This window comes from Acinetobacter sp. 102 (assembly GCF_037028485.1).
Classification (GTDB): domain Bacteria; phylum Pseudomonadota; class Gammaproteobacteria; order Pseudomonadales; family Moraxellaceae; genus Acinetobacter; species Acinetobacter higginsii.
Genome location: NZ_JAZEZK010000027.1, coordinates 1 through 55,429 on the forward strand (window position 1 = coordinate 1; position 55,429 = coordinate 55,429).

The 55,429-nt window shown below is 41.0% G+C and carries 51 protein-coding genes and 2 pseudogenes; 29 read left to right on the forward strand and 24 right to left on the reverse strand.

All coding sequences use genetic code 11. The features are described from left to right. The first annotated feature begins 240 nt into the window (after positions 1–240). The 4 genes from tauA to tauD are packed head-to-tail and all read left to right on the forward strand — an operon-like array spanning position 241 to position 3,822. Entirely contained in the window at positions 241–1,281 is a 1,041-nt protein-coding gene (gene tauA, locus WA352_RS19590; RefSeq protein WP_171248646.1) for a taurine ABC transporter substrate-binding protein, read from the forward strand. 9 nt (positions 1,282–1,290) lie between these two features. After that, entirely contained in the window at positions 1,291–2,082 is a 792-nt protein-coding gene (locus tag WA352_RS19595; RefSeq protein WP_033133124.1) for a taurine ABC transporter ATP-binding protein, read from the forward strand. After that, positions 2,079–2,960, forward strand: a complete 882-nt coding sequence (gene tauC, locus WA352_RS19600; RefSeq protein ID WP_033133123.1) for a taurine ABC transporter permease TauC — start codon at positions 2,079–2,081, stop codon at positions 2,958–2,960. The genes WA352_RS19595 and tauC overlap by 4 nt, the downstream gene beginning before the upstream one ends. Positions 2,961–2,976: 16 nt before the next feature. Next, positions 2,977–3,822, forward strand: a complete 846-nt coding sequence (gene tauD / locus WA352_RS19605) for a taurine dioxygenase (RefSeq protein ID WP_033133122.1) — start codon at positions 2,977–2,979, stop codon at positions 3,820–3,822. Between the two features lie 266 nt (positions 3,823–4,088). On the opposite strand, the gene WA352_RS19610 is transcribed toward tauD, so the two are convergent. Continuing rightward, the gene (locus WA352_RS19610) at positions 4,089–5,183 is read right to left on the reverse strand and encodes an AraC family transcriptional regulator (protein ID WP_033133121.1); all 1,095 of its coding nucleotides are present in this window, start codon (positions 5,181–5,183) and stop codon (positions 4,089–4,091) included. A gap of 62 nt (positions 5,184–5,245) precedes the next feature. Between WA352_RS19610 and WA352_RS19615 the strand changes: the two genes are divergently transcribed. Continuing rightward, the gene (locus WA352_RS19615) at positions 5,246–6,994 is read left to right on the forward strand and encodes a neutral/alkaline non-lysosomal ceramidase N-terminal domain-containing protein (protein ID WP_005321902.1); all 1,749 of its coding nucleotides are present in this window, start codon (positions 5,246–5,248) and stop codon (positions 6,992–6,994) included. Continuing rightward, positions 6,991–8,277: a D-arabinono-1,4-lactone oxidase gene (locus WA352_RS19620; RefSeq protein WP_033133120.1), complete on the forward strand. Its 1,287-nt coding sequence runs from the start codon at positions 6,991–6,993 to the stop codon at positions 8,275–8,277. Before WA352_RS19615 ends, WA352_RS19620 begins: the two co-directional genes overlap by 4 nt. Positions 8,278–8,283: 6 nt before the next feature. Here the strand turns inward: WA352_RS19620 and WA352_RS19625 are convergent, their stop codons facing one another. Next, the gene (locus tag WA352_RS19625) at positions 8,284–8,523 is read right to left on the reverse strand and encodes a hypothetical protein (RefSeq protein ID WP_032859721.1); all 240 of its coding nucleotides are present in this window, start codon (positions 8,521–8,523) and stop codon (positions 8,284–8,286) included. On the opposite strand from WA352_RS19625, the gene WA352_RS19630 reads away from it, so the two are divergent. Next, entirely contained in the window at positions 8,522–9,685 is a 1,164-nt protein-coding gene (locus WA352_RS19630) for an alanine racemase (RefSeq protein WP_033133119.1), read from the forward strand. The genes WA352_RS19625 and WA352_RS19630 overlap by 2 nt on opposite strands. Positions 9,686–9,748: 63 nt before the next feature. On the opposite strand, the gene WA352_RS19635 is transcribed toward WA352_RS19630, so the two are convergent. The 3 genes from WA352_RS19635 to WA352_RS19645 all read right to left on the reverse strand — a co-directional run bounded on the left by WA352_RS19635 (position 9,749) and on the right by WA352_RS19645 (position 12,207). Then, entirely contained in the window at positions 9,749–10,117 is a 369-nt protein-coding gene (locus WA352_RS19635) for a hypothetical protein (RefSeq protein WP_033133118.1), read from the reverse strand. A gap of 145 nt (positions 10,118–10,262) precedes the next feature. After that, positions 10,263–11,504, reverse strand: coding sequence for an OmpP1/FadL family transporter (locus WA352_RS19640; protein ID WP_033133117.1), 1,242 nt, complete (start codon positions 11,502–11,504; stop codon positions 10,263–10,265). A 262-nt stretch (positions 11,505–11,766) separates the two neighbouring features. Beyond that, positions 11,767–12,207 (reverse strand): universal stress protein, encoded by a 441-nt coding sequence (locus WA352_RS19645; protein WP_033133116.1) that lies wholly within the window; start codon positions 12,205–12,207, stop codon positions 11,767–11,769. Positions 12,208–12,455: 248 nt separating this feature from the next. Here WA352_RS19645 and WA352_RS19650 point away from each other — a divergent pair, with 248 nt between their 5' ends. Both WA352_RS19650 and WA352_RS19655 read left to right on the forward strand, forming a co-directional pair. After that, the gene (locus WA352_RS19650; protein ID WP_005321921.1) at positions 12,456–12,746 is read left to right on the forward strand and encodes a hypothetical protein; all 291 of its coding nucleotides are present in this window, start codon (positions 12,456–12,458) and stop codon (positions 12,744–12,746) included. Positions 12,747–12,853: 107 nt separating this feature from the next. Beyond that, positions 12,854–13,345, forward strand: coding sequence for a DUF2505 family protein (locus WA352_RS19655; protein ID WP_004654699.1), 492 nt, complete (start codon positions 12,854–12,856; stop codon positions 13,343–13,345). A gap of 43 nt (positions 13,346–13,388) precedes the next feature. On the opposite strand, the gene WA352_RS19660 is transcribed toward WA352_RS19655, so the two are convergent. Continuing rightward, positions 13,389–13,592, reverse strand: coding sequence for a hypothetical protein (locus WA352_RS19660; RefSeq protein WP_033133115.1), 204 nt, complete (start codon positions 13,590–13,592; stop codon positions 13,389–13,391). Positions 13,593–13,724: 132 nt separating this feature from the next. Here WA352_RS19660 and def point away from each other — a divergent pair, with 132 nt between their 5' ends. The 3 genes from def to WA352_RS19675 all read left to right on the forward strand — a co-directional run bounded on the left by def (position 13,725) and on the right by WA352_RS19675 (position 16,091). Continuing rightward, entirely contained in the window at positions 13,725–14,207 is a 483-nt protein-coding gene (gene def / locus WA352_RS19665) for a peptide deformylase (protein ID WP_004805557.1), read from the forward strand. Positions 14,208–14,323: 116 nt separating this feature from the next. Beyond that, positions 14,324–15,601, forward strand: coding sequence for a glutaminase (locus WA352_RS19670; RefSeq protein ID WP_005190294.1), 1,278 nt, complete (start codon positions 14,324–14,326; stop codon positions 15,599–15,601). A gap of 109 nt (positions 15,602–15,710) precedes the next feature. After that, positions 15,711–16,091: an endonuclease domain-containing protein gene (locus WA352_RS19675; RefSeq protein WP_033133114.1), complete on the forward strand. Its 381-nt coding sequence runs from the start codon at positions 15,711–15,713 to the stop codon at positions 16,089–16,091. A 370-nt stretch (positions 16,092–16,461) separates the two neighbouring features. Here WA352_RS19675 and metH read toward each other — a convergent pair whose 3' ends face one another. Beyond that, complete coding sequence (gene metH, locus WA352_RS19680) at positions 16,462–20,148, reverse strand: methionine synthase (RefSeq protein WP_033133113.1); 3,687 nt, start codon at positions 20,146–20,148, stop codon at positions 16,462–16,464. A 438-nt stretch (positions 20,149–20,586) separates the two neighbouring features. Here metH and WA352_RS19685 point away from each other — a divergent pair, with 438 nt between their 5' ends. Further along, positions 20,587–22,218 (forward strand): inorganic phosphate transporter, encoded by a 1,632-nt coding sequence (locus WA352_RS19685; RefSeq protein ID WP_005190284.1) that lies wholly within the window; start codon positions 20,587–20,589, stop codon positions 22,216–22,218. A gap of 142 nt (positions 22,219–22,360) precedes the next feature. Here WA352_RS19685 and WA352_RS19690 read toward each other — a convergent pair whose 3' ends face one another. The 3 genes from WA352_RS19690 to radA form a co-directional block, all read right to left on the reverse strand. After that, positions 22,361–22,537: a hypothetical protein gene (locus WA352_RS19690; RefSeq protein ID WP_336143699.1), complete on the reverse strand. Its 177-nt coding sequence runs from the start codon at positions 22,535–22,537 to the stop codon at positions 22,361–22,363. A 219-nt stretch (positions 22,538–22,756) separates the two neighbouring features. Then, positions 22,757–23,743: a Tim44 domain-containing protein gene (locus tag WA352_RS19695; protein WP_033134666.1), complete on the reverse strand. Its 987-nt coding sequence runs from the start codon at positions 23,741–23,743 to the stop codon at positions 22,757–22,759. 95 nt (positions 23,744–23,838) lie between these two features. After that, the gene (radA, locus tag WA352_RS19700) at positions 23,839–25,227 is read right to left on the reverse strand and encodes a DNA repair protein RadA (protein ID WP_004805571.1); all 1,389 of its coding nucleotides are present in this window, start codon (positions 25,225–25,227) and stop codon (positions 23,839–23,841) included. A 349-nt stretch (positions 25,228–25,576) separates the two neighbouring features. On the opposite strand from radA, the gene WA352_RS19705 reads away from it, so the two are divergent. From WA352_RS19705 to WA352_RS19730, 6 genes are all read left to right on the forward strand, one after another. Next, positions 25,577–27,085 carry an alanine/glycine:cation symporter family protein gene (locus WA352_RS19705; protein WP_005205053.1) on the forward strand — a complete coding sequence of 503 codons (1,509 nt, stop codon included), beginning with the start codon at positions 25,577–25,579 and terminating at the stop codon, positions 27,083–27,085. A 293-nt stretch (positions 27,086–27,378) separates the two neighbouring features. Next, positions 27,379–28,791 (forward strand): amino acid permease, encoded by a 1,413-nt coding sequence (locus WA352_RS19710; protein WP_005205050.1) that lies wholly within the window; start codon positions 27,379–27,381, stop codon positions 28,789–28,791. Positions 28,792–28,932: 141 nt separating this feature from the next. After that, the gene (gene lptM / locus WA352_RS19715) at positions 28,933–29,172 is read left to right on the forward strand and encodes an LPS translocon maturation chaperone LptM (RefSeq protein ID WP_005321941.1); all 240 of its coding nucleotides are present in this window, start codon (positions 28,933–28,935) and stop codon (positions 29,170–29,172) included. A 22-nt stretch (positions 29,173–29,194) separates the two neighbouring features. Next, positions 29,195–30,445: a diaminopimelate decarboxylase gene (lysA, locus tag WA352_RS19720; RefSeq protein WP_005205045.1), complete on the forward strand. Its 1,251-nt coding sequence runs from the start codon at positions 29,195–29,197 to the stop codon at positions 30,443–30,445. 6 nt (positions 30,446–30,451) lie between these two features. Continuing rightward, positions 30,452–31,306, forward strand: coding sequence for a diaminopimelate epimerase (gene dapF, locus WA352_RS19725; RefSeq protein WP_005205043.1), 855 nt, complete (start codon positions 30,452–30,454; stop codon positions 31,304–31,306). Between the two features lie 74 nt (positions 31,307–31,380). Then, on the forward strand, positions 31,381–31,992 hold the full coding sequence (locus WA352_RS19730) for an alpha/beta fold hydrolase (protein WP_033134665.1): 612 nt from the start codon (positions 31,381–31,383) through the stop codon (positions 31,990–31,992). A 43-nt stretch (positions 31,993–32,035) separates the two neighbouring features. Here the strand turns inward: WA352_RS19730 and WA352_RS19735 are convergent, their stop codons facing one another. Beyond that, complete coding sequence (locus WA352_RS19735) at positions 32,036–32,647, reverse strand: LysE family translocator (RefSeq protein WP_033134668.1); 612 nt, start codon at positions 32,645–32,647, stop codon at positions 32,036–32,038. Positions 32,648–32,809: 162 nt separating this feature from the next. Between WA352_RS19735 and xerA the strand changes: the two genes are divergently transcribed. The 8 genes and pseudogenes from xerA to WA352_RS19775 all read left to right on the forward strand — a co-directional run bounded on the left by xerA (position 32,810) and on the right by WA352_RS19775 (position 42,006). Continuing rightward, complete coding sequence (xerA, locus tag WA352_RS19740; RefSeq protein WP_162180603.1) at positions 32,810–33,697, forward strand: site-specific tyrosine recombinase/integron integrase; 888 nt, start codon at positions 32,810–32,812, stop codon at positions 33,695–33,697. Positions 33,698–34,135: 438 nt separating this feature from the next. Beyond that, on the forward strand, positions 34,136–34,885 hold the full coding sequence (locus WA352_RS19745; protein WP_033134663.1) for an electron transfer flavoprotein subunit beta/FixA family protein: 750 nt from the start codon (positions 34,136–34,138) through the stop codon (positions 34,883–34,885). Positions 34,886–34,902: 17 nt separating this feature from the next. Further along, positions 34,903–35,838 carry an FAD-binding protein gene (locus tag WA352_RS19750; protein WP_004771288.1) on the forward strand — a complete coding sequence of 312 codons (936 nt, stop codon included), beginning with the start codon at positions 34,903–34,905 and terminating at the stop codon, positions 35,836–35,838. Positions 35,839–35,915: 77 nt separating this feature from the next. Beyond that, positions 35,916–36,751 (forward strand): annotated as a pseudogene (locus WA352_RS19755) (helix-turn-helix domain-containing protein). Positions 36,752–36,838: 87 nt separating this feature from the next. Continuing rightward, positions 36,839–37,801: an MBL fold metallo-hydrolase gene (locus WA352_RS19760; RefSeq protein ID WP_081406976.1), complete on the forward strand. Its 963-nt coding sequence runs from the start codon at positions 36,839–36,841 to the stop codon at positions 37,799–37,801. Between the two features lie 36 nt (positions 37,802–37,837). Then, positions 37,838–38,059 (forward strand): annotated as a pseudogene (locus WA352_RS19765) (hypothetical protein); the annotation flags it as partial. Between the two features lie 348 nt (positions 38,060–38,407). Next, complete coding sequence (gene gyrA, locus WA352_RS19770; protein ID WP_033134661.1) at positions 38,408–41,140, forward strand: DNA gyrase subunit A; 2,733 nt, start codon at positions 38,408–38,410, stop codon at positions 41,138–41,140. Between the two features lie 314 nt (positions 41,141–41,454). Next, complete coding sequence (locus WA352_RS19775; RefSeq protein ID WP_241345284.1) at positions 41,455–42,006, forward strand: hypothetical protein; 552 nt, start codon at positions 41,455–41,457, stop codon at positions 42,004–42,006. Positions 42,007–42,037: 31 nt separating this feature from the next. Here the strand turns inward: WA352_RS19775 and WA352_RS19780 are convergent, their stop codons facing one another. The 8 genes from WA352_RS19780 to WA352_RS19815 form a co-directional block, all read right to left on the reverse strand. Next, entirely contained in the window at positions 42,038–43,681 is a 1,644-nt protein-coding gene (locus WA352_RS19780) for a glycosyltransferase family 39 protein (RefSeq protein WP_033134660.1), read from the reverse strand. Between the two features lie 14 nt (positions 43,682–43,695). Next, positions 43,696–44,079 carry a GtrA family protein gene (locus WA352_RS19785; protein ID WP_005205032.1) on the reverse strand — a complete coding sequence of 128 codons (384 nt, stop codon included), beginning with the start codon at positions 44,077–44,079 and terminating at the stop codon, positions 43,696–43,698. Next, the gene (locus WA352_RS19790) at positions 44,079–45,059 is read right to left on the reverse strand and encodes a glycosyltransferase family 2 protein (RefSeq protein WP_033134659.1); all 981 of its coding nucleotides are present in this window, start codon (positions 45,057–45,059) and stop codon (positions 44,079–44,081) included. Before WA352_RS19790 ends, WA352_RS19785 begins: the two co-directional genes overlap by 1 nt. Continuing rightward, positions 45,056–45,850 carry a ChbG/HpnK family deacetylase gene (locus WA352_RS19795; protein WP_033134658.1) on the reverse strand — a complete coding sequence of 265 codons (795 nt, stop codon included), beginning with the start codon at positions 45,848–45,850 and terminating at the stop codon, positions 45,056–45,058. The genes WA352_RS19790 and WA352_RS19795 overlap by 4 nt, the downstream gene beginning before the upstream one ends. A 117-nt stretch (positions 45,851–45,967) precedes the next feature. Beyond that, positions 45,968–47,056 (reverse strand): ABC transporter permease, encoded by a 1,089-nt coding sequence (locus WA352_RS19800; protein WP_033134657.1) that lies wholly within the window; start codon positions 47,054–47,056, stop codon positions 45,968–45,970. Continuing rightward, positions 47,053–48,183, reverse strand: a complete 1,131-nt coding sequence (locus WA352_RS19805) for an ABC transporter permease (protein ID WP_033134656.1) — start codon at positions 48,181–48,183, stop codon at positions 47,053–47,055. Before WA352_RS19805 ends, WA352_RS19800 begins: the two co-directional genes overlap by 4 nt. Positions 48,184–48,186: 3 nt before the next feature. Continuing rightward, positions 48,187–49,350 carry an HlyD family secretion protein gene (locus WA352_RS19810; protein WP_033134655.1) on the reverse strand — a complete coding sequence of 388 codons (1,164 nt, stop codon included), beginning with the start codon at positions 49,348–49,350 and terminating at the stop codon, positions 48,187–48,189. A gap of 12 nt (positions 49,351–49,362) precedes the next feature. Then, positions 49,363–50,859: a TolC family protein gene (locus tag WA352_RS19815; protein ID WP_033134654.1), complete on the reverse strand. Its 1,497-nt coding sequence runs from the start codon at positions 50,857–50,859 to the stop codon at positions 49,363–49,365. Between the two features lie 349 nt (positions 50,860–51,208). Between WA352_RS19815 and serC the strand changes: the two genes are divergently transcribed. Beyond that, positions 51,209–52,288 carry a 3-phosphoserine/phosphohydroxythreonine transaminase gene (serC, locus tag WA352_RS19820; protein WP_033134653.1) on the forward strand — a complete coding sequence of 360 codons (1,080 nt, stop codon included), beginning with the start codon at positions 51,209–51,211 and terminating at the stop codon, positions 52,286–52,288. Between the two features lie 76 nt (positions 52,289–52,364). Here serC and WA352_RS19825 read toward each other — a convergent pair whose 3' ends face one another. Next, positions 52,365–52,508, reverse strand: a complete 144-nt coding sequence (locus tag WA352_RS19825; RefSeq protein ID WP_004654651.1) for a hypothetical protein — start codon at positions 52,506–52,508, stop codon at positions 52,365–52,367. Between the two features lie 269 nt (positions 52,509–52,777). On the opposite strand from WA352_RS19825, the gene WA352_RS19830 reads away from it, so the two are divergent. Then, a complete protein-coding gene (locus tag WA352_RS19830) occupies positions 52,778–53,986 on the forward strand; it encodes a tyrosine-type recombinase/integrase (protein WP_336143713.1) in 1,209 nt (402 codons plus the stop codon). A gap of 5 nt (positions 53,987–53,991) precedes the next feature. Here the strand turns inward: WA352_RS19830 and WA352_RS19835 are convergent, their stop codons facing one another. From WA352_RS19835 to WA352_RS19850, 4 genes are read right to left on the reverse strand one after another with little or no spacing between them, the layout of a single operon-like run. Beyond that, positions 53,992–54,198: a helix-turn-helix transcriptional regulator gene (locus tag WA352_RS19835; RefSeq protein ID WP_151707667.1), complete on the reverse strand. Its 207-nt coding sequence runs from the start codon at positions 54,196–54,198 to the stop codon at positions 53,992–53,994. Continuing rightward, on the reverse strand, positions 54,199–54,603 hold the full coding sequence (locus WA352_RS19840) for a hypothetical protein (RefSeq protein WP_336143715.1): 405 nt from the start codon (positions 54,601–54,603) through the stop codon (positions 54,199–54,201). Continuing rightward, entirely contained in the window at positions 54,600–55,064 is a 465-nt protein-coding gene (locus WA352_RS19845) for a hypothetical protein (RefSeq protein ID WP_336143717.1), read from the reverse strand. The genes WA352_RS19840 and WA352_RS19845 overlap by 4 nt, the downstream gene beginning before the upstream one ends. Beyond that, the gene (locus WA352_RS19850) at positions 55,065–55,301 is read right to left on the reverse strand and encodes a DUF551 domain-containing protein (protein WP_336143719.1); all 237 of its coding nucleotides are present in this window, start codon (positions 55,299–55,301) and stop codon (positions 55,065–55,067) included. Between the last annotated feature and the right edge of the window lie 128 nt (positions 55,302–55,429).

Sequence of the window (55,429 nt, forward strand, 5' to 3'; positions counted from 1 at the left end):
CATATTTAATTTAAAGATGAAATTATCAGGATTAAATATTTTACTTTTCAATTAAACAGCGGGATAAATATTTAAAAGGCTTAGTTGGGAAATTAAATGAAACAACACTAAAAATAAACCAATTGAATATAAAAACAGCAAAAATTGCCTAAGTCTTATTCTTATCTCATAAAGGAATAAGCAACTCACTTTTTCTTATTTTTAATCATAAAGCATGCCGCATACCATAAGCCTATATTGTTGAAAGATCATCTAATTATGGGCATCAAAAACTCTAAGCCGCTAATTGTTACAGCGATCGTCCTTGTGGCGATTGTTGCTTTTATTGTCTATCAAAATCAAAAAGATGCTGCACCTGTTCAGTCTAAAAATAACAAGGCAGTGGTGATTGCCTATCAAACTGGTGTGGATCCAACCAAGGTTGCACAAGCCAATGGTGATTATGAACGTGATAGTAATCAAGCAATTCAATGGCGCAAATTTGATGCAGGTTCAGATGTGGTTAATGCATTGGCTTCGGGTGATGTGGTGATCGGCAATATTGGTTCTAGTCCTCTGGCTGCTGCTGCAAGTCGTGATTTACCGATTGAAGTCTTTCTTGTGACGGCTAAATTAGGCGGTTCAGAGGCATTGGTGGTGAGTAACAAATCAGGCATTCAAAAACCTCAAGATTTGATTGGCAAAACCATTGCCGTACCATTCGTCTCAACCACGCATTACAGTTTATTGTCAGCACTCAAGCATTGGAATATTGCGGATAATCAAGTCAAGATTATTAACTTACGTCCACCAGAAATCACAGCAGCTTGGGAGCGTGGTGATATCGATGCAACTTATGTTTGGGAACCTGCATTAAGTAAAGTCAAAGCCAGTGGTCATGTATTAACAGATTCGAAACAAGTCGGCGAGTGGGGCGCACCAACCTATGATTTATGGGTGGTTCGTAAAGATTTCGCTGAAAAAAATCCAGAGTTCTTAAAAGCATTCGTAAAAACCAGCTTGAAACAAGTTGAAGCGTATCAGCAAGATCCAAAAGCATTTGAACAAAATGCGGACAATATCCAGAAAATTGCTCAGCTGACAGGCTCTGATGTGAAAGATATTCCTTTACTGTTATCAGGCAATATTTATCTGAATGGTCAGCAACAACACGCAACATTAGCGGGTGAGTTCGCCAAAAATATTTTCGACACAGCAACATTCCTCAAAAGCCAAGGCAAGGTGGATCAAGTAAAACCTGATTATCAAGCGAATGTCACCACCCAATTCTTACAGCCCTAGGAGATCTAAATGAGCGTATTAGCTGCCGAGCATCTTCATTTAACCTTTCCAAAACAGACCGTGCCTGTATTGCAAGATATCAATCTGAAGATTGAAGAAGGCACTTTGACTGTGATTTTGGGTGAGTCTGGTTGTGGTAAAACAACATTACTGAATATTCTGGCGGGTTTTCAAAAGCCAAGTTCGGGGCAGATTACACTGGATCATGAAGTGGTGACTGCGCCAGATGCACGCCGTGCGGTGGTATTTCAGGATCATGCGCTATTACCTTGGTTAAATGTCTCTGAAAATATCGGTTTTGCTTTGCAGCTCAAAGGTTTAAAAGAGCAAGACATTCAACAGCAAGTCGATGCAATTCTTAAAATTGTCGGCTTGAGTCATGTGGCTAAAGCCAATATTTGGGAATTGTCAGGTGGCATGAAACAGCGCGTCGGTATTGCGCGTGCTTTGATTAGCCACGCAGCCTTTATTTTATTGGATGAGCCTTTTGCTGCGCTTGATGCTTTTACTCGTGAAACCATGCAGCAGTTGGTCCTGGACTTATGGATTGAACAAAATAAATCCTTCTTCCTGATCACCCATGACATTGAAGAAGCACTATTGCTGAGTAATCAATTGGTGTTGATGACCGCTCGCCCAGGTAAGATTGTCGAAACTTTAAAACTGGATTTTGCAGAGCGTTATAAGCAAGGTGAATCCATTCGTGCGATCAAATCGGATCCTAAATTTATTCAATTACGCGAGCAATTGTTTGAACGCCTACGTGTGCAGAAACAAGCAGGGCATGAGGTGGCTGTATGACGGGGCAAGCAAAAAATACAGCCTATGAGGTGAGCAAGGCCGAGGAACTGCAATCGACGAATCAAACACAGTCAGGTTCGGTTTTTAGTCCAATTGGGTCCTTTTTTACTCGCCATCGTAGTTTAGCGCTCAGTTTTTCCAGTGTCTTGAGCGTACTGGTGATTTGGTATTTGATCACGGCATTAAAAATTGTCCCAAGTCTATTTTTGCCGAGCCCACAAGCGGTATGGCAAAAATTTCTAGAAGTCAGTCAACAAGGTTTTATGAAAGCCACCTTATGGCAGCATTTGGCAGCAAGTATTTCTCGTGTCTTATTGGCTTTAGTTGCTGCGATTGCGATTGGTGTACCTTTAGGTTTATGGATGGGGCTGAATAAGTGGGTTCGTGCCGTGCTTGATCCATTGGTTGAGTTATTGCGTCCGATTCCACCTTTGGCTTATTTGCCACTATTGGTGATCTGGTTCGGGATCGGTGAAACCACCAAAGTCCTTTTGATTTTCTTTTCGATCCTTGCACCTGTGATTATCAGTAGTACCCATGGTGTGCTGAGCCATCAGCTCAATCGTGAACGTGCTGCCTTATCTTTAGGGGCAAGCCAATCACAAGTGTTTTGGCATGTGATTCTGCCGACAGCCTTACCGCATATTTTAACGGGTATTCGTATTGGTTTAGGTGTGGGCTGGTCGACTCTAGTGGCTTCGGAATTAGTTGCAGCAGATCGCGGTATTGGTTTTATGGTGCAGTCTGCAGCGCAGTTCCTGATCACCGATACCGTAGTTCTGGGCATTATTGTGATTGCGATTGTCGCCGTTAGTTTTGAATTGTTTTTGCGTTGGTTACAGAAGCAATTATCTCCTTGGTATGGCCAACAGTTATAAGTGTGAGTAGTAGAAGATGACCTTAAATATTGAAGTTATTAAACCAACGATTGGTGCCATTATTCACGATGTTGATTTAAACACGGCTGATGAAAATACGACGCAACAAATTCAACAGGCTTTGCTGGATCATCATGTAATTTTCTTCCGTAATCAGCAGCTTGCACCTCAGGCACAAGCGGAGTTGGCACGTAGTTTTGGTTCTTTGCATATTCATCCGATTTACCCATCTATCGATAATGTGCCTGAAATCATTGTATTGGACAGCTGGAAACAAGACTTACGTGATAATGAGCTTTGGCATACTGATGTGACTTTCAGTCAGAAACCGCCATTGGGTTGTGTATTGCAAGCGATTAAGATTCCACCTGTCGGTGGTGATACCCTTTGGTCAAGCGGGGCAGCTGCATTTGCTGCCTTGGATCAAGGTTTGCAGCAAAAGTTAAAAGGCTTAACCGCAACGCATGACATTCGTCAGTCTTTCCCGATTGAACGTTTTGCGCATAACGATGTTGAGCGTAAAAAACTGGAAGAAACCTTTAAGCGTAATCCACCCGTTGTTCATCCGGTGGTGAGAACGCATCCGGTAACGGGTCAGCCGATTTTGTTCGTGAGTGAAGGGTTTACCACACGTATTAATGAACTGGATGAGACGGAAAGTGCTGAATTGCTAAAGTATTTATTTGCGCATGCCACCAATGAGCAGTTCCATTTGCGTTGGCAGTGGCAGGCAGGTGATGTAGCGATTTGGGATAATCGTTGCACACAGCATAAGGCGTTATTTGATTATGGTGATGCGCATCGGATTATGCATCGTGCCACGATTAATGGTGATGTACCGTTTTATCAAGCAGCGAGTTAAAATTTAGTTTTAATTTTTTTGCTTCGGTGGAATCTTATAGAGATCTCATCTTATTTTTAGATAAGCCTTCAGCTGGAGTTACTTTTGTTTCAGCAAAAGTAACCAAAACCATTGTCATCCACAAAACCTGTCTTCTTCCGGTATCTCTTTAAATTAATCGCAGAAATAGCATCTGATTAATCTCACGCAGGTTGTGGATGACCTGTAGCACCAGTAATTCCTGAGATATGTTCATTTTATATGAGTAGGTATTACGAACTAATCATTTAAGTAAGGTGAGTCTCTTGTTTATAAATAGAAGGCGCTTGCCCTGTCCAGCGTTTAAAGGCACGTCGGAATTCACGTAATTCGCTAAAACCCAATTGCAGGCTAATCTCACTCAGGGATAGGTTCTGTTCAATAAGTTGCTTGGCTTTACGCTCCAACACATTTTGCCGAATTTGTTGAAAGCTCAGACCTTCTGATAACAATTGTCGTCTTAAATGGCGTTCGCTGATCCGTAATTGTTCAGCAGCTTGTTGCATCTCAAAGCGTTCAGGTAAATGCTGTTCAATCAAATGATCGAGTAGATGCACATAACCCACTTGGTTGAGCTGGTCTATTTCTTTTAGGGCTTGTTCACAGATGTGTAGTGCAGTTGCATAGTTGGCTGGACTATAATTTTTTAAGCTGCGCTGCAATAGGCTAGTGCTAAAACGCATGATATTCCTGTCACGATTAAACTGGATCGGGCAGCCAAAGAGTTCGTTATATTGTTGTTGATATTCGCGTGGTAAATAGCTGAGCTCAAGACTGATCACATCATCATGATCGCCCAACATCGCATTTAAACAGGTGATGATGCTGCTAAATAATTCATCATAGAAAAAGGCTTTGAGTTCATTGCAGGGATAAGGTTCGGTGACTTCCAATTCACAAAGATCAGCGTGGATAGAAAAGTCGATATTCAAGACACTGCCAGAAATCCTATGGTAGCGCAGCGCAATGTCTAAAGCATCTGCAACCGTTTTACAGGATTGCATGGCAAAGCCCAAAATCCCCATCGAAATCAGACCTTCGCTACTGCCAAGCTTTAAGCCTAGGTTCGGTTGTTGATAGGTGGTCATGGCTTGACCAACCACATCACAGAGTTGGCTAAAACGAACCACAGCTTGGGTTTGCTGTATTTGTGCAATGTCTAAACCTGAATTCTGAAACCATACAGCATAATCCCACTGTTGCTGCTCTGCATAATGGATTAGGCTCGCCAGAATGGTGGGTGGAATAAATTGCTGTTGTTCATTTTTACAGTTGCTGCGTATAGGCATAAGTCCGTTTTGCCCCCCAAAGAAAAGTGTCTTTAACCCTGTTGGGTATCGCATAATTTTGATTAACTTTCAACATGCTTTAATACAGTTAGAAAAAGAATTGAAAGGAAGTCGTGATGTATCAGGTGGGTTGGGACAAGCAGCAAATCAAAATTACACCGAAAGGCTATGCCATGTTTGGTTATGGGCAATGGTCACATCGAGCCTATGAACAGCGCACAGCTTTATTTGCACGTTGCGTGAGTATTGTCGATCAGCAACATAACCGACTCCTGATCTGTTGTCTGGACGTAGGTTGTATTACCCATGCCATACGCAGCCAAACAATAGCGCGACTCACACAAATTCTAGATTCACCATTTGATGAAAATCAATTGGTCCTCATGGCAACCCATACCCATTCTGGCCCTGGTGGTTGTGGCTATGAAGCTTTATACAATATGCCAACCCCTGGTTTTGTGCCTGAACATTTAACTGCCATTGTTGAGGCGATTGTACTGAGTATTCAAAATGCGATTGCATCTGAACAAGACACCGAGATTTTCTTGGAGACTCAACATTTTCCAGAGCGTACCGCTGTCGCATGGAATCGTTCAATTAAAGCCTATAATCGTAATCCAGAAGTTCAGCCACGTACCGAAGCGGAAACGCATTTAGCCTTGAACCGAGAAATGCAGTTGATTGGTTTCTATCGTGAGCAAAAACTGCAGTCCTTTATTTCCTTATTTGGGGTACATGCAACCTGTTTAGGAAATTCCTTAAACGCCTATGATGGCGATAATAAAGGCTATGCAGCCGCATTCTCTGAGCAGGCTTTAATTGAGCAAGGGATTCAAAATCCAGTCACGATTTTTGCACAAGCAACTGCGGGAGATGTATCACCGCATTTTCATGGCAAAGATCAGCTCAAGATTCGCAATAAGATTAAAGGCGAGCAGGAATATCAATACGCGCAACAAAACGGGCGATATCAAAGTGAACTGGCTTTGACGGCTTTACAGTCAAATATTCCTAAAAATTTACATAAAGTCGAAGGCAAGATCGATGCGGTTTTGTCCTATGTAGACCTGAGTAATATTGAAATTCCAGATGAGTTCGCAGCGGGGCAAAAGCATGCCAAGACCAGTCAGCCTTGTCACGGTACCGCATTTTTTGCAGGTACGCCTGTCGATGGCTTAGGGGCGCCCAAACCCTTAATTATGGGGATGCAATTTTTAGCGGATCAATTTCGCAAACAAAAAACCAAGCACCCAAAAGCTGCTGATTTTGCAGACTATCAGCAGTTGTATGCCTCTCAAGGGCCGAAACAGATTTTACTGGAAGCAGGTGCCAAAAAGATTTTAGGGCAGCCGATTGGTTTTCCACCGAGTATGCTTGATCCGTTGATTGCAGAAATGAACCGACAAGTGAAAGCGGGAGCGATTCAGCACAGTCCTTTAGTTCCAAGCGTGGTTCCCTTACAGATTCTGCGATTAGGTCGATTGGCTTTGATTTGCTGTCCAGGAGAATTTACCACTATTGCAGGGCAGCGTGTCATTGATACGGTTAAACAGACGCTTGCCGCACAGGCTTCGGTTGAAAGGGTTTGGTTAGCATCCTACTGCAATGATTATATGGGTTATGTCACCACCTATGAAGAATATCAAGCGCAAGCCTATGAAGGTGGACATACCTTATTTGGTCAATGGACGCTAGCTGCCTGTCAGAGCAAATTCAAAGGTTTAGCTGAACAATTGTTATTAGAGAAAAATAAACGTCATTACGATGAAATGACACGACCACAACCGATTCCAGCACAGGAACTCGCAAAACGCAGCAATCATGGCAATTTAAAAACTGCCGTTAGCCAAGGAGAGGCAGTATGAGTGATTTAACACAAGGCATCTGGACGAACTGGTCAGGCTTCCAAAAATCTATGCCGCAACAGGTTTTACAACCAGCCAATGTGCAAGAACTACAGTCCATTGTTAAAGCGCAACAAAAAATACGGGTAGTCGGTGCAGGACATTCATTTACGCCCTTAGTCTGTACTGATGCCACCTTATTGTCTTTGGATCATATTGCAGGCATTGCATCGACAGATCTTGAACGATGTCAGAGCAGCATTTATGCGGGTACACGTTTATATGACCTAGATCAACATCTGCAACAGCAATCGATCAATCAGGCTTTGATGAATCAGGGCGATATTGATCAGCAAAGTCTAGCGGGGGCTGTCTCCACAGGCACACATGGGACAGGAGCAGATTTACATTGTATTTCGGCCTATGTTGAAGCTTTTGAGTTATTGACGGCTTCTGGTGAAATCCTGAAATGTAGCCGCACAGAATATCCTGAAATCTTTGCCGCAGGACGGGTGTCTTTGGGAAGCTTGGGTATCCTGACTCAGATCACCATGCAGAATCGCCCTCGCTATAAGCTGAAAGAGCATATTCAACTGTGTCCGGTAGAAGACATGATGCAGCATATTCAGCAATGGAAGCAGCAGCATCGACATATTGAGTGCTTTGTGTTTTCCCATGAAAAGCAGTTGATGCTAAAAACTTTGGATGAGACTGATGAAGCGGTTTTGCCGCGGAAGGAAAATTTTCCATCGGATGATACCTTGCTGACTTTGTGTTCAGAACTGACCAAAAACTTTCCTTCGCTGAATCCTTATTTACAGAAGCTATTAGGCATCTTTGTCAAACCGACAACCTATGTTGATTGGTCGAGCAAGATATTTCCAACGCCGCGTAATACCAAATTCAATGAAATGGAGTATCAGATTCCTGTTGATCGTGGAATTGAGTGTTTGGATGAAATATTGCATGCCTTAAGAAAGTATAAAGTGGCCACCTTTTTTCCGCTCGAATTTCGCTTTGTGAAGGGTGATGATATTTGGCTTAGTCCGTTTTATCAGCAGGACTCCATTTCGATTTCAGTGCATCAATATCATAAGCAAGACCCGAAGTTGATTTTTGATGTGGTTGAGCCGATTTTGCAGAAATATCGAGGGCGTCCGCATTGGGGTAAAATGCATCATATGACCAGCACACAGCTTCGGGCTTTATATCCAAAGTGGGATGATTTTATGGCTTTGCGCCAGCAGTTGGACCCAGAAGCCAAGTTTTTAAATCCCTATCTGGAAAAGCTGTTTTTAGGTTAAATAGAGTTATTTTATAAGCTGAAAGTGCTTAACGGAGTCATGTCGAGTTCTCATCCAATTAAGGGTTAAGCTTTCAGCTGGAATTACTTTGGTTTCACCCTGAGAAGCATTTGAAGCTTGGTAAGATGTATTTAAACTTCTTGCACTCAAAGCTTTAGTCGCTTTGGCTTGCTCAGGTTGTAGATGACATTCCCTCGTATAAGATGGTTTTTTAGAATCACAATTAAATAAAAAAGGTATAGCCATGTTGGATCATTATTTTAAACAACTCAATCTCGACCTAAAAAAGCAGGGGATTGCGATTCCGCAACTGATCATCGATGAAGCAGCGTTAAAACAAAATATCCAACATGTTCAGATTCGTCTTGCTCATGCCAAACATTTAAAAGCACGCTTGGTGGTCAAGTCATTAGCAAGCCTAGACCTACTCAAGTTGCTATCCGAACAGATGAATACGCAACGCTTTATGGTATTTCATCAACCGCATATTGTTTCGATCCTAGAAAATTTTGCCGAAGCCGATATTCTGTTGGGTAAGCCTATGCCTGCCCAAGCTGTACGTCATTTTTTTGATCAGCATGCGGAGTGGTCGAATGCCAAAATTCAGTGGCTGATTGATACCAAGCAACGCTTACAGCAATATCTCGAGATTGCCCAGCTCTATTCTCTGTGTTTGGATGTGAATATTGAAATTGATGTCGGCTTACATCGTGGTGGGGTACAGTCGACACAGCAACTGACCGAAATTTTAAAGCTGATTCAGCAGTATCCGCAGTATTTAAAGCTTTCTGGTTTGATGGGCTATGATGCGCATGTCACTAAAATTCCAGCCATCATTAAAAAACCTGAATTGGCTTATCACAGTTCACAGCAGACCTATGCCCATTATCAACAATTGATTCAAAAGCAGTTTCCATCGCTGTGGCATGATGCGCTGTGTTTTAATGGCGGTGGTAGCCCAACCTTTAGCTTTCATACCACTGAAAGTGTCTGCAATGATTTGTCTTTTGGTTCAATGCTCTTAAAACCAAGTGATTTTGACAGTGATTTTTTAAGGGCATTACAACCTGCGTTATGGATTGCTGCGCCTGTATTAAAAATACTGCCATTTACTCAGCTTCCTTCTATGTCTTTATTAGATAAATTGCCACATAAATGTAAGGCGCTGTTTATTTATGGTGGCTATTGGCTGGCTGATTATGTCTATCCTGATCAAGCGCATACCCATGCATTGTACGGGCGTAGCAGTAATCAGGAATTGATCAATGTACCGAAGGATTGTGATATTCAAGTCGATGATTTTGTATTTTTAAGACCAACCCAGAGTGAAGCAATTATTCCTCAGTTTTCTAAGTTAAAGCTGTATCGCAGACATGCTTTTGAGACATGGCAAACTTTTAGTGAGTGACGATGAGTCACTAAGCTTTGCTCATCAAGATTCGAGCTAAAAGTCTGCCATGTATTTTGAGCCTTAAAATAAATCGCTTAAATGGCAGCTTTTCGCTTCAGTCAGATTTTCAATGGAATCAACCAAGAGAATATTAATATCTTTTTCGCTTTTATACGCTGCAATCACTTCTACATAGATCGGCTGTTTTAGTTTTGTGGCTTTGGAGAGAAAACCTGATACCGCCTTTTGCTTAGACCAGTCCGCATCTTTCAACACATATTCATTCTGAGCAATATCGCATCGCGTTAAAATGGCTTTGTTATCCTGAATGGTTAGGGTGCCAATAAAAATATCCATGCTTTCTTTGGGATCAGGTGAATTGGCAAAAGTAGTAAAAGGAAAAACGAAGCTAGATATAAATATTGAAAAGACAAGAGGGATTTTTTTCATTGGATTTTTCCTAGAGATGACATTCATTATTAAAATAATGCTTTGAGATTCTAAGCTAATCCGCTGATTGAATGCCAGAAAAGAGCCAAGTAGGAGCAAGACTAGAGGTAGATCTGTTCCTACTTAGCATGATGAGTTTTTGTGACTAAAAACGATAGCCCATTTTCAAACCATAAGCGATTGCACTGTTATCTTTAAAATCGGCCTGTTCAGCAATGGGTTTAATTCCTGCTACAGGAATGTAATAGGTGCCGTCTTCGGCAATCACATCACCTAACCAGAAGTATTTAACGCCAGCCGCAATAAAGTAGTTCGGGGCAGGATTAAACTGAGCACCTAGACCAATCCCCCAAGACCCTTTGGTCGGATTCAATGTGGATGCAGGGTCGCCTGTACCAGAGTCCCAACTGACTTCAGTGGATGCACTCCATTTCTCAGTAAACTGATGTCCAAGTCCGACATTGACCGTCCATTGATCTTTTTGATAGCTGTCTAAATCAAAACCACCTGTATAGGTTCCTTCGCTGATTACGCCAGTGAGATACTCCGTCACTGCGCCAAATTGCGTCGGTCGAATATGAAAATCTTTCCAGTTGACCCAACGTAGATTGGTATAGAGCAGTGTGTCTTTATACACACCTGTTTGAAAATCAACATTCACCGATTGTGGCGTGGAAATTTTGGTTTTACTTGGGGTAGTCACTTCTAAAGGCTGACCGAACATGGTCTCAGTCACTTGCATATCGTGGTCGATCTTGGAGCGATAGGTCAGCGCAGCTTTTAAGGCAATCTCTGGGATTTGATAACTCAGGCCTGCCAGCCAACCGACTGCATGATCCTGTTTAAATTTGGCATCATAGCCATTAAAGGCTTCACTGTATGAATTACCACGCAGCGCGACATCACCTTTGACCGATTGATAGACAGCGCCGCCATAGAGTTGAACATTGCTAAAAGGACTGACACCCAAAATCATGCTAATGCTTTCAGTATCAACATTGACCGATGTGCCTTGCTGGGTAAATTCATTGTCCGAGAAGGTGTTATTCGATTGCATCGGATAGCGAATATCAGCACCAAAAGGCTGGTCATAGAGTAGACCAAAGCTGATTCGATCAGTCAGTTGAAGTTTGAGCGCGGCACTATAATATTGAAAGCTATTGCCCATATTGCCTGAGTTCAGGTTCTGTGGATCATTGACCAGTTCAGGACGATTACGGATTTTCCCCGAAATGTCAGCATCAACGGCTGTTGCACTGACTTCAACATAGTTACCATTTTCCAGAAAAGGGAGAATGGATTGTCCTGATTGGTCCAGTGCTGCCGCGTGATTCAATGTACTGATACATATCCCACACAGGCCAATCACCATTGGATTGAGTTTCATATTGATCATCCTTGTAAAACCGTGTCTTATTCTTAAACATGCTGTTTTTATTGACGGTCATTTTTTCTGGCGATAGTAAGCTGATTCGACTCACTATTTTGACTTGAAAATAAATGTCCAATTGCTAGTGAAGCATCTTTTTAAATCATGGAACAGGGTTATAAATGATCAATATGGGGGGCGAATCGGTCATCTATGCAACTTTGAGACAATAAAAAAACCTTGTATCGAGACACAAGGTTTTTTCAATTAAAGCAAATCGTTATTGCTTCACAATCAGCACTGGAATATGTGATTCTGTTAAAACGGCACGTGCCACACTACCCAGCAATAAACGTTTTACCCCTGTGCGGCCATGTGAGCCCATCACAATCAGATCTGCACCAACTTCATCAGCAACAAAGATAATGCCTTCACTGGCTGAACCATGATGAATTTTGGTATTCACCTGAATACCATCACGGACAAAGGATTGAGAAATGTCTTGTAGTTGTGTTTTGGCTTGTGCTTCGGCTTGCATAAAGTAATCGGTCACCGCAGGGGCAACTTGATAAAAATCCACACCGACAAATGGGTCAACCGCAACCACACTCAGAATGGTGACTTTTGCCCCAGATAGTTTTGCTAAAGAAAGCGCATGTTCGACTGCGGCATAGGAAATTGGAGAGTCATCAACAGGAACTAAAATATTTTGATAAGACATATTTACTCCTTATAGTTTATCGTTGTAAAAAATAGAAAACATAACAAGGTGATAACATATTGAGCCTGTGCTAGCAAATCAGCACAGCTTAAAAATATATGATAAAACTGAAAATAATGTAGAAAAACAGCGTATTCCGCAGCAAAATAGAGATATAAGAAAATCACTGTATTTTTGTAAGTCAGTTAAAGATTAGGCGGAAAGTTAACCATGCAATTCAAGCACAATTTAAATCAGAAGGACGCTTTGTGTTACTCAGTTTAGAGGCATTTAAACAACAAAAATTCGATCAGATGGCAGCTAAAATTATGGCCGATCCTGAGCACTACCTGACTTTTGATTCGGTTTCAGACTTTTACAAAGCGGCATGGTTAGATGAGTTTCCGCAAGGCACAAGATGGTCAGCTACAGGTTTGGATGATGGTGCGGAGCAGTTTTATGCGGTGATTGAATATGGGGATCATTATCTGTATATCAGTCGTATGGAGCGTGTCACGGTCAAATTAGGCATACGGCATCATTACAATAGAAATAACTAATCCGAGCAGTCATCCATTTTTGTCTGATCAGATTTAGAGATGCAAATGAGAATGCTATACTTTTGCGCAATGATGAAATCCTAATAAAACGAAATGGACATTTAAAAATGGCACATCAATTTACGGTTAATGAAACAATTCATGGTGTTTCAATTGAGGACTTTTCAAGACTGGTCGCGGATACTTCATTGCATGAAGCAGTGTGTAAGCGTATTCCAGGTGAAAATTTGGAAATTATCGAATCGAATATTCAGGGTGATATTTATACACTACGCCGTGAATATAATCTGGATGTTAATATTCCAGAGGTGGCGAAAAAATTATTAAAAAATGCGTTCCGTTTAAAACGTGCTGATATTACCCATTTGAAAAACTTAACCTCGACGGTTGAATTGGGTGCAAACTTACCTTTGGAAGCGAAGGGTGAGCGCAGTGTCACGGGTGACAGCGAAAAAGTGAATATCTCTTTAACATGGACTGTCAAAGTAAAAGTGCCGTTGATTGGTGGTATGTTAGAAAAGCATGCAGAAGGCGAAATCCGTAAATTCAGCACGCTTGAAATCGAGATCGTTGCAGATGAATTAAAGAAACACCTTTAATTTCTCAATGAAAGAAAGCTCTCCATTTGGGGAGTTTTTTTATTTAGAAGCGCAGAAAATAGGGAACAATTGAAAGCGCCACGCCAATGATACTGATCATGGCTGTGCTATCAATAAAATAGGTAAAGAGCATCAAGATAAGACCACATACCAAAGGCACGGTCATTTTCTGCTTTTTGCCATACATAAAATAGCCTAAGCCAATCGAGCTAAAGATGACACCTAGAAATAGTTGGGTTGCATTCATGTGCTTTGCCATTCATTATTTTTTTCGCGAATATATTATGACAAGATTCTTAAATGAAAATTATGGTAACGCGATAAAATATCCAATACGATAATATTCACTATTCGGTCAAAACAACGATAAGGGCGTGGGATGAGTGTAATTCTACCTGTAGCACAACGTGGTGAAGAAGTTTTAAAAATTAAAGCGGCAGCTGTCGCAAACGGGGAATTTAATAGTGAGTGGTTATTACAATTGGCATCTGCCATGCATGCGACCATGTTGGAGCGTAATGGTGTTGGGATTGCCGCACCACAAGTCTATATTTCTAAACGCTTAATTATTGTGGCATCTCGTCCGAATCCACGTTATCCCGATGCACCCGAAATGGATGCGGTAGTGATGGTCAATCCTGAGATTTTGGCATTTTCTCAAGAGTCTTGTTTAGGTGAGGAAGGCTGTTTAAGTGTGCCAGATGAGCGTGGGCAGGTTGAACGGGCGCAAGCGATAAAAGTGCGTTATTACACCTTACAAGGTGAAGTGATTGAAACCGCTTTTGAAGGTTTCCCTGCACGGATTGTTCAGCATGAAGTGGATCATTTAGATGGCATTTTATTTGTAGAACGTTTGAGTTAATTATGTATGTAAGCTCATAAAATCATTACAAAAGCTATAATTTTAATATGATCCGTACTCTGTACTATAAGCACTTATTTAAATTAAAACTTGAAACATTTAAAGGCTAGATGACCATGAAAACTCCACTTCCTGATTATTTGGCACATGTGATTGATGCCTGTGATATCGATAACAGTGGGCATCTCGCCGATTATATCCCTGAGTTAGCCAATGCCAATCCCGATCGTTTGGCGCTGGCCTTGTCTACCGTCGATGGTGAAATCTATTCCGTTGGGGATGATGAGATTGAATTTACGATTCAATCGATGTCTAAACCGTTTACTTATGCCTATGTGCTGCAACAGCTTGGCATTGATGCGGTATTAGAGAAAGTTGGGGTTGAACCTTCGGGCGAAGCCTTTAATGAAATTTCATTGGGTAAAGATCGCCGTCCTAAAAATCCGATGATTAATTCAGGTGCAATCACCACGCATTCATTGATTCCAAGTAAAGAGGATCTATCAGGCGCAGAAATTTTACGTCGATTTATGAGCGAGCTGGCAGGGCGTGAACTGCAATTTGATGATGCAGTATATGAGTCTGAGGTAAAAACAGCCTATCGAAATCTCTCGATTGGTTATATGTTGCGTACCGTCGGGATTTTGGAGTCCGATCCTGTCGATATTGTGAATGGTTATATCCGGCAATGCGCGATCTTGGTGACGGTCAAAGATCTAGTGAGGATGGGCAGTGTTTTTGCCAATGGTGGGGTTGATCCTAAAACTGGAAAACGCTTATTGAATCGTGCTGTGGTACGTCAAGTTCTGAGCGTGATGATGAGCTGCGGTATGTACGATGCCGCGGGGGATTGGCTCACAACGGTTGGTATTCCTGCCAAAAGTGGTGTCGCTGGCGGAATCTTGGGCGTGTTACCTGGTCAGGTCAGCATAGCGGCTTTTTCTCCTCGACTCGATGAACATGGCAATAGTGTACGCGGCATAGATATCTTGGAGCGACTCTCTCGTGATATGGGCTTGCATTTGATGGAAGGCACACCTTCCGCACAAACCATTGTGCAGAGTCATTATCGCACTGGAAAAGATGCTTCTTTGAGTGTCTATGTACTTCGCGGTGTATTGAAATTTACTGAAGCGGAAATGTTGTTACGGACGTTGCAATGTGAGCCTGTCAATAAAAGTTCTATTGTGATTGATTTAACTCAGATTTCCTTGATTCATGATGTCGGGAAACGGATGTTTCTGGAAGGCATTGATCGTTTGATCGATGATGGGCACACTTTGCTTTTAGTTGACCCTGAGCAGCGTTTGGATCATGCGCGAACGCATAAAGATCGAGTCTTGCATGTTTATCAGAATCTTGAAGATTTGATTGAGAAACATAAAGAGCTGTAAAGGCAAAGAACCTATATTTAAATGGTATAGGTTCTAAAGAGAGTTTATATATTGTGCTAGAGATGCTCGGATTTGGTTAAGCATGCGTCTGTTTTAAACGTAGGTATTGATGAAGCCTTATAATAAAAATCTAAAGCAAGCATCTCGAAATTTAAGAAGTAATATGACAGATGCTGAGCAACTGCTATGGCAAAGAATCAGACGTAAACAGATTTTAGGATTACAGTTTTATCGACAGAAGCCGATTCTAAATTTTATTGTGGATTTCTATTGTCCAGCAGTGAATTTGGTCATTGAATGTGATGGTGGGCAACATTATACCGAAACAGGGTTGGAAGCTGATCAAAATCGTGATCATGCTTTAAGTGAATTAGGGTTGATCACTTTAAGATTTAGTAATCATCAGATTTTGACTGAGATTGATGCTGTTGTAGAGCGGATTTATTATGTGGTTCGGCAAAGGTTAGAATCCCCCTCTTGCGAAACGTAGTTTCCCACCTTTTCAAAGAGGGACTTTACCGCGAATTGAATGTAGATATTGGATTCATGATACTCCCTCCTTTTTAAAGGAGGGTTGGGGAGGATTACAAGTTTCTGAATCCATTTTAGGTACAATAGCTGTATGTAGTTTTCTATGTATTTCCTTATATGTTATATAAAATTAATAATATTAAGCTAAGAGTCATGAGTATCACACTCAGAAAATATTTATTTTATAAATTATATATTTTTTATTTAAATATCAATTTAATCCCTCCCAACCTCCCTTTTCAAAGGGAGGAGCTGTCACGTAATTCATTTGATACGCAAAAGTTCCCCCTCTTTTTTAAAGAGGGGTTAGGGGAGATTAGAAGTCTAACTTAAGCAATCGAATCATCTAAATTTGGTGCTAACCAACGCTTCGCTTCATCCAATGTCCAACCTTTACGCTTTGCATAATCCTCAAGCTGATCTTGAGAAATCTTGCCTACGTTGAAGTATTCACTTTCAGGATGAGAATAATAGAAACCACTGACAGAAGAAGGCGGCATCATCGCAAAGTGTTCAGTCAACTTGGTACCGATCTTCGCTTCTGAACCTAACCAATCAAATAACACTGCTTTTTCAGAATGCTCTGGGCAAGCAGGGTAACCTGGCGCAGGACGAATACCGATATACTTCTCTTTGATTAATTCTTCATTGCCCAAAGTCTCATCAGCTTTATAGCCCCAGAATTCTTTACGGATACGCTCATGCAAGTGCTCAGCAAATGCTTCTGCAAAACGATCGGCCAAAGACTGAACCAAGATTGCTGAATAATCATCACCTTTGGCTTTATATTCATTTGCCAATTCTTCAGCACCGAAAATCGATACCGTGAAACCACCGAGATAATCGGTATTGTCTTTAGAAGTGCTAATAAAGTCCGCTAAAGATAAATTCGGTTTGCCTGTCACTTTGTCAGATTGCTGACGAATATGCTCAAAGGTATGCGTAACATTCTGACCTGCTTCATCAAACACGCTGACGGTATCCGCAGCTGTACGCTGTGCAGGATATAGACCAAAGACCGCACGCGCATCAAAACGATTATTCTCGATAATGTCTTTCAGCATCGCTTGAGCTTGGTTATACAAATCAGTTGCCGCTTCACCGACAACTTCATCTGTCAGGATTTTCGGGAATTTACCTGCCAAGCTCCAAGAAATAAAGAAGGGTGTCCAGTCAAAGTATTCAACCAAGGTCGCTAATGGATAGTTAGTAATAACTTGCGTACCTAAACGATTTGGAATCGGTGGCACATAGTTGTCATCCACCTTGAAACCATTTTCAATCGATTCAGCATAGCTGAGCTTGGCTGCTTTCGGTTGCTTGTTGGCTAGGCGTTCACGAATCTTGGCATATTCAGCACGGTGTTCTGCAATAAAATTGCCACGCATTTCTTTCGAGAGTAGGGTGGTTGCTACACCAACTGCACGCGAGGCATCGGCAACATAAATCACTGCATCGTTTTGATACTGCGGATCAATCTTCACTGCGGTATGGGCTTTTGAAGTGGTTGCGCCGCCAATTAACAGTGGAATGTTAAAGCCTTTACGCTGCATTTCTTTGGCAACAAACACCATTTCATCCAAAGACGGGGTGATCAAACCCGACAAACCGATGATGTCACATTTCTCATCAATCGCAGTTTGCAGGATTTTTTCTGCTGGTACCATCACGCCAAGATCAACGATGTCATAACCATTACAACCCAAAACCACACCCACGATATTTTTACCAATATCGTGTACGTCACCCTTAACAGTTGCCATCAACACTTTACCTTTGGATTGGCTACCTGTTTTTTCAGCTTCGATGTACGGATTCAGCCATGCAACGGCTTGCTTCATCACACGTGCAGATTTCACGACTTGTGGCAGGAACATTTTACCTGAACCAAACAGGTCACCAACTACGTTCATGCCATCCATCAATGCACCTTCAATCACATCAAGAGGGCGTTTGGCTTTTAAACGGGCTTCTTCGGTATCTTCATCAATATAGGTAGTGATACCTTTTACCAATGCATATTCAAGACGTTTTTCAACCGATTCATTGCGCCATTCAAGGTTTTCGGCTTCGCGTTGCGCGCCACTATGACCACGGAACTTCTCTGCCACTTCAAGCAGTTTTTCTGTGGCGTTTTGACCTGATTCACCTTGGTTTTGATTCAGAACAACATCTTCAACCGCATCTTTTAGTTCTTTTGGAATATCGTCATAAATCGCCATTTGACCAGCGTTAACGATCCCCATGGTCATGCCTTGTTTAATGGCATGGTAAAGGAATACTGAGTGAATCGCTTCACGCACAGGCTCATTACCACGGAAGGAGAAGGAGACGTTAGAGACACCGCCTGAAATCATGGCATGCGGCAAGTTCTGTTTGATCCAACCTGTCGCTTCAATAAAATCGACGCCATAGTTGTTGTGTTCTTCAATCCCTGTTGCCACGGCAAACACGTTCGGGTCAAAAATAATATCTTCAGCAGGGAAGCCCACTTCATTAACCAACACATCATAAGAACGTTTACAGATTTCACGCTTACGTGCAGCAGTATCGGCCTGACCTGTTTCATCAAAGGCCATTACAATAATCGCAGCACCGTACTGACGGCATAGGCGAGCTTTTTCGACAAACTCGTCATAACCTTCTTTTAAGGAAATCGAGTTAACAACAGGTTTACCTTGCACACATTTTAAGCCTGCTTCAATGATTTCCCATTTCGATGAGTCAATCATGATCGGCACACGAGAGATATCTGGCTCAGATGCAACGAGATTGAGGAAATGTACCATCGCATTTTGCGAATCCAACATGCCTTCATCCATGTTAATGTCGATGATCTGTGCACCAGCTTCAACTTGTTGCTGAGCTACTTCCAAAGCTTCGGCAAACTTTTCTTCACGAATAAGACGCAGGAATTTTTTTGAACCCGTGACGTTGGTACGTTCACCCACATTGACGAACAATGAATCATCAGAAATGTTAAATGGTTCTAAACCACTTAAACGGCAGGCTGGTTTGGTTTCAGGAATTTGACGTGGCTGAATGTCTTTGACTGCATTATAGATGGCACGAATATGATCTGGTGTGGTACCACAGCAACCACCTGTAATATTGATCAAACCGCTTTCAGCAAATTCTTTAATGAATGCTGCCGTTTGTTCAGGTGTTTCATCATATTCACCGAAGGCATTCGGTAAACCTGCGTTTGGATGCGCGGAGACAAAAGTATCAGCAACATCAGCAATGGTTTTTACGTGTGGACGCATCGCGTCTGCACCCAAGGCACAGTTAAAACCGATTGAGAGTAAATCACCATGACGTACTGAGTTCCAGAACGCTTCAGCAGTTTGGCCTGTTAAGGTACGACCTGATGCATCGGTAATGGTGCCTGAAATCATCAACGGCAGTTCATGACCGATTTGTTTGAATACTTCTTTGACTGCAAAGATCGCGGCTTTACAGTTCAAGGTATCAAACACAGTTTCGATCAAAAGAATGTCTGCACCACCTTCAATCAAGGCGTGGGCAGCTTCAATATAATTTTCTTTTAATTCATCAAATGTAATATTACGGAATGCAGGGTCGTTAACATTCGGTGAAATCGAACAGGTACGTGAGGTAGGGCCAAGTACGCCTGCAACAAAACGCGGTTTCTCTGGGGTTGAATATTTTTCACATGCTGCTTTGGCTAAGCGCGCCGCTTCACGGTTGATCTCTGGAACAAGGTCTTCCATGTGGTAGTCAGACATTGAAACACGGGTGCCGTTAAAGCTGTTGGTTTCGATAATATCTGCGCCTGCATCCAAATAAGCTTCATGGATGCCCTGAATAATCTGTGGTTGGGTTAAAACCAATAAGTCATTATTGCCTTTAAGGTCTGATGCCCAATCTGCAAAACGTTCACCACGATAATCTTCTTCTTCTAGTTTATGGCGTTGAATCATGGTTCCCATTGCACCATCAATAATCAGGATGCGTTGGGTAAGAAGTGATTGTAGGGTGGTAAGCGTGGACATTCAGAAACCCCAGTTGATGATCAAGATAAAAAGCAGGGGCATTGTAACAGAAGCTAGGTCAAAGCGCGTATTTTCAGCAAGCTTGAACAGTGATTCATCGGGTCACTTAGAAAATGTCATAAAATGTTCATGAAGTTGTCACAATTGAATTGAATAATGCTTAAAAAGAAAACATCCAGTTCGAAATGTGACAGTCTAATGTCATATTTCGTAGCGTTTGTTGCAAAATCAGACAAACAGTTCTATCGCTGTTTTTAGTTTTATAATGCATTGTTTTTTATTGATTAAAGTAAATGTCGGAGCGGGTTTATCGCAAGAAAATACAAAAAAATGTGATGAAAACATGAAATTTTGGCTTTATGTGACAGCCCTTTGTCATATAATTGTCATAATTTAATTAAACAATACAGGGGATTTTATTATCCTCTAACCGTCTACATGAATTCTAATCTTCCTCCTGTTTCGGATTCACCGCTTGCCAGCTCTCAGGCAAAATCGACGAATGTACATGTACCAACACCGAAATTCTTTATGCCGGTGTTTTTGACAATTATTGTTGCAACACTGATTTATATCGGTTTTCAGCTCAGTGCTGATTTGGCACATGTACCGCCTTTAAGTTTATATTCAGTTATTCTTTTATCGACGGCACTTTTCATTGCTTTAGGCTTTGAATTTGTAAATGGTTTTCACGATACGGCGAATGCTGTAGCGACGGTTATTTATACCAATGCATTACCTGCTCCAGCAGCAGTGATGTGGGCTGGTTTCTGTAACTTCCTTGGGGTTATGGTAGCGAGTGGTGCGGTTGCATACGGTATTATTGCATTACTCCCTGTAGAAATGATCATGAATGTCGGCAGCGGCGCTGGCTTTGCGATGGTTTTTGCATTATTAATCGCGGCGATCCTATGGAATTTAGGAACGTGGTTTTTGGGGATTCCTGCATCAAGTTCACATACCTTAATCGGATCGATTTTGGGTGTGGGCATCATGAACCATATTTTAAATGCTTCAGCTGGCGCGACCAGTAGTGGTATTGATATGGATCAGGTGATTAAAGTTGGTAAGGCATTATTATTCTCTCCATTGATTGGTTTTGCATTTGCAGCAATTCTATTCTTGTTGGTGAAGAAAGTATTTAAACGCCAAATGGAGCTGTTTCAGCCACCAGAAGGTAACAAGCCGCCACCACCAGTGATTCGTGCAATTCTAATTTTTACTTGTACAGGTGTGAGCTTTGCACACGGTTCAAACGATGGTCAAAAAGGCATGGGTTTAATCATGTTGATCTTGATCGGGTTAGTTCCATTGGCTTATTCATTGAACAAAAATTTAGACGCGCAGCATTTACAGTCTTTTGAACAGCTTTCTTCAAAAACAGCGACGGTTTTAAACGTTAATCAAAACGAGCTGACAGATGAGAAAGCGCGTGAAGTATTAACTAAATATATCCAAACCAAAGAACAAACGGCTGAAGTTGTACCTGCGTTAGCAAGTATGACAGAGCACTTGGGTACACGTGTTGCTGGTTATGGCGATCTTAAGGCGATTCCTGAAGCTGCTGTTAGCGAAATCCGCAATGACATGTATTTAAGCACCACCACGTTTAAACGTTTAGATAAAGCTGAAGCTTTGCCAGAAATGGATAAAGACCAAGCTAAAGTTGTGAAAGAATACCGTAGTAGCTTGGATTCATTCCTTCAATACATTCCAAACTGGGTGAAAGTTGCGGTTGCTCTTGCGCTTGGTCTAGGTACCATGGTGGGCTGGAAGCGTATTGTTGTGACTGTCGGTGAGCGTATTGGTAAGAACCACATGACTTATGGTCAGGGCATGTCTGCTGAACTTGTAGCGATGAGTACCATTGCAGCAGCGGATGGTCTTGGTATGCCAGTATCAACCACACACGTATTAAACAGTGCGGTTGCAGGTACTATGGTTGCCAATAAGTCAGGTCTAAACTTCGCAACGGTTAGAACAATTCTGTCTGCTTGGATCTTTACTTTACCAGCAACGATTACCTTATCTGGTGGTCTATATTGGTTGTTCCTACAGTTTGTTTCATGATCCTAAATACTTAAAAAGATCAGATTTAAAGGCTTTGCTTCGGCAAAGCTTTTTTATGTCTGTACCTTTCATTTTTCTTCAAAATTGTCTGATTTTAGCTATGAGTTGTCCTTTTAAAGTGGGTCAGCGTGCCCTTGTCAATTTATGATGCGCTGAATGGCTGAATGGCTGAATGGCTGAATGGCTGAATGGCTGAATGGCTGAATGGCTGAATGGCTGAATGGCTGAATGGCTGAATGGCTGAATGGCTGAATGGCTGAATGGCTGAATGGCTGAATGCAGTGTTAGCTTGGGATAAATGATCGCAATAAAATTGCATTTATTCCCCAAAAGAGGAATGGTTTTTCTTTGAGCTTATCCGTTAGTATCAATAGACAGATCGTGCTAGGTTGTGTTCTTTATTCTAATAATAAGTAATGTTGGTTCTGTTTACACTCCGCCATTCTCCGATATAGAGAGTGGCTTTTTTTAGTTTTGCTAAAAGCTAACCCATAAAAAAAGAGCTGTCGAAACAGCTCTCTTTGTCCAATCAAAGCAATTAAGCTTGCTGGATACCCGCAACAACCCAATCTTGTTGTGAGCCAGCAGGCTTCACAAAATGCCAGATTTCAGCAAATGGTTGTGGCAAGCTATTTAAGTCTTCACTGACTGTACCGGTAAAGCGAACGCTAACAAGATATTGACCATTTTCAGTGGTGCTTTCAACAACCATTGCATTGAGGTTACTGAATTCGGCAACGTCTTGGTCTTGGTTCGCCATAATGTCGCTGTACATTGAATTATAAAGTTCAGGTGTCAAATAACGACGAATTTCTTCGACATTGCTCGCACTGTTTACCGACTGAATGTGGTTAAAACGTTGACGTGCGATACGCAAGAATGCAGCAGGTTCAGTACCATCTGGTAATTGGTTACCACTACTCATTGATGCAGCACCAAATGGCGCTTGTGGAGCAGCAGCGCCACCAGCGACAGATTGACCAAAGATATTGGTGTTGTCAGTTGCTGCTTGACGTGTCGCAGGCTGAGGTGGGGTTTGACGGCCAAAGTTATTTTGACCGCCATTGTTTGGTGCGTATGGATTATTGGCTGCTAATTTTTTTTTTGCGCCTAATTTGCGGAAAACAAAGAAGGCGATCGCTGCAGCAAGAAGAACCCAAAGCCAGCTAGGAATGCCACCTTTTTCTTCCTGTTGCTGTGCTTGAGCATTAGCCTGTTGCTCAGTTGCTGTTGGATTTTGTTGCTTGTCATCTGCTAATGCATTGGCTGCAACTGCACCCACTGCAGCACCAGCTACACCCGCAGCAACCATTGTACCTACGCCTGGACCAGATTTCTGTGGTGCAGTTTGTTGTTGAGGTGCTGGAGCTGCTTGACGAGATGGCTGGTAAGATTGGCTAGATGAACTAGATCTGCTCATGCCGTGGCTTTTACCACCACCTGCACGTTTTGCTTCCGCAAGCGGTGCAGCAACCAAAGTTGCCATTAAAAGAGCTGCCATCAAGCCACGCTGGTGTACTTGCATCGAAAATTCCTATTTAAATCCAATTTGTAAATGTATTTATGCATGTATTTCGATGGAATTTCAATAACAAAAGTATGTTTTTTTATGTCAAATGATTACCCTAATTCATCACTTAGCTGCATGGCTTCAGTCAGGGCTTCATGCAAACGGGCTACAGCAATGATTTGTACGCCATCAATCGACTTTTGTGGTGCATTTCCTCGAGGTAAGATCACATACTTAAAGCCATGTTTTGCTGCTTCTTTTAGGCGTTCTTGACCATTCGGTACAGGGCGAATTTCACCCGAGAGCCCGACTTCGCCAAAGACTGCCAATTGCTGTGGCAAGGCTTTGCCTCTTAAACTTGAAGCACATGCCAGTAGTACCGCTAAGTCAGAACCCGTCTCGGTAATTTTTAAACCACCGACTACATTGACATAGACATCTTGTCCTGAGGTTTGTACGCCACCATGTCGATGCATGACTGCCAGCAGCATATTTAAACGGTTTTGTTCCAAGCCGAGAGCGACTCGACGGGGTTGCCCATGCGCATCATCAACGAGAGCCTGAACCTCAACCAGTAGTGGGCGCGTTCCTTCACGGCTAATCATTACGATAGAGCCCGGAATGGCTTCATCATAGCGGCTCAAGAAAATAGCCGATGGATTGGCCACTTCACGTAGACCTTTATCGGTCATCGCAAATACACCGAGTTCATTGACTGCACCAAAACGGTTCTTCACAGCACGTATCATGCGGTAACGAGAGTCAGATTGTCCTTCAAAATAAAGCACACAATCGACCATATGTTCTAAAACACGTGGACCCGCTAATGCGCCTTCTTTGGTGACATGACCCACCAGGAATAAAGCAGTGCCACTATTCTTTGCAAATCGAGTCAGTAGGGCAGCAGATTCACGGATTTGTGAGACCCCACCAGGTGCTGATTGTAATGTTTCGGTATATAAGGTCTGAATTGAGTCCAAAATTGCAACAGCAGGGCGTTCTTGTGCCAACACTTCGCAAATGCGTTCGACACAGGTTTCCGCCATCACCTTAAGTGAGTCTGTGGGTAGATCTAAACGTTGAGCTCGTAAGGCAACCTGTGAAAGTGATTCTTCACCCGTCACATAAAGTGCCGAACTTTTTTTACTGGCCATATGGGTGGCGGTTTGCAACAGGATAGTGGATTTGCCAATCCCAGGATCACCACCGATCAATACTACTGAACCAATGACTAGGCCACCACCAAGCACACGATCGAATTCGCTAATGCCTGTCGGAACACGGGTTTCATTGGAGACTGTAACTTGATTGAGCGTGGTAATACTGGCTGCTTGCCCCGCATAGCCGCCTATTTTAGGTTGACCACGATGGGTAACCACTGGTTCGACACGGACTTCCAGTAAACTATTCCATTCGCCGCATTCAGAACATTGCCCAGCCCATTTGGGATGATCTGCACCACATTGTTCACATCTGTAAACGGATTTAATTTTTGCCATAAGATAAAATTGAAAACTTTCTTAAAATTAGATAAAAAAGAGTCAGGACGAAAATTTCTAACAACGCTGATCGTTCTTTATAAGGATAAAACAAGAAGACAGTACGGTTTCGTCACTGGTTGGTTAAAGGGAAGTGCTCAGGAAAATAACATGATATACAACTTATAGACAGTGTGTTTTTAGCATTCATTTTTTTGTTCAATTCACTTTTTCCATGGATGGTATAGGTGTGTTCGCTTATTTGTTGTCATGAGATTTTGATCGAATGGCATAGATATTGCTCATGCTCAGACGAATGGGAATTTAGCAGTGGCTATTTTTTCAAAATATATAATAAAGGTTGATGTCTATGAGTGCAGCAGAAATTGTAAATTGGGTAAATGGAATTATCTGGAGTCCAGCGCTGATCTATTTATGCCTAGGTGCTGGTTTGTTTTTTTCTATTTTAACTCGGTTTGTACAGGTTCGCCAAATTAAGGAAATGGCAAAGCTGTTAATTAATGGTTCATCCTCCGCGCAAGGAATTTCCTCATTCCAAGCGCTGGCAGTCTCCTTATCTGGACGTGTCGGAGTGGGGAATATTGCAGGGGTGGCGGCAGCAATTGGATTCGGTGGTCCAGGTGCTGTGTTTTGGATGTGGTTGGTTGCATTTTTGGGTGCAAGTACCGCTTATGTTGAGTCAACTCTCGGTCAAATTTATAAGGTCGAATATCAAGGTGAATATCGTGGTGGACCTGCATTTTATTTTGACCGTGGCTTAGGCCAGCGTTGGTTAGGGATTCTCTTTGCGATTGCTGCAATTATTTCCTGTGGTTTATTCCTACCCGGTATTCAAGCCAATGCGGTCGGTAATGCGTTTACCCAAATTACAGGTCAGGGCGCCATCGTATTTGGTAATGTCGGTACTTATAAATTATTGGCCTTAATCGTGATTGTTTCTTTATTGGCAATCATTATTTTTGGTGGAATTAAACGTATTGCACGCTTCGCAGAGTTCGTTGTTCCATTTATGGCCTTGGGTTATATCTTGATGGCCGTGATTATTGTGGCGATGAATATCCAAGAATTGCCTGGCGTGATCAAACTCATTTTTGAAGATGCATTTTCGCCAATGGCAGGGATTGGTGCCGCCATTGGTTGGGGGGTAAAACGCGGTGTTTACTCCAATGAGGCAGGACAAGGTACAGGACCGCACGCTGCTGCAGCCGCAGAAGTTCAGCATCCAGCACAACAAGGTTTTGTGCAAGCCTTCTCCATTTATGTTGATACGCTATTTGTGTGTTCTGCAACAGCTTTTATGATTTTGATTACTGGTATGTATAACGTACAGGGTACTTTAGAAGCTGGGCAGTTTATCGTACAGAATGTTGCGCCTGGCACTGAGATAGGTTCACCAGCATTTACGCAAATGGCGGTTAGCACAGTGTTTGGTGGTTTTGGTCAGATATTTGTTGCCTTGGCAGTGTTCTTCTTTGCCTTTACCACGATCGTGGCCTATTACTATATTGCTGAAACAAACATCACTTATCTGAGCTATATCACCAAAACGCCATCTCTTTTATTTATCACCAAATGTTTCATTATGATTTCTGTGGCTTATGGCGTACTCAGTGCAACAGGTTATATTTGGGGGATTGGTGATATTGGGGTCGGTCTGATGGCATGGATTAATATCATCGGTATTATCGTGACCTATTTTGTATGGAAACCGACCATTAAGGCTTTACGTGACTATGAAGAACAACAAAAAGCAGGAGTTAAGGAGTTTACATTTGATCCAATTAAATTGGGTATCCGTAATGCAACTTTTTGGGAGGAGCGTCTCAAAAATAAACAGAAGCAAACTTCTAATGATTGAATTATAAATCAATATTTTCTTGAGTAGAAAAAGAGTGGCTTAAATCGCCACTCTTTAATTTTGAAGTACCTTTTTATGACTGATGAGTTGCCCTCATAAGTTCATTGTATTGTTTTGGCCTTGTGCGTATGATCGAATTCGATTGTATTTCACTTGAAAAAAATACAGGTAAAACATTTCTTAGCTAAAGCAAGCCCACTCATGAATAACGAGAAAAGATACTAAAAATGGTACGAATCGTTGTTCGGCGTTGTTTCAGCTAATGGACTAAAACACTGGAGAGTTTTTGTAAAATGTCGAATCAAAATCTGAGTGAGGCTGCTGAACAAAGCGGACTTCACCGTAGCCTATCTAATCGACATCTGCAGTTGATTGCGATTGGCGGTGCCATTGGAACAGGGTTGTTCATGGGATCTGGTAAAACTATTAGTTTAGCTGGACCATCAATTCTATTTATTTACATGACCATTGGTTTGATGGTGTTCTTCGTAATGCGTGCATTAGGGGAGCTATTACTATCCAACCTTAACTACAAATCTTTTATCGATTTATCGACGGATTTAATTGGCCCTTGGGCTGGTTATTTTGTTGGTTGGACCTACTGGCTCTGTTGGGTCACCATTGGTATCGCAGATTTATCGGCCATTATTTACTATCTGGAATTCTTTAATGGTGGTGAGTCATTTACACCATTGGGCGGTTTACTGATTAGTACTGTTGCGATTGCTTTTGTACTGGGCTTGAACTTGGTCACCGTAAAACTATTCGGTGAAATGGAGTTCTGGTTTGCGATGGTGAAGATCACCGCGATTATTGTCCTGATTGCTGTTGGTTTATGGATGATCTTTACTGGATTTACCAATGCTTCTGGTACGGTTGCAAGCGTTTCCAATCTTTGGACACATGGTGGCATGTTCCCGAAAGGTTTAGATGGCTTCTTGGCAGGCTTCCAGATTGCGATTTTCGCCTTTGTTGGGGTGGAATTGGTCGGAACCACGGCTGCTGAAACACAAGATCCGAAGCGTAACTTACCAAAAGCGATTAACTCGATTCCAATCCGTATCATTATTTTCTATGTATTGGCATTGTTCGTGGTGATGTGTGTAACACCGTGGGATCAGATCAATCCTAAAGTCAGCCCATTCGTTAACATCTTCTCACAAGCTGGTATTGCTTCTGCGGCGATTATCATGAACCTGGTGGTGTTATCGTCAGTGATGTCATCCATGAACAGTGGTGTATTCTCAACTAGTCGTATGTTGTTTGGTTTATCAACGGATGAGCAAGCACCGAAGTTGTTTGGTAAATTATCGAAGTCTGCAGTTCCTGCAAAAGCTTTGATTTTCTCATCAATCTGTATCTTTATTGGCGCATTCGTTCAGTTTGTTTATAAATTACAAACGGGCACCAATGATGAAGTGACCGCATTTACTTTAGCAACAACGCTCTCTACGATTCTGTTCATCTGTGTATGGATGATCATTATGTGGAGTTATATCAACTACCGCAAAAATCGTCCTGAACTACATGCGCAATCAACATTTAAATTACCTGGCGGTGTGTTTACTTGTTGGGTGGTGATTATTTTCTTCCTTGCAACGATCTACTTCCTTGCTTTGGATGAAACGACGTTGGAATCACTCAAAGTCAGCCCGATCTGGTTTGTTATCTTGGCAATTGGTTATTTCTTCTATAAGAAAAAGTAATTCTTTAGCCGATTTAACACAAAACGCCGACCTCAAAGTCGGCGTTTTTTTATGGTTATTGTTTGATTCATTCAAGTTTAGACTTTAGCCGATCTAATGATCACGCTATACTGCTCCGAATTGTAAAAGTTAGGTGCACAGATGCTTAAAGTCATTTGTTCTATCAGTGTGTTGCTGAGCAGCGTTATTTTAACTGCATGTGGTCAGTCAGGTGCATTGCAATTACCGTCTGATCAAAATCAGGATAAGCGCGCAAAATATCTGCTTTATAAAAATGAAGCAGCTCAGGCTAAGGCTTCATCTGACGCAAAAGCAGATCAAGCAGAGGTAGAACGCCAAGCAACATCGTCAACGACTCAATCACAGACCATCTCACCTTAAGTTTGTAAATAAGGACATCTTCATGAGTTTCACTCGCATTAATGGAGTATTGCACGCTGAGCAATGTTCACTGGATCAGCTCGCACAGCAATATGGCACGCCTTTATATGTTTATTCAAAAGCAACTTTTGAAAAGCATTATTTGGATATGCACCGTGCTTTTGATTTTATTGATCATCAAATCTGTTTTGCGGTGAAGTCAAACTCAAATTTGGCTGTTCTGAGTGTATTGGCAAAGGTGGGTGCGGGTTTTGATATCGTAACTGGTGGGGAACTGGCTCGTGTACTGGCAGCAGGCGGTGAACCATCGAAAATCGTATTTTCTGGTCTAGGTAAATCTGAAGCTGATATCGAAAAAGCCTTAAATGTTGGGATAGCTTGCTTTAATGTTGAATCACATGCCGAGCTAGATCGTATTCAAAAAGTTGCAGCAAAACTTGGCAAAAAAGCACCAATTTCGTTACGTGTAAATCCAGATGTAGATGCCAAAACCCATCCTTATATCTCAACGGGTTTGAAAGAAAACAAGTTTGGTATTCCAAGTGATACGGTTGATGAAACTTATCAATATGCTGCATCGTTACCGAATCTTGAGATTGTCGGGATTGATTGTCATATCGGTTCACAATTGACTGAAACTAAACCTTTTGTGGATGCACTTGATCGTGTCATTTTAATGATTGAGCAATTGAAAAGCTTGGGTATCAACCTCAAACATATTGATATCGGTGGTGGTTTGGGTGTGCGTTATAAAGATGAAACGCCACCAAGTGTTGAAGAGTATGCCAATTCAATGCGTCCAGCTTTAGAAAAGTTGGGTCTCAAAGTATATATGGAACCGGGGCGTAGTATTTCTGCCAATGCAGGTGCATTAGTCACCAAGGTAGATTTACTCAAACCGACCAATCATCGCAACTTTGCCATTATTGATGCCGCGATGAATGACCTTATTCGTCCTGCTCTATATGAAGCGTGGATGGATATTCAGTCGGTTAATCCAAATCCTGATGTTGAAGTTAAAACTTGGGATTTAGTCGGTGCCATTTGCGAAACTGGTGATTTCTTGGGTAAAGAACGTGAGTTGGCACTTCAGGAAAATGATGTCTTAGCAGTGTTGGGTGCAGGTGCTTATGGTTTCGTAATGAGCTCTAATTATAATAGCCGTGGTCGTGCTGCCGAAGTTATGGTCAGTGGTGATCAAGCCTATTTAATTCGTGAGCGTGAAACCATAGAATCACTCTGGGAAAAAGAGCATTTGTTGCCTGAGGAGTAAATTAAGATGTATTTAGAATTTACCAAAATGCATGGGTTGGGCAATGATTTTATGGTCGTTGACCTTGTGACCCAGCGTGCTTATTTAGATACAGTGACGATTCAGCGTTTAGCCGATCGTCATTTTGGCGTGGGTTTTGATCAACTATTGATTGTTGAACCACCTGATTTTCCAGATGTCGATTTTAAATATCGAATTTTTAATGCCGATGGTTCTGAAGTCGAGCAGTGTGGTAATGGGGTACGTTGTTTTGCTCGTTTTGTACATGAGCGTCAACTCACGACCAAAACCAAAATCCGTGTGCAAACCAAAGCAGGGATTGTCGAACCTGAATTGGGTGCCAATGGTTGGGTTCGCGTCAATATGGGGCCCCCGAAATTTCTTCCAGAAGAAATTCCGTTTGTTACGCAAGAGCATGAAGATATTGAAGGTTTATACGCACTGGAACTTGCAGATAATCAGAGCATTAATATTGATGTTGTGAATATGGGTAATCCGCATGCTGTGACCATCGTACCAGATGTGCTAACCGCTGATGTTGAGCGTATTGGTCCACAAGTGGAATCACATGCGCGTTTTCCTGCACGTGTGAATGCTGGATTTATGCAAATTCTGGATGAAAAGCATATCCGTTTACGTGTGTTTGAGCGTGGTGTAGGTGAGACTTTAGCCTGTGGTACAGGGGCTTGTGCAGCAGCAGTCAGTGGTATGCGCCGTGGTTTGCTAGCAAATGAAGTTGAAGTTCAGCTTGCAGGTGGTAAGTTACATATCGCTTGGCGTGAAGGTGATGTAGTTTGGATGACTGGTCCAACCACACATGTTTATGATGCCCGTTTGGATCTTAGATATTTTCAAGGCTAAAGTTGAAATCACTAAACACTCCTAAATAGGGGTGTTTATCTTTAAAAAGAAAATTATAATTTTAAAGGATAAGAATGAATCATTTAGCCTTTCTTGCGGGCGCATCAGGTAATACTCAATTTTGGAATCCTCTGATTGCACAGCTTCCTCATCATTATACAAAGCAAGTGATTACTTATCCTGGTTTTCATGGGGTGGCAACAGATCCTGATATTCACAGTTTTGATGATCTGAGCCATTATGTACTTGAACAGATTCAACAACCTTCTATTCTGATTGCCCAATCCATGGGTGGGATTTTTGCCATTGCAGCAGCATTACAAAAAACAGAATTAGTTAAAGGTTTGATATTGATCGCGACTTCAGGCGGAATTAATTTAAACCGATTTCAAGTTCAAGATTGGCGGCAGTTTTATCAGCAAGAATATATTGAATATCCTGACTGGTTCGTAACAACGAAAGTCGACTATGAGCAAAATTTACCAGATATCGATGTGAACACTTTATTGATCTGGGGCGATCAAGATCCGATTAGTCCGATTGAGGTTGGACAATATTTAAATCAGATTCTGCAAAAATCTAAACTCTATATTGTTGATGGTGGTGATCATCAGTTGGCAGAACAATGCGCTGATGAAGTCGGCATACAGATAAACGATTATTTAAAAAATTTAGAGCGTGATTGAAATTGCTATTGAGCGTGCTGATCACAGCACGCTTTTTTATTGTTTATCGTTTGCTGAATGCGAGTTTTAGCGCAAACAAAATAAAAATACTGCCTGTGATGTGATCCATGTAGCGAATAAATTTGGGCTGCTTTAAATACCCTGAAATTGATTGCATCGCAGAGATGAGGAAGATTGACCAAATAAATCCAATCATGACATGAATCATCACCAGTCCCATGGTCCAGATGACTGGAGATGAAGACTGTGGAATGAACTGGGGAAGGAAAGAAATATAAAAAATACCGACTTTGGGATTGAGCAAATTGCCCCAGAAGCCTTTAATAAACCAGTTTTGAGTCGTTGTAGAATCATTTAAACCTGCGAGTTGGCTACGAGGCTTTAGAATAAGATTAAGTCCTAACCACGTGAGGTAAATTGCCCCCATCCATTTTAAGGCATTGAAAGCCAGATCAGATGCCATCAACAATGCACCTAAACCACAGGCCACAATCATTCCCCATACAATACAGCCAAGATTAATCCCCAAAGCAGCTTGGAATGCTTTGGCTTTACCTTCCAAGGTCGCAGTGCGAATAATCAGTGTGGTATCTAGACCGGGAGTAATGGTCAAGAGGGTGATTGCGATGAGATAGGGAATAAGCATTGTTGTCATCATGGTAGCGCCACTCAAAACTTGAAATTTATTGTATTACACAGGCATCAATTCTTCGATATCGCTTTAGCGATAAATCGCAGTAAAGTTTGTTAGACTGTAGCTGTTGGTATAGGTATAACACTGGAGAGCAACTTGGAAAGCCCTGAAAAACTGCTATCCATGTGGTTAAAAGAACGGATGATTCAAAATCAATCTGAACATACCATCTCGGCTTATCAACGTGATTTAACCGATTTCTTTAAGTTCTGCGAATATAAACAACTGCAACTCCAAGATATTGAAGCATCGGATTTGAGAGAGTATCTGGCTAATCGGGTTGAACGAGATCAATTGAGTAGTAGTAGCTTGCAGCGTCATTTAACTTCAATTCGCCAATTTATGAAGTGGGCGGAACAAGGTCAATATTTGGGACAAAATCCATCCGAAGATTTTAAATTAAAGCGTCAACCACGACCTTTACCAGGCATGATAGATATTGAGACTGTACATCAGATCTTAGATCAAGTAGCTCCTGAGAAACCTCTTGAACAACAGCTATGGTTGCGTGATAAAGCCATGCTTGAACTGTTATATTCAAGTGGTTTGCGTTTAGCTGAACTACAAGGTTTAACAGTTAAAGATATTGATTTTAACCGACAGCTTTTACGTATTACAGGTAAAGGCAATAAAACGCGTATTGTTCCTTTTGGCTTGAAGGCCAAAGACAGCTTGGTTGAATGGTTGAAAATCTATCGAATTTGGCAAGGTAGTTTTAATGCCGACTCAGCTGTTTTTATCTCACAACGTGGTAATGCCTTAACACCGCGTCAAATTGAAAATCGGGTCAAGTTGCAAGCACAACGTGCAGGTGTGAATGTCGATTTGCATCCACATTTATTAAGACATTGTTTTGCTAGTCATATGCTATCTGCCAGTGGTGATTTGCGTTCTGTACAAGAAATGCTTGGACACAGTAATTTGTCGACTACCCAGATTTATACCCATGTTGACTTTGAACAACTGGCAAAAGTGTATGATCAAACCCATCCACGTGCGCAAAAAAGCTAAATCTTGATATATTATGTTGCAAAATTGAGCGTTTAATGGTCGACTACTTTTCCCGTTTATTTCTGGTATTCGTTTAATTGCTGTTCTTACTTAATTGCCACGTTTTTGCAAAATCCAAAACACTTGTAATTTTGCTAGAAACGATCCGTTACAGATCATCCTTATTTAAATCAAAATGCCTGTTTTAGATCATTGAATTTTATAAAATATTAAAAAAATCAAAGTTTAATATTCATCACATTTATAAACTAAATTTGTAGCACCAATAATTATTTTCAATATGTGAACTGAGCGTTTCATCTTTTTTATTGCCATAGCGGAAATTGTGACTTGACCGAAATGCCAAATACATTGCAAGATAGGGCACCTAAAAAGTTTCAATCGAAGAGTTAGAATGCTCTTCATTACATTTACTTGCTTAGAACAGCCGAGGATTACATGAAGGCTCTTGTCGCTGTAAAACGTGTGGTTGATGCCAACGTAAAAGTTCGTGTTAAGCCGGACAATAGTGGGGTTGACCTTACCAACGTTAAGATGTCAATCAACCCATTCTGTGAAATCGCAGTGGAAGAAGCGGTTCGCTTAAAAGAAAAAGGAACAGTTTCTGAAATCGTTGTTGTTTCAGTGGGTTCTAAAGACGCTCAAGAACAAATTCGTTCTGCAATGGCTTTAGGTGCTGATCGCGGTATTTTAGTTGAAACTGCTGATGAAGTTGGCGCTTTAGAAGTTGCTAAAATCTTGAAAGGCGTTGTTGATGCTGAAAAACCAGAACTTATCCTTCTTGGTAAACAAGCAATTGATGATGACTCTAACCAAGTAGGTCAAATGCTTGGTGCTTTACTCGGTGCTGGTCAAGGTACTTTCGCATCTGAAGTTAAAGTCGATGGCGGTAAAGTTCAAGTAACTCGTGAAGTTGACGGCGGTCTACAAACTGTTGAGCTTGCACTTCCTGCAATCATCACTACTGACTTACGTTTGAATGAGCCACGCTATGCTGCTCTTCCAAACATCATGAAAGCGCGTAAAAAACCGCTTGATACTAAGTCACCTGCTGATTATGGCGTTACAACAGGCACTAAGCTTAAAACAATTAAAGTTGAAGCTCCTGCTGAACGTAAAGCTGGCGTACAAGTGAAGTCTGTAGACGAGCTTGTTGAAAAATTGAAAAACGAAGCGAAAGTGATCTAATACAGAAGGATAAAATCATGAGTATTTTAGTTATCGCTGATCACAACAACCAGACACTTAACGGTGCAACTTTAAACGTTGTTGCGGCAGCTCAAAAAATCGGTGGTGATATTACTGTATTAGTTGCTGGTTCTGGCGCTCAAGCAGTTGCTGACGCTGCTGCTAAAGTTGCTGGTGTGAGCAAAGTATTACTTGCTGACAATGCTGCTTATGCAAACCAATTGGCTGAAAACGTTGCTGGCTTAGTTGCTGACATCGCGAAAGGTGGATACAAATACGTATTAGCTGCTTCTACAACGACGGGTAAGAACATTCTTCCACGCGTTGCTGCACTTCTTGACGTCAGCATGATTTCAGACATCATTGCTGTTGAATCTGCAAATACTTTCAAACGCCCAATCTATGCGGGTAACGCGATTGCAACTGTTCAATCTGACGAAGCAATCATCGTTGGTACAGTTCGTGGTACAGCATTTGATGCAGTTGCTGCTGAAGGTGGTTCTGCTGCGGTTGAAGCTGTTGCAGAGGCGAAAGACGCTGGTATTTCTACCTTTGTAAACGAAGAAATCGTGAAACTTGATCGTCCAGAGTTAACTGCTGCACGTATCGTTGTTTCTGGTGGTCGTGGTGTAGGTTCTGGTGAGAACTATCACAAAGTACTTGACCCATTAGCAGACAAGCTTGGTGCTGCTCAAGGTGCTTCACGTGCTGCGGTAGATGCTGGCTTCGTACCAAACGATTTCCAAGTGGGTCAAACTGGTAAAATCGTTGCTCCAGATCTTTATATGGCGATCGGTATCTCTGGTGCGATTCAGCACTTGGCAGGTATGAAAGATTCTAAAGTTATTGTTGCAATCAACAAAGACGAAGAAGCGCCAATCAACAGTGTTGCTGACTACTGGTTAGTGGGCGATTTGAACACTGTGGTACCTGAATTGGTAAGCAAGCTGTAATTTTATAGCCTGATACTTATTCAAACAAACGCCCTTGTGCTATACATTGCTCAAGGGCGTTTTTATTTTTCATGATTATGAATATTAATTCTTCGGCTTCAATACAAGCTGATCATTTACATCGTTCACTGGTTCAACTAGCACACGCAGATATGGCGAGGGATTATTTGTGTATTCGGGCCAAGAACCAGCATGGACTGTCGAATATTAAAGTGAATCAGCTGCACATGGGGATTATTCTGCATGGGCAACAACGCTTGAATACTTATAATAAACAAATAGAGCTCAACGCAGGCGATCTTTTTATTATTAAGCCCGATACAGTAGCAGGGTGAATATCCCAGATTCAGAGACAGGCGAATATTTGACGATTCTGGTGCCAATGTGTGAAGAGGTGATTCACGCTGCACAGATGATTTGGGCCAAGCCGATTACGGATAAAACAGAATCTATCTTAAGATTTTCAATCACGGATTTTGCGGAGTCTCTGCTTGAGTGGCAAACGGCTTTGTTTCAACACGATTTGGTTAAGGCACGCTTATCTATTGCCGCGATACTGGTACAGTTATGCCAACAGCATTGTGCAGATGTACTTATTCTCCCTCAACCGAAACTGGCAACGCAAATTTACCAATGGGTTATAGAGAACCCTCAGCATCAATGGCAATCCAGTGAAATTGAAATGCGTTTAGGTTTAAGTAGCGCTACACTGCGTCGTAAACTGAGCCATGAGCAGACTTCTTTGAGAGAAATCATTACTCAGGCACGGCTTGCTTATGCATTGGAGTTGTTGTACTCAAATAAGTTGCCTATGAAAACGATTGCAGCAAAATCTGGTTATCAATCTACTGCAACATTTCGTGAACGGTTTATGCAGCGTTATGAAGTAGATCCCGCTGTTTTATCTTTGTAATAATCTAAATTGAGCGATTCACGTAGATGATTGAGCGATTTTTATCACTAAAAATAGTTAGATTTAAATTAATCAAATATCAAGGTGATGAGTGTGAAATTATTAAAGCATATCCTAATAGCGTTACTCTTTAGTACCAGCACGACATATGCTGAATCTAAACCACAGGTACAACAGGTTGATGGGTATTTTTTACAGCCTGTCGGTAATCTAAAAGTTACGGCTTTGTTTGATGGAGAGTTGGGATTACCACGCAGTGATTTGTTGGGTATTTCAACAGAGAAAGCCAATCAGCTATTCAAAGAGAATTTTGTACCTGTCGATGAACATAATCATATTGTGACCGATTTTTCTGCTTATCTCGTACAAACACCAACACAAAATATCTTAATTGATGCGGGCACGGCAAAATGTTTTGGCCCGAGCTTGGGCTATGTCCCTGAAAATTTAAAAAAGGCGGGACTACAACCTGAGCAAATTGATACCATTCTAATTACCCACGCCCATCCTGATCATCTTTGTGGAATTACGCTAGATGGAACAATGGCTTATCCAAATGCCAAAGTTTATCTGGCCAAAGAGGATGTGGACTATTGGACATCGGCTGAGAACGAAGCAAAAGCCTCTGATTTCTTTAAACCATTATTTAAAATGACATGTGATGCATTAAAACCTTATCAGCAGGCTGGACAGTTGATTGCTTTCACCAAAGATTCGTTTAAGGTTCCGAATGTTGAATTAATTACGACACATGGTCATACCGAAGGCCATTCATCTTATTTGGTCGATGGTCAGAATGGACAAAAGTTTCTGGGTTTGGGTGATGTGGTGCATTACGCTGCTGTGCAATTTCCTTATCCTGAAGCCAGTTATAAACCTGATACTAATTCTCAACATGCAATTGCGGTTCGTAAAAATATTTTCGAGCAAGCTTATCAAAATCAATGGTGGATTGGTGCTGCACATGTTGCTTTCCCTGGGATTGGTCATATCGGAAAAAATAGTAAGGGTTACCAGTGGATTCCTACACAATATCGTCCAGACAAATGAATGTTAGATTCTAATGGGGAAGAAGAAGGGAGTCTTGTTCTGTCTTTATTCTTTGCTGATAGTGTCGAGCATCACCGTTTCGTTCATACATGGTTATTCGCTGATGTAATAAGTCTGGATATTGTAGAAGAGTTATATGAAACGCCTTTTATTTTAGCCCTATTCTTTATGGCCTTTTATTTTATGCAACATGATCAAGTCGAAGTGACCGAGTCAGAAACGCTTCCAATTGAAGCTAAGTCAGGTTCTTATTCTTGAGTGATTTAATGTGGCTCAGCTCAATTTTTGAGCTTGGGCCTAATTGAAATTAGTCCATTAAATTCGTTGTTTTTATCTCATCGTTTGACGATCTTTTGCCCAAAATGGGTAAGAATCTATTTTTATCTGTCGTTCTTGCATTTGATAATTTTAAGTTGTTAATTTATATATACTTTTTATTGTAAAAAAATGCTATTTTTAGATGCGTAAACTCACAGTTAGTGAGTGCTTTGTGCTATAATTTTTCGCTGTATTTTTTATTTTTAGTTCAAGCCCTTGAGCTAAAATTTTGCAAGATTGAAGACATAAAAACAGGTACAACTCTCTACCTGTAAACAAGGAGTATGCATGAGCGTATCGGAAATCAGACCGATTGCCATTGAGGACGAACTCAAGCATTCATATCTAGATTACGCGATGAGCGTAATCGTATCTCGTGCATTGCCAGATGTTAGAGACGGTCTAAAACCTGTTCATCGTCGTGTATTATATGCGATGCACGAATTGGGCAATGATTATAACAAAGCGTACAAAAAGTCTGCTCGTGTTGTCGGTGACGTGATCGGTAAATATCACCCTCATGGTGACAGTGCAGTATACGAAACAATTGTTCGTATGGCGCAGGACTTCAGCTTGCGTTACATGTTAGTTGATGGTCAGGGTAACTTCGGTTCAGTCGATGGGGATAGCGCAGCAGCAATGCGTTATACCGAAGTTCGTATGCAAAAATTAACCCATGAAATCTTGGCTGATCTAGAAAAAGATACGGTTGATTGGGAAGATAACTACGACGGTTCTGAGCGTATTCCTCAGGTGATGCCAACGCGTATTCCAAATCTTTTGATTAATGGTACGACAGGTATTGCGGTAGGTATGGCGACCAATATGGCGCCACACAACATGACTGAAGTAGTCAATGCATGTTTGGCCTATGCCAATAACCCGAATATTTCGATTGAAGGTTTGATGGAGCACATTACGGGCCCAGATTTCCCTACAGGCGGTATTATTTACGGTAAATCAGGCATTGTAGATGCTTACCGTACGGGTAAAGGTCGTTTGCATATTCGTGGTAAGTATCACTTCGAAGAAGACCAGAAAACTGGTCGTACCACGATCGTCTTTACTGAAATTCCATATCAAGTCAACAAAGCAAAAACCATTGAGCGTATTGCTGAGTTAGTCAAAGAAAAGAAACTTGAAGGTATTTCTGAGCTACGTGACGAGTCTGATAAAGACGGTATGCGTATAGCGATTGACTTGAAGCGTGGTGAAAACGCTGAAGTAGCGGTAAATAATTTATTCTTGCATACGCAATTGCAAAACTCGTTCAGCATCAACATGGTCTGCCTAGACAATGGTCAGCCAAAGTTGATGAACCTGAAAGATATTATTGCGGCATTTATTCGTCACCGCCAAGAAGTGGTGACGCGCCGTACCATGTACGAATTGCGTAAAGCGCGTGAACGTGGTCATATCTTAGAAGGTTTAACGGTTGCATTAGCCAATATTGATGCCATTATTGAAACTATCAAAACTTCTGCCAACCCAGCTGAAGCGCGTGAGCGATTACAAGCAGGTGAGTGGTCAGGCGGTGGTGTGGTTGCATTGCTTGAAAAAGCAGGTGCGATTTCTGTTCGTCCAGATGAGATCGAAGGCGAAGACCCAGCGCGTCCATTTGGTTTGTCTGGTGATGTCTATCGTTTGTCACCTACACAAGTAGGCGCGATCTTAGAGTTGCGTCTACACCGTTTAACGGGCTTAGAACAAGACAAGTTACACGCAGAATATACTGAAATCTTAGGTCAAATTGCTGAATTAACGGCAATTCTGAATGACTTTAACTTGTTGATGAATGTGATTCGTGAAGAACTTGCGTTGATCTTGCAGCAATATGGTGATGGTCGTCGTACCGAAATTGTAGAGTCTGGTGTTGATTTCTGCCGTGAAGACTTGATTCCTGAAGAGCAAGTTGTATTGACTGTGTCTCAAACAGGTTATGCAAAAACTCAACCACTTTCTGATTATCAAGCGCAACGTCGTGGTGGTCGCGGTAAGTCTGCAACAGCAATGAAAGATGATGACATCATCCAGCATTTAATTGTTGCCTCGAACCATGCAACAGTACTGTGCTTTACCAATGTAGGTAAAGTCTATCGTTTACGCGTATTTGAAGTACCTCAGGCGTCTCGTGGTGCAAAAGGTCGTCCAATTATTAATTTGCTTCCATTGGATGCGAATGAAACTGTGACCGCAATTTTACCTTTGACTGAATTCCCTCAGAATCACTATGTCTTCATGGCAACTGCATCAGGTACAGTCAAACGTGTTGAACTTGAACAATTTAGCAATGTTCGTTCAAATGGTTTACGAGCAATTGAGTTAAATGAAGAAGATACCTTGATTGGCGTTGCGATTACCGATGGTAATCAGCAGATCATGTTGTTCTCGAATGAAGGTAAGGCAATTCGTTTTGCTGAAACTGATGTTCGTGCCATGGGGCGTACTGCCAAAGGTGTCCGTGGTATGCGTGTGAGCTTTGCAAGCAATACCATCGGAACAGAAGATACCGACATTGAAAATGATGACAGCGATGATAATGATGATTCATCAGATTCGAATGTTGTTAGCCGTATTGTTTCCTTGGTTGTTGTACCTGAAACTGGCGAAGTGCTGTGTGCATGCGCGAACGGTTATGGTAAGCGTACACCTGTCGATGACTTCCCAACCAAGAAACGTGGTGGTAAGGGTGTAATTGCGATCAAGACCAGTGAACGTAACGGTGAGCTTATTGGTGCGGTATCGATTGATGAAGCCAAAGAATTGATGTTGATTTCTGATGGCGGTACATTGGTACGTACCCGTGCTGCGGAAGTTGCAACTACAGGCCGTAATGCACAAGGCGTTCGTTTGATTCGTTTAAGTGATACTGAGACATTGGTTGGTGTTGTATCTATTGAAGCTGTAGAAGATGATGAAGAGTTATTAGATTCGACAGAAGAACTAGAAAACACTGAGGCAGAAGTAATCACTTCTGAAGAAGTCGTTGTTGAACCGAAAGATGATACGCCAGAAGCGTAAGCAATAATTTTTAAAAAAACCCAAAGTTATCTTTGGGTTTTTTTATGTTTATTACGAAATTGACTTTGTTTTTTGTATATTTGTCAATCTAATATTCTCAATTTGAATGTATAAGATATATTGATAAAAATAAAAGGGAATATAAAGTGCAAAAAAACTATGCACCAATCTATCCCCATGATCCGATTGTTGAAATTTTTGAAAATATTTACTTACTAAGAGGCAGTATTCAGCTTGGATTTGGTCTCTCCATGAATCGTAATATGATTATTATCAAATAAAACAATGAACTGACTCTAATTAATGCAGTTCGGATGTCTGAAGTAGAATTAGAAAAATTGGAAGCTTTAGGGGCGGTTAAACATGTCATTCGCTTAGGTGACTTTCATGGCTTAGATGATCAGTTTTATATTGATCGCTATCAGGTAACATTTTGGAGTCAATCACACCATGAGAACTACCCAGATTTATTTCCGACAAAGGCCATTCAATCAGATGCCATTCCACCAATTAAAAATGCTGATTTTTTTATTTTTGAACAGGCAACTTGCCCTGAAGCTATTTTATATATAGAGGATAAAAAGCTGTTAATCACGACAGATAGTATTCAATACTGGAGTGATTGGAAATATTTTAGTTTTCTAAGCAAAATTATTATTTACCTCATGGGATTCCGATTGGGCTTATTTATTGGTGGGCCTTGGTTGAAAAGAGTTACACCAAAATCTGCTAGCTTAAAAAATGATTTTGATCGACTACTACAATTGGATTTTCAGCATTTAGTTGCAACACATGGCACAGTTTTAGAAAACTCAGCTAAAGAAAAGTTAGTAAACATCGTCAAAAAGCAATTTGGCAATCGATGATAAAAAGGAAGCTTATCAGCTTCCTTTTTTATTAATTTTGATTGATTAGAAATACATCATAGTTGCGGTAATGTAGAACTTTGACGTTTGGATGATCTGGTTTGTAACCTCCAGGGTTACTCACAACAACTACGGGCTGGTTCTGTTTTAACATGTCTTGGAGCTGCTGCTTATTCCATAAATATTGTTTACGCTCAGGTTCAAATAGTAAGCCATCTTTAAGTTCTAAAGATGAGTTATCTGTTTTCACACTATCCCAATCATTGACAATATAAACTGGTTTTTTTAAGTCTAATAAAAAAGGCAGGTCGTAGAAGTAATTGTAATAAAAGACCACATCTGATTTGGGATTCATCGATTTTGCAAAATCGACTTGGTCAGCATTGTTCTTGGTATCGAGAGCGCGTACTGCTGCTGAAATAGAGGTACAAAACAGGATTAAGCTTAAGAAAATTGCGGTTAAATAATCTATTTTCTTCAGTTTAAATAACAGCATTAAGCTGAAAGGGACAATGCATAGAATTGCACCAATGCTATAGATTTGAATAGTATGACTGGCATAAAAAGCATGATTATTCTTTATGAAATGTGGCGCTAAAATGATCCCAAGCCCTAAAATAAAGATAAAGGTAGCAGGACCCCAGATTTGAAGTTTGCTTTTAGCAAAATTATCTAGTATAGGGCGTACTGTGACAGCTAGTAAAATGGCTAAAGGTGGTACAGCTGGGAGAATATAACCAGCTAATTTTGAAGGGGGGATGGAAAAGAAAATACTCACCGATATAAACCACCAAAGGCAGAGGGCGAGCAAAGAAGAAGAAAGTGATGTTTGAAAAATACGTTTTGAGAATCTAAAACGACTCACAAAGAACCACGGCAAAAAGCTCACAAACAGAATGAGATAATAAAAAAACCAAGGTTGTTTATTATTAAATTCATTCGAACTAAAACGACTAAATTGTTGATCAATGAAAAAATAATGCAAAAACTGTGGATATTTTAATTGAACCAGATAAACCCAAGGGGCTGTTAAGGCGAGGAAAAAGAGAATCCCGAAAGGGTTGAGCAGGGTTGGAATTTTTTTCGATTGTCGCGTGTAAAGTAGCCAAGGCAATAGTACCAGTCCTGGGATCAAGACACCGATGAGTCCTTTGCTGAGGAAGCCTGCTGCCGCTGCGAAATAGCCTAAAAATAGAACGGTTTTTTTGCCTGAAAGGCTAAAGTCAACAAAACTCAGAATACAAACGGTCATCCATGAAGCGACTAATAGATCATGGTTGATATATTCACTACTGCCATAGAACAATAAGCTGGTTGCCAGAATAATGATGGTCAGTTGTGCTATTTGTTCTGAAACGTACTTTTTTAAAAAAATAAAAAGACTGATCAGCATCATACAGCCAGCTAAGGTGGGAATAAGCCGTAGTACCCAAGCGTGAAGGCCAAATATCTCCATAAATGCTGTAGAGAGCCAATGCAATAAAGGTGGCTTGTGCATAAAAGGTAAGCCATTAATCCGTGGAATCAGCCAGTCTCCTGATTCAAGCATGGCGCGACTAATATCCCCATATCGTCCTTCATCAGGCACAGAAAGTGGACGAATCCATGAGCTAATCAATAACCAAACGGGTAAAAAGACAAGTAAAAATTTAGACGATCGCAGCCATTGTTGCATATATCGAATCCCTATTATTGAAATGCAAAATAACGGTTGAGTAAAAAAGTAAAAATTGAGGTAATGCCAATACTAAAAATAACCAGCATGGAAATCGGGATATCAAGGTAATGGTGACTGACTAATAAAACAGATTCATTCAACATGAACCCCAGCCCAGCCACGACGATAAACTTCTTCAGTGTTTCTCTGTGCTGCAGATGTGTGGCTTGAAAAGTAAAAATACGATGACCAAAGTAACTGACCCAGAAAGCCATGAGAAAGGCGAGGAGGTTTGCATATTTTAGTGAGACTTGGTATTGAGGTTGAATCAGCAATATCACAAGAAAGTAGTGTGTAAGTGCTGCAATTAAGCCAACAATACCAAAACGAAAAAACTGTAGGACATGAGTTTGCATTAGAGAGAAACTACATTGTTTTGCTTGTCATGAACCAATGGTTTAGCGTGGTTATGTGAATACTCAGCAGCAACAATATATTTTGGTCGGTTTTTAACTTCCGCATAAATACGCCCAATATATTCACCTAAAATCCCAATACAGAGCAGTTGGATACCACCTAAGAGCGTCATTCCAGCGGCTAACGTGGCCCAACCAGGGATACGGATACCTTCAATCATCGTTTCAATAATGATCCAGATACCGTAACTCATTGCAAAGAGTGCAAGCAGTGCACCGAGATAAATACATAAGCGTAGTGGTAAATCGGAAAAGCCTGTCAACCCTGACATTGCCAGTTGAAACAGGGCCTTAAAATTAAAACTGGATTGGCCAAATTGACGCTGTTGTTCAGTAAAGTGAATCCCAATACTCTTAAAACCAACCCATGCATATAGCCCTTTCATATAACGATTCTTTTCAGGAAGTTTTCTTACTGCCTCAACGACTTTTGCATCTAATAGGCGAAAATCACCCGCATTTTCAGGGATGTCGACCGAAGAACTTAAATTCAAAATGTGGTAATAGCCTTGGGTAAAGATTTTTTTGAGCCATGATTCTGTGCTTCGATCCCGAATGCCATACACCATGTCATAGCCATCTTTCCAGAGTTGAATCATAGTCGGAATTGCATTTAGCGGATGCTGAAAATCGGCATCGATCAATAAGGTCGCATCGCCTGTAACGTAGTCCAGACCTGCACTTAAGGCTGCTTCTTTGCCAAAATTCCGTGATAGAGTAAGGATGCGCAATGGATAGTCATCGAGCATTTGCTGTAAGACCGCGATACTATTATCTTTACTCCCATCGTCAATAATGATGATTTCATAGCGTAAATTTTGTTGTTCTAACTGCTGCGCCAAAGCTGGGATAAACTTTTTAAGGTTTTCTGCTTCGTTGTAGGCAGGGACTACGCAAGAAAGAAATGGACTGTTTATCATAATAATGTATCCATTGAGGTCAGCGAAATTTGATAGATTTGACAATCATCACGAAATTGAGATGAGCTGAGGTATTGGAATTCTCGAACGCGTGCTTGAGCAATGGGATCCTGCTGGTCAACTGCTTGAGTGGCTGGATGACACATGATTAATAAATTATCTTGCGCGCGCATTAACCACTGTTGATTAAGTTGAGCGTAGTTTTTCTGCTCAAAATCATATATGCCTGCAAAATATTGATTTTGATGGATGTTTTTTTGCCTGCATTGACTTGCTAAGGTTGCTGCACCCAGTGCAGAAAGCAAACGTGTTTTGATGGTGTAATTGGAAATAGTCAGTGGATGTTGTAGGTTTCTGACCCACCCTTGAAAATTCTGCTGTTGCAAGAAGTCCATCAACACATCTCGAATAACCGGAAATTGGTGGATATGCTGATGACCATCAATAAAATCGGGTTGTTTTCCCATTTCAGAAAGAAAACTATTCCATTGTTGTTCAAGACTTTGCTGAATAATTTTAGTATCTAAATGACGTGTCCATGCTTTCAACATCAGCATGGGAAGGGGAAAGGCGATGGTCTGTGGTTGAAAGGCGTGAGTAAAATTAAGGTGTAAACCGACTTCAACATGAGTCGTTAATGTTTTGAGTTGTTGTGCTGCAATTGGCCAATGCTCGGATTGGGTCATACATGAAGTTGCATGTAAGACGCCTTTTTTAATCAGCAATAGAATGGCCTCTGAAATTTCAGGGTTCATTGCAAAATCATCAGCGCAATAGCAGATTTTAGCCATATCCATGCCTCAATTCAGATGGATTAAAAGGTAAGACTAAATTCGGCTTACCTTTTAATGTCTACGATTGAAGCAATATGCCAAGAGATCCTTAATATCAACTTAAAGTGAAAAGCACTATTTTTTAACTAGACGATAATAAGAAATTGCCAATAATATTGCAGCGACTGTCGTAAGATAAATCAGTTTTGGCACCACGATTGAGGTGGGCACACCCATCTGATTGAGTTGTACAAAGAGTTGAACCCCATGGGTTGAAGGCAGTGTCCATGCAAAGTATTGCATCCAATGTGGCATGGCTTCATGTGGCCATGCGGTACCTGTCAGCAAAAACAAGGGTACAGAAGTCACAACAATTAAATGACCAACCCGTTCTGGCATATCAACCAGTGAACCGACCAACATACCCAAACCAATCACACAGCTGACATAGATCGGCACGGCAAGCAGCATGCCCCAGAAATTGCCACCATGTGGATATTCATATAACCAGAAGGTAAAGCCAAATAAATACAGGCAGCCTAAACAACCTGTGGTAAAGATCGCTGCAAAAGTGGCCCAGAACTCTACAGGTTTCGCCACCCAGCCTTGTTCACGGTAACTGGCAATCAGCATCGCCAGACCAAGTAGAATAGTCTGATGAATAATTAAACTGGCCACAGCAGGGAAGATATAACTGCCATAACCCGACATGGTATTAAACAAAGGAATCTGATGGATGGAGAGTTCTGGTTCAAACGCAGAGGCACTGCCAAACTTTTCGAGATGCTCTTTCAGGGTATATTCTATCGAGCCAGCTAAACCGACACCTACTTCTTTGGTTCGAATGAAATAAGCCGTGCTCAAGTACAGGCCAATACCGCCCATTTCACCGCGTTTTAAGCTATTGGTCAGGTTTTCTGGTAATAACAAAATACCTTCAGCTTGCTGGTTTTTCACCATGCGCTGTGCTTCAAGAAAGTTATCTGTCACGGTGATGATTTTGATGTGAGGACTATTAGACGCTTGGCTAATGATTTTTGAGGTCAAAATGCTCTGTTCTTCATCCACAATCACAATTGGAATATCTTCAGCGGTTTGTGCTTTATAGGCAGTTGGATAGAAAAAACTATAGAGCAGGATTGCGGCAATGAGCGTGGTAAACACCGAGCTATTGGCAAAAATGTTTTTGAAGGTCTGTAGGTAATAATTGAAAAATGCTTTCATGAGCATAGCTCCTGAGTATTTTTCTTTAACAGACGCACGCTTAGTGCAAAGAATAACCCTGCAAAGATCAACAATATCCCAAATGGAACCAATGAAACATACAGATCACTGCCAATAATCCATTGTTCGGTCTGCAATTTAGCGTAAGGCGTGTAAGGAATAATCATCGACCAAAATTGAGTAAATGCGGGTGCATTATTTAAGGGCAGGGTAATCCCTGAAAAGCTTGGCGATGATCCACCGTAGAGTGCGATAAAACCAAAGGTTTTAGGTAAATTCTGTGTTGCCAAAACCACAGTACTGCTAATCACGGCATAAGCAAAATACAGCAAAAACTGTGCAACAAGGATCAGTGTAAGTGAACCTGCGATAAAGTAACCACGAATATGTGCGAGCCAGAACATCCAGCACCAAGTCCAGGCGCAGAAGATAAAGACATAGAGCAGGATTTTACCTAGTAGACTTGAGATAATTTGTTTTGAGTTCACCCATTCACCGACAGTCTTGCGTTTAAATTCCTGCCCGATAGCAAAAGCCACGCAACAGCATAGTAATAAATGTAAGACTGCTGGCACCATAAAAGGTTCCAGAAACAGTTCATAACTCATGCTTGGGTTATATAGAGTTGAGATCTTGATATGCGGTGTTGGCATGTCTAAATAGGGAATAGTATTGGCTAAATAGCTTTGCCCCATATAATCTGCCATCCCATTCAAGGTGCTGATCAACATGGCTGAAGAAATGGTATTACCGATACTAAAAAAAGACTGGTTATAGGCGATACTGATCTGCGCATCTTGGGCTTTGACCAGACGTTGCTCAGCCCCCTCAGGGATCATCACGAATCCCCAAGCTTCGGTTTTATTGATCAGTCGTTCGGCTTCATCTTGGCTAGCGGTAATCGTTTTAACTTTCAAGGTATGATTGATGCTAAGTGCATGAATCACTTTACGACTCATTTCACTTTGATCTTGATCAATCACCACAATGGGTAAATGTTCGGCTTTACCCGCGGAAAACATGCTGCCAAATAATAGAATCACCAGCAAAGGGGCAATCACCGCCATAAACAAATCAACTTTATGGCGTTTTAAATAGCGCAATTCCCGCAGCATCACTGCAAACATCGCTTATTTTGCCTCTTCAATTTTAAACAACACGCTCATACCGACTTTTAAATCTGGAATATTTTGCTCAGGGACTAAATGAAACTTAAAACTGCGAATATCATAACCGCCTGTTTGGCGTGTGGTTTTGATGGTCGCAAAGTCACCTTCTGCATCGATATTTTTGACTTTAAAAGTGGCTTTTTTGTTGAGGGCGGGTATAAAGCCTTCTAAAGTTTTGGTTTTATAGACTGAGCTATACATGTCTTCGCGGACATTTAAGCTGACCCACAAATCATGATCTTCGATAATACTGACCACAGGTACCGCAGTTGCCACCAATTCTGTTGGCTTACCATAAGTCTTAGACACAGTTCCATCTGTTGGTGAATACAGTTTGGTTTCTTCAGTCAGAGCATTGGCTTCTTTCACTGCCGCCTGTGCCATCGCAACTTGCGCATCGGCAGTTGATTTTTGCTGTTCAGTACTGCCACGTTTGGCTCGTGCATATTGTTGATAAGCTGCCTCGGCTGTTTCACGTGCAGAGGTTTGTGCTGCAAGCATTTCATCACGGCGTTGACGTGAAATTACACCTTGTTGAAATAAAGTTTCACCACGTTTGTAGGTTGTTGCTGCTAACTCCGCTTGAGTTTTCATTGCTTGCCAATTGGCATATAGCGTCTCGATATTCTCTTGCTGCGCACCACGATATACCGTTGAATGAAAAGCAGTCGCGCTTTGTAATGCCGCTTGAGCCTGTTCCTTTTTCGCTTCTAATTCTGGGCTGACAAAACGAACCAGTGCTTGACCTTTTTTAACAGCTTGACCTTCAGACACATAAAACTCTTCAATACGACTCGGGACTTTGGTGCTGATATGTACCGTTTCCGACTCAACCCGACCTTGCAATTCAATCGCTTGTGGCTGATATGCTTTCCATAAACCAAATGCAATCAGACCTAACAGCAGAATTAAAATAATTAAGCCGATGATTTTTGCCTTGCCTTTTTTGGCTGGCTCGGTGGGTGGTTGTTGTATATTTGAGTTTGAGGTCTCAGGTCTCGGCTGTTCTACTTTTTCTGTAGAGGTCACTTGTGCTTGAGATGGTTCAGACGCTTGAGTCTCAGTCTTATTTTCCACTTGATCTGTATCGCGTTCTGAATTGGATGATGATTGATTCTGGCTCATAAATTTCTCCAATTAACGGATATAGTCTGTACGTGGTTGATTAACATAAAGCTTGAACTCATCAATCGAACCATAGCTTTGTAATAAGGTGGCTAAAGATAAGATGTATTTATATGAATTTATCGCCATCTCACTTCTTAATGCACTGAAGGCATTTTGTGCATCAATCACTTGAGTCGCCGTGCCCATACCTTCTTTAAATGAAAGCTGTTGGATACGTAAGTTTTCTTGAGCAGCTTTGGTGTTTTGGGTTAATAGTTGATGGCTAGTCTGAGACGCGTTTAATTCGCTATACGATTTGTACAGCACGTTTTCGACTTCTTGCTTGGTGCGTTCGGTCATGAGCTCAGCAGCGTATTTTTTCAGTTCGGCAGCACGGATATTTTTATTGTTATCAATGCCCGAGAATAGATTGTATTTGGCCATCACACCGACAATCCAATTCTCTTTATTGTCCAACCCATATTCACCAAAGGCAAACAGGCTTGGTTTTTTCGCAGATTGTTGTACTTTGATATTTTCATTGGCAAGCTGGGTGTCCATTTGCAGCTTTTTAATCAAACTGGAGTTTTGATCGTAATTTGCCAGCAGTTTATCCAAAGAATGATTTTGTGCATTATTTACAAATAGTGGGGTGGTGAGGTTTAGGCCTTCTTTAGTCTGTAATAGATTTTTTAGGCTAAACTGGCTCGCTTGCAGATTCGACTGCGCATTTTGATAGGTGCGTTCGGCATTATTGCGCGCCACTTCAAATTGCATGCGCTGGCCTTTATTAATAAAACCTTGTTTCTCTAATTTAAGTGCATTGTTATAGTGTTCTTGCATGGCATTTAAATTAAACAGGCTAGCGTTGAGTAACTGTTGTTGTAATTGCACATTAAAATAGGATTGAATCATCTCAAAGCGTTGTGAATCTTGTTGTTGTTTTTCGCTGATATTTGAGCGTTGTGCTTGAATGGTGGCAATCTGTTTGGCACTGTTAATTTTACCGCCAGTATAGAGTGGCATCACCATTGAAATTGAAGTGCGTACATCATGGTCTTTGACTGTAACATCCAGATTATTGGGTACCTTATTTAAGCCTTCATTGACCGTCTGATCAAAACCTTGGCTGACTTGATCAATCACTTCTGGTGGAAGCACATTACCCCATTGTGATAATTTGTCGTCAAATCCACGAGTGAGTGAGTTTTCGAGTCGACGTTTACTCGATTCTAAGGGCACACTGGTTTCGCTATGAAATGAATAGGCGCGAGCATTTAAATCAATACGGGGTAGACCGAGGTGTTTGACAGCTTCCATTTCAAGTTGGGAGGCTTGTTGTAGGGCCTGCTGGGCTTGTGTTGAATAGGCATTTTCCACAACATATTGTTCAGCTTCGCTATAACTCAATGTTTGTGCAAATAGGGCCGTAGGCAATAGGGCACAGCTGATTAAGCCTATACTGAAGCTTAACATTTTAGGAAAGCGCTGGACCTTAAAACTCGGTCGATCATGTCGTTTCAACATTTGGTTATGTCGCAATTTAATAATATCCTGAGTAAGTCTAAATTCTTTTTATAAAATTAAAATAATATGTTTTTAATTAAATAGTTATATCGACACTTTTGGTGTAGTGAAATTGTAAAAAGTAGAGTTTTTAATCTAAATAAATCTCCGAAAAAACATGAAAATGTGCTGTTTAAATCCACTGTTGAGACTTGGCCTAAAATATCATTTATGACCGCAACAGGATTGAAAAATTAATATTATTTTCTCGGTTAAATTGAAATATTTAGGTGATAAGCTGCTGCAAGCTTCGCCAATCTATGGTTAAATTCCCATTCCAATTTGTTCCACTTTAACAAGGGAAAAACTCATGCGTGCTTATAATTTCTGCGCTGGTCCTGCTGCATTACCTACTGCCGTTTTAGAAAAAGCTCAACAAGAATTGTTGAATTGGCAGGGCAAAGGCCTGTCGATCATGGAAATGAGTCATCGTAGCAATGACTATGTTGCTGTGGCAGAGAAGGCTGAAGCTGATTTACGTAAGCTCATGAACATTCCTGAAAATTATAAAGTCTTGTTTTTACAAGGTGGTGCGTCGCTGCAGTTTTCAGCGATCCCACTGAATTTATTGGGTAAAAACAACAAGGCTGATTATATCCATACGGGTATTTGGTCTGAAAAAGCGCTCAAAGAAGCCAAGCGTTATGGCGATATTAATATCGTTGAAGCAGGGACTTTAATTGATGGTAAACATGCAATTACTGAACAAAGTACTTGGAACCTTTCAAATGATGCTGCTTATGTACATTATGCGGATAATGAGACTATTGGTGGTTTGCAATTCGCGGCTATTCCAGATGTAAACGCACCGTTGGTTTGTGATTATTCATCTAGCATTTTGTCTGCGCCATTGGATGTCAGCAAGTTTGGTCTGATCTATGCGGGTGCGCAAAAGAATATTGGTCCAGCAGGCTTAACTATCGTCATTATTCGTGATGACTTGTTAGATCAAGCAAAACCTGAGATTCCAAGCATCTTAAAATATGCCGATCAAGCCAAGAATGGTTCAATGGTGAATACTCCTGCGACTTATGCGTGGTATTTATCTGGTCTCGTGTTTGAGTGGTTGCTTGAGCAGGGTGGGGTAGATGCGATCTATAAAGTGAATCAGGAGAAAGCAAAACTGCTTTATGGTTATATTGATTCAAGCGATTTCTATAACAACCCAATCGCGATCGCAAATCGTTCAATGATGAACGTACCATTTACTTTAGCTGACGAAGCACTTGAAAAGACCTTCTTGCAAGAAGCTGAACAACATCACTTATTGAACTTGGCAGGCCACCGTTCAGTGGGTGGTATGCGTGCAAGTATTTACAATGCTGTACCTTTAGAAGGCGTCCAAGCATTGGTGAACTTTATGGATGAGTTTGCGAAACGTCATGGTTAAGCCATAAGGTGTTGCTAAAATAAAAGCCCTCAACATTGAGGGCTTTTATTTGCAAATAGGGTAGTGGTCAAAAAGTTTAAAAAAAGCCAATTCGATGAAACATGAGTGCTGCTAAAAACATACCAAGTAAAAAAAAGCAAAAAGCACCAACATCAAGTTTAAGACCTTGATCACTCGAATGAATCAGACTGGTGGTCGTTTGTTCTGGTATAATTTTCATTAGAACGCCTAAAATGCCATTTATGTGATTTTTTGTCACTTATGTGCAGTTTTAGCATAAATATTAGTATGAATAAAGTTCAATTTAACTTTATTACATACCATTACATCGAAATCATATATTAGCCAATTTTATGCTTGTTTAACCATTAACAACCATTTCATAATGCAACACTCTATTTCACGTCATTTGTGTACATAAGTGTGTACATACTGCCGTGTTTCGATTTTTTAATCGATTCTGTGTACATATTATTTTTAGAGTTTGAAATGGCATTATCAGAAGCTTGGCTAAAAGCAAACAATGGTAAAGAACGCGAAGCTGTAGAGGTTGTTGCTGATCGTGACTCTATGAGCGTTAGAATATCACCAAAGGGAAAAATTGTCTTTCAGTTGCGCTATAGATTTAATAATAAGCAAGAACGTGTTGATTTAGGCACATACCCACACATGAGCCTTAAAGATGCAAGGCTTGAAGCAACACGTTTACGTGGATTGCTAGACCAGAATAAAAATCCAAAATTAGAGCTACTTGTAGAAAAAGAAAAGAATATCAATCCCGTGACTTTCAATGAAGTCTTACAGATGTGGTATGACTCATATTGTTCTAAAAATAAAAAAGAGCATGAGCACATTAAAAGAATGTTTGAAAATCATTTATTGCCTAAACTTGGCGATCTGCCGATTGATCGAATAGATATAACCGACTGGCTTCAATTATTTGAAGAACTAGCAGCTCGCATTCCAGGTACTGCTAAAAATTTATTATCCAATACTAAACAAATGTTGAAGTGGGCAGCAAAACGCAAATATGTTCAAACAAATGTGCTTGCAGATATTTTCCCGAAAGCAGATTTAAATATTGTTTCTAAGCCGACCAAGCGCGTATTAACAGATGATGAAATTAAAGTATTTTATGAATGCTTAAAATGGTCACGACTAACACAGAAGAATAAGATTTTTCTTGAGCTTTGCTTGATATATGCCTGTCGCAATGGTGAATTACGCAGAGCTGAAAAGAAGCATTTCGATTTTAAACGCAAAATATGGACAGTACCTCCAAGCAATCACAAAACTGGTTATAAAAATGACAAGACATTGATTAGACCAATTTTGCCTTACATGGAAGTCTTAATTAAAGAAGCTTTTGAGTTAAGTGGTGGGAAATATTTATTCAGTAATGGAAAAGATGAAACTGAATACTTAACAGATGCAGCTTCAACACAATTACCATCTAGCGTTATTGGATGGGTGAAAAGATTTAAAAAAGAAACTATGGAACACTGGTCGCTTCACGATCTAAGAAGAACGGCCCGAACCAACTTCAGTTCATTCTCAAAAAATAGGGATATTCACGAAATTATGCTAGGGCATGTGTTGCCAAACAATCAGGAAGTTTACGATCTACATAGTTATGTAGCAGAACAAACAGAAGTTTATGAAAAGTGGATTGAAAAATTAGAAAGATTAAAAGGTTAAAGCGGTCATGCGACCGCCTTTTTACCAATACATTGTTTTTCCCAATTTCTAACTTCTGATAGTAGATAGCGTTTTGGTGCACCACCAACAGAAGTTAGAGCAGGGGCAGGGAAAGGTTTACCCCATTGAGTTTTAACCTCCCAACGCCACAATGTAACCTTTGTAATTCCGAACATTTCACATACTTGATCGGAAGTAATATATTTAGCCATTCACCCCTCCGCATCCGCTTGTGGTTCTTCAAAGAAACGTTTTGCCTCTTCAAAATCTGATGTCTTTAGAATTGGATAACCTTTTTTATGGCAATCAACTATCTCACCAAATTTAAAAACTCGCTCAGCCATTTCTAAACTGTCACACCAGTACATGGCTTCGTTAAACCAAGATTCTGTATAAAACATTTCTTTTTCATGATCTTCCACAGAACCTTCCCAAACTTGCACTTCAAAGCAATCATCGAAAATCTCTAATGCAAATTCATTGCCTTCCTTCTCATTCATGCTTTTGTAGCGAGCAACTGCTTTCTCTGCTAATTCTTTGGATGCAGCAGGGCATTGCTCAAACGGGCTATCACATTCAGGTCGAATAGCCACGGACCATAATTCTGATTTACTCATTTTCCGCCTCTTGCTGCTTCTAACATTGCTTCTTCACGTATTCGATCTGCATGTTGCATATCAACCGTATGTTCAATAAGAGTATCAATGTAAGGTGCATACCAAATTTTAAACCAGTCGCAGCCACCCGCATATTCTTGAGCTTCTTCATAAGTCGCACACCAAAAGAAGTTTTTGTGTTTGGTGCCATAACCAGATTTGTACCAAAATTTCATGCAGTTCCCAATTGGGTTGCGTAAATCCTGAATATAAAATCCACCTGTTCGCTCTGGCACCACCACACAGCCTTCGAGCTTTTTGGCTTCTTGAAACCCATACCAAGCTCCATTGATAAATGATTCTGCACAGGAGTTAAACGGTAAGTTATAAAAATCACCATTAAAATGCGATTTTTCTTCATTTAATATTTCCGCAACTTCTGGAAGCTTCTCAAAAGCCTCTCTCTCAATATATTTAGCCATTCACCCCTCCGTATCCGCTTTTGGTTCTTCAAATAATGGTTGCCAATGCGTAATTTCATATTCATCTGCATAAGCATCACTTTCTAAGTCGCCCTCATACCTTGCCCAACACCAACCTTCATCTTCGTCATATCTTTCAAATACCCACCAATTGAAATCTCCATCTCTATAAAATCCAGCAAAGACAGGAACTCTAAATTCTGGCAACCGTTCATTAACACTAATCCAATTACTCATTTCCGCCCCTTGCTGCTTCTAGCATTGCTTTATAAGCTGATGTCATATCTGCATAGTCATGTCTATCATCAAACTGTTCCATCGCATTAATCATGGCTTGAGTTGGCTCAACAGGCACCACCACGCAG

Bases quoted from the DNA above. Each gene is read 5' to 3' on its own strand.
- WA352_RS19815 (WP_033134654.1), bottom strand. From the start codon at position 50,859: ATGTTGAAACGACATGATCGACCGAGTTTTAAGGTCCAGCGCTTTCCT.
- gyrA (WP_033134661.1), top strand. From the start codon at position 38,408: ATGAGCGTATCGGAAATCAGACCGATTGCCATTGAGGACGAACTCAAG.
- WA352_RS19670 (WP_005190294.1), top strand. From the start codon at position 14,324: ATGAAAACTCCACTTCCTGATTATTTGGCACATGTGATTGATGCCTGT.
- metH (WP_033133113.1), bottom strand. From the start codon at position 20,148: ATGTCCACGCTTACCACCCTACAATCACTTCTTACCCAACGCATCCTG.
- WA352_RS19845 (WP_336143717.1), bottom strand. From the start codon at position 55,064: ATGGCTAAATATATTGAGAGAGAGGCTTTTGAGAAGCTTCCAGAAGTT.
- serC (WP_033134653.1), top strand. From the start codon at position 51,209: ATGCGTGCTTATAATTTCTGCGCTGGTCCTGCTGCATTACCTACTGCC.
- WA352_RS19630 (WP_033133119.1), top strand. From the start codon at position 8,522: ATGTTGGATCATTATTTTAAACAACTCAATCTCGACCTAAAAAAGCAG.
- WA352_RS19695 (WP_033134666.1), bottom strand. From the start codon at position 23,743: ATGCAAGTACACCAGCGTGGCTTGATGGCAGCTCTTTTAATGGCAACT.
- WA352_RS19780 (WP_033134660.1), bottom strand. From the start codon at position 43,681: ATGCAACAATGGCTGCGATCGTCTAAATTTTTACTTGTCTTTTTACCC.
- WA352_RS19805 (WP_033134656.1), bottom strand. From the start codon at position 48,183: ATGTTTGCAGTGATGCTGCGGGAATTGCGCTATTTAAAACGCCATAAA.
- WA352_RS19735 (WP_033134668.1), bottom strand. From the start codon at position 32,647: ATGACAACAATGCTTATTCCCTATCTCATCGCAATCACCCTCTTGACC.
- WA352_RS19705 (WP_005205053.1), top strand. From the start codon at position 25,577: ATGAGTGCAGCAGAAATTGTAAATTGGGTAAATGGAATTATCTGGAGT.
- WA352_RS19785 (WP_005205032.1), bottom strand. From the start codon at position 44,079: ATGCAAACTCATGTCCTACAGTTTTTTCGTTTTGGTATTGTTGGCTTA.
- WA352_RS19685 (WP_005190284.1), top strand. From the start codon at position 20,587: ATGAATTCTAATCTTCCTCCTGTTTCGGATTCACCGCTTGCCAGCTCT.
- WA352_RS19830 (WP_336143713.1), top strand. From the start codon at position 52,778: ATGGCATTATCAGAAGCTTGGCTAAAAGCAAACAATGGTAAAGAACGC.
- WA352_RS19745 (WP_033134663.1), top strand. From the start codon at position 34,136: ATGAAGGCTCTTGTCGCTGTAAAACGTGTGGTTGATGCCAACGTAAAA.
- WA352_RS19795 (WP_033134658.1), bottom strand. From the start codon at position 45,850: ATGGCTAAAATCTGCTATTGCGCTGATGATTTTGCAATGAACCCTGAA.
- radA (WP_004805571.1), bottom strand. From the start codon at position 25,227: ATGGCAAAAATTAAATCCGTTTACAGATGTGAACAATGTGGTGCAGAT.
- WA352_RS19835 (WP_151707667.1), bottom strand. From the start codon at position 54,198: ATGGCTAAATATATTACTTCCGATCAAGTATGTGAAATGTTCGGAATT.
- WA352_RS19690 (WP_336143699.1), bottom strand. From the start codon at position 22,537: ATGCAATTTTATTGCGATCATTTATCCCAAGCTAACACTGCATTCAGC.
- WA352_RS19825 (WP_004654651.1), bottom strand. From the start codon at position 52,508: ATGAAAATTATACCAGAACAAACGACCACCAGTCTGATTCATTCGAGT.
- WA352_RS19810 (WP_033134655.1), bottom strand. From the start codon at position 49,350: ATGAGCCAGAATCAATCATCATCCAATTCAGAACGCGATACAGATCAA.
- WA352_RS19595 (WP_033133124.1), top strand. From the start codon at position 1,291: ATGAGCGTATTAGCTGCCGAGCATCTTCATTTAACCTTTCCAAAACAG.
- WA352_RS19760 (WP_081406976.1), top strand. From the start codon at position 36,839: ATGAGTGTGAAATTATTAAAGCATATCCTAATAGCGTTACTCTTTAGT.
- xerA (WP_162180603.1), top strand. From the start codon at position 32,810: ATGTGGTTAAAAGAACGGATGATTCAAAATCAATCTGAACATACCATC.
- WA352_RS19660 (WP_033133115.1), bottom strand. From the start codon at position 13,592: ATGAATGCAACCCAACTATTTCTAGGTGTCATCTTTAGCTCGATTGGC.
- WA352_RS19790 (WP_033134659.1), bottom strand. From the start codon at position 45,059: ATGATAAACAGTCCATTTCTTTCTTGCGTAGTCCCTGCCTACAACGAA.
- WA352_RS19610 (WP_033133121.1), bottom strand. From the start codon at position 5,183: ATGCGATACCCAACAGGGTTAAAGACACTTTTCTTTGGGGGGCAAAAC.
- WA352_RS19850 (WP_336143719.1), bottom strand. From the start codon at position 55,301: ATGAGTAATTGGATTAGTGTTAATGAACGGTTGCCAGAATTTAGAGTT.
- WA352_RS19645 (WP_033133116.1), bottom strand. From the start codon at position 12,207: ATGTCTTATCAAAATATTTTAGTTCCTGTTGATGACTCTCCAATTTCC.
- lptM (WP_005321941.1), top strand. From the start codon at position 28,933: ATGCTTAAAGTCATTTGTTCTATCAGTGTGTTGCTGAGCAGCGTTATT.
- tauC (WP_033133123.1), top strand. From the start codon at position 2,079: ATGACGGGGCAAGCAAAAAATACAGCCTATGAGGTGAGCAAGGCCGAG.
- dapF (WP_005205043.1), top strand. From the start codon at position 30,452: ATGTATTTAGAATTTACCAAAATGCATGGGTTGGGCAATGATTTTATG.
- WA352_RS19640 (WP_033133117.1), bottom strand. From the start codon at position 11,504: ATGAAACTCAATCCAATGGTGATTGGCCTGTGTGGGATATGTATCAGT.
- lysA (WP_005205045.1), top strand. From the start codon at position 29,195: ATGAGTTTCACTCGCATTAATGGAGTATTGCACGCTGAGCAATGTTCA.
- WA352_RS19730 (WP_033134665.1), top strand. From the start codon at position 31,381: ATGAATCATTTAGCCTTTCTTGCGGGCGCATCAGGTAATACTCAATTT.
- WA352_RS19635 (WP_033133118.1), bottom strand. From the start codon at position 10,117: ATGAAAAAAATCCCTCTTGTCTTTTCAATATTTATATCTAGCTTCGTT.
- WA352_RS19800 (WP_033134657.1), bottom strand. From the start codon at position 47,056: ATGAAAGCATTTTTCAATTATTACCTACAGACCTTCAAAAACATTTTT.
- WA352_RS19710 (WP_005205050.1), top strand. From the start codon at position 27,379: ATGTCGAATCAAAATCTGAGTGAGGCTGCTGAACAAAGCGGACTTCAC.
- def (WP_004805557.1), top strand. From the start codon at position 13,725: ATGAGTGTAATTCTACCTGTAGCACAACGTGGTGAAGAAGTTTTAAAA.
- WA352_RS19840 (WP_336143715.1), bottom strand. From the start codon at position 54,603: ATGAGTAAATCAGAATTATGGTCCGTGGCTATTCGACCTGAATGTGAT.
- WA352_RS19615 (WP_005321902.1), top strand. From the start codon at position 5,246: ATGTATCAGGTGGGTTGGGACAAGCAGCAAATCAAAATTACACCGAAA.
- WA352_RS19750 (WP_004771288.1), top strand. From the start codon at position 34,903: ATGAGTATTTTAGTTATCGCTGATCACAACAACCAGACACTTAACGGT.
- WA352_RS19655 (WP_004654699.1), top strand. From the start codon at position 12,854: ATGGCACATCAATTTACGGTTAATGAAACAATTCATGGTGTTTCAATT.
- WA352_RS19625 (WP_032859721.1), bottom strand. From the start codon at position 8,523: ATGGCTATACCTTTTTTATTTAATTGTGATTCTAAAAAACCATCTTAT.
- WA352_RS19620 (WP_033133120.1), top strand. From the start codon at position 6,991: ATGAGTGATTTAACACAAGGCATCTGGACGAACTGGTCAGGCTTCCAA.
- tauD (WP_033133122.1), top strand. From the start codon at position 2,977: ATGACCTTAAATATTGAAGTTATTAAACCAACGATTGGTGCCATTATT.
- WA352_RS19675 (WP_033133114.1), top strand. From the start codon at position 15,711: ATGAAGCCTTATAATAAAAATCTAAAGCAAGCATCTCGAAATTTAAGA.
- WA352_RS19775 (WP_241345284.1), top strand. From the start codon at position 41,455: ATGTCTGAAGTAGAATTAGAAAAATTGGAAGCTTTAGGGGCGGTTAAA.